Here is a 53,983-nt window from a genome sequence, read left to right as displayed (position 1 = left end):
TGATGACGGACGGGCCCGACTACGACCTGACGGAGCTGCGCCGCTGGCTGGCCTGGCGCGACGAGAGCTCCCGCTAAGCGGGCGGTGCCAGCGGGTCCTGATATTCCACGACGTGTTTGCGGGACGCCCGATTCCAGATGCGCTGATTAGCCCGCGTCGTCGGATCCACGTCGCGATTCTGCCAGGTCCGGTGTGGACGGCGGCCGGCGTCGTTCGGCCCGCCAGGCGGGCAGGTAGAGCGGGGCGGCGACGGCGAGCACGGCGCCGCCGACCAGCATCGCGGTGCTGAGGCTGGTGGCGGCGGCCAGCGCGGTGAGCGCGACCGCGCCGAGCGCGCTGGCGGGCTGGGACACCATGGAGTTCAGCGAGATGACGCTGGTCCGGTAGGGGCCGTCGACCTGGCGGTGCAGCAGGCCGTAGTGCAGCGGGTTGGACGCGCCGTGCACGGTGTAGCAGGCCAGGTAGGCGATCAGCACCCCCACCGGGCCGGCGAACAGTCCCATCCCGGCCACCGTGACGCCCTGGACGATCCGCAGCAGCGCGGCGCCGGGCGCGGCGCCCGGCCAGCGCAGCAGCAGCGGGGTCAGCGCGGCGCCGGCCGCCGAGGCGAGCCAGGCCACCGAGCCGGCCGGGCCGAGCAGCGCCGCGGCCCGGTCGGCGTCGCCGACCACCTCGGCGAGGCGCACCGGCAGCAGGCCCTCGAAGGTGACCATGCCGAAGCCCCAGAACAGCTCCACCGCCACCAGGGCGGCCAGCACCCGGGAGCGGCGCAGCAGCCCGAACGCCTGCCGCACCATCCGGGGTGCCTCGGCGGCCGAGGCCCGCAGCGCGCCGAGGCCCTTCGCCGGGCGTACCTCGCCCATCAGCAGGAGCAGGGTGACCAGGCTGACCAGCTGAAGCGCGATGGCGGCCAGCACCGGCACGGTGAGCGCGCCGACCGGGCCGATCGGGCCGAGCGCGACGAGGCCGCCGCCGAGCAGCGCGCCGGCGGACATCGCCACCCCGAGCACGGTGCCCGCGAGGCCGAGGCCGGGCTCGTACCTCGCCTCGGGGTCGGCGGCGAGGGTGGCGTCGACGTACCAGGACTCCAGCGGCCCGCTGTCCAGCGCGCGGTAGACGCCCTGGAGCGCCCAGCACAGGAAGATCAGCGCGAAGGAGTCGGCGACCGCGAACAGCGCCAGCGAGACGAGGTTCACCGTCCACGCGGTCGCCAGCACCGGCCTGCGGCCGAGCGCGTCGGCGAGCCCGCCGGTCGGCAGCTCCAGCGCGAGGACGACAAGGCCCTGCGCGGTGACCGCCAGCCCGATCTGCGGCAGCGACAGGCCGCGGTCCTGCATCAGCAGGATGATCACCGGGACCATCAGGCCGGTGGAGAGCCAGCGCAGGCCGTGCAGCACCAGGAAGCGGTGGCGCACCTGACGGACGGACAGACCGGTCATGGACATGCACAATACTTGTGCACGTTAGTCATGCACAAGTCCTGTGCATGTCGGGAGAGCGGCTACATCCCCTGCGTCAGGTACTCGCGGACCTGGCCCCGCGCCTGGTGGATGCGGGACTTCACGGTGCCCTCCGGGATGCTCAGCTGCACCGCGATCTCCCGGTACTCCAGCTGGCAGATGTCGCGCAGCACCATCGGCGCGACCAGCTCCGGCTTGCGGGCCTCGATCCGCTCCAGCGCGTCCAGCAGATCGAGCCGCGATCCGGCGATGACGCTCGTGGTGCGGGGATCCGGAACCTCCACCGGCGGATGCTCGTGCGCCTCCTCGGCGGCGCGCCGCTTGAGCGACCGGTACGTCTGCCGCGCGCTGTTGGCGATGACCACGTGCAGCCAGGTGCTGAACGCCGACCGGCCCTCGAACCGGTCGATGTTGCGGGCCACCTGCAACAGCACGTCCTGACAGGCCTCCTCCGCGTCCTGCCAGCACGGCAGGAAGCGGGCGCAGCGGCGCAACACGTTCGGCCGGATCAGCCCGAGCAGCTCGTTGAGGGCCGCCGAATCACCCGCCGCCGCGCGGCGCGCGAGCTCCTCCTGGTCATCGTTGCTCATCCTGGGCCCCCGGTCAGATGTCTTGGCGCGCGGCTCATACTACGTACGTGTCCATGCCCGCCAAGATCGGTCGCTTTCGCGTCGTCCGGCGGCTTGGCTCCGGCGCCTTCGCCACGGTCTGGCTCGCCGAGGACGACTCCCTCGACTCCTCGGTCGCGATCAAGGTGCTGGCCGACAACTGGGCACACGACCCCGATGTCCGCGCCCGCTTCGAGCAGGAGGCGCAGGTGCTGCGGCGCGCGGATTCCGAGCGCCTGGTGCGGATACACGACGTCGACGAGCTGCCCGACGGGCGGCCGTACCAGATCATGACCTACGCCGCCGGCGGCACGCTCGCCGAGCGCCTCGAGGCCGGGCCGATGCCGGTCCGTGTGGCGCTGCGGACGACCGCGGACATCGCCCGGGCCGTCGCCGACCTGCACGACGCCGGCGTGCTGCACCGCGATCTCAAACCGTCCAACGTGCTGTTCGCGACGGTCCGCGGCACCGAGCGGCTGCTGGTGGCCGACCTCGGCCTCGCCAAGTCCCTCGCCCACGCGTCCGGCTTCACCGTGGTGGCCGGCACGCCGGGCTACATGGCGCCGGAGCAGTCCCGCCCCGGTGGCGGCCTCGACGTGCGTGCCGACGTGCACGCGATCGGCGCTATGGCGTACCAGATGCTCACCGGCCGGAAACCGGCCGCCGGAGCCTGCGCACCGTCGAAGCTGCGGTCGGGGGTCTCCCGGCAGGTCGATCAGATCGTGTTGCGGGCCCTGGACGCCGACCGGACCCGCCGCTGGCCGTCGGCCGCGGCCTTCGCCGACGCGATCGAGGACGTGCTCGGCGCCAGCCCGTTCCGCCGGCGTTCCCTTGTCCTGCAAGGCTTCGGGCTCCTGGTCGCGGTGGGTGCGGCCGCCGCGCTCGGCGGTTCGGCGTCCGCGAGCGAGGAGGGCTGGACGCGGGTCGCGGACGCCTCCGGGAGGCTCTCGGTCGCGGTGCCCGACGACTGGGCCGGGCAGGCGAGGACCGGCGGCTGGAACCCGGCCTCGCTGGGCCTCGCGGACGAGCGTGCGCCGGGCCTGCTCGTCGGATCCGACCTCCCCCGATGGTCGGATACGGCGAGCAGGGCCCCCGGCGTCTTCGCCGGCGTGGGCACCGCCATCGGCGGCGCCACGCTGCCGGTCCATGCCGGCTGCACCCGGCAGCCCGACCGCCGGGTCACCGCCGCCGGGCTCGACGGCATCGTGAGACGGTGGACGAACTGCGTGGGTACGCCGGTCACCTACAGCGAGGTCGCACTCTCGTCGGGGCGCGGCGACGGCGTCTACGTCCAGATCAGGCAGGCCGACGCGATCGATCGCACCGACGAGGTCCTCGCCGGGCTCCGCTACTCCTAGGGCATGTGTGTGCGCCTCTCCCTCGGTCCGTCATAAAGTTCGATGCCACCGGCGGCGGGTTTGTTCGGGCTTTCATGTCACGGAAAGATAACGGGGGAGAGCGTGGATCTGGATCCGGATCGGCGATGGCTGCGGGAGGCGATTCGGGCCTCCCGGTCGTGTCTGCCGAGCCCGACCGCCTACTCCGTCGGCGCGGTCATCGTCGACGAGCACGGCCGGGAGCGGTCCCGCGGGTTCTCCCGCGACCGGGATCCCGTCGTGCACGCCGAGCAGTCCGCCCTCCTGCGACTCGGTGGGAGCGGCGCGGACCTGTCCCGGTCCACCATCTACACGTCGATGGAGCCCTGCACCGTCCGCCGGTCCGCGCCGCGCACCTGCGCGGACCTGATCATCGCGGCCCGGCTCCGGCGGGTCGTGCTCGCGCTGCCCGAGCCGCCGCTCTTCGCCCGCTGCCTCGGCATCGAGACGCTGCGCAACGCCGGCATCGAGGTCGTGACGATCCCCGACCTCGGCGCGGAGGTGGAGGCGATCAACGCGGCCCTGCTCGCCGGCTGACTGAGTACGCGGGCTCTGTCGGGTCTTGCCGCCGTGGTGCAGCCTGTTGGTGATCAGCACCGGCTCAGGGAGGCCCCCAGGTGGAACAGAGCACAGACGACCGATCCGCGCCCGTGCCCGCCGACCCGGACACCGACCGGCTGCGCGCCGCGCTCGGCCGCCTGGTCGGGCGGGGTGTGCTGGACGACTCGCAGGCCGCCGCGGTCGTCGCGGAGTTCGCCGGTCTGCCCCAGCCGTCGCGCGCGGGCGGCCTGCGGCGGATCTTCGGCGAGATCGCCGGCTACGTCGGCGCCTCGTTCGTCGTCGGCGCGTGCCTGTTGTTCCTCGGCGACGAGTGGGAATCGCTCGGCCGGCTCGGGCGGTTCGCGATCCTCGCCGGCATGGCCGTCGCGCTGTTCGCCGCCGGCATGGCCGTGTGGTGGAACGCGATGCAGGCCGATCGCGACGGGCGGAGCGCCTCGCCGGGCGACGACCTGCACCGCCGGCTGGCGAGCACGCTGTTCACCGGCGCCGCTGCCGCCGCCGCCTTCGCGGCGTACGCCAGCCTCGAGTCGAGCACAAAGGACTATGAGGCCTACGCGGCCGAGGCGCCGTTCGCCGCCTCGGTCGCGGGCCTCGCGGTGGTCGCCGTCGGTTACCTGCTCGCCCGTACGGCACTGGGCCAGCTCGGCATGGCCGTCGCGGCGTTCGCCGTGTACGCGACCCTGCTGGAACTGCTGGACGTCCCGGACTACTCCGCTCTGCTGGGCCTCGGCACGATCGCGCTGGGCGCGCTCTGGGCCGTGCTGGCCTGGCGGGGACTGGTGGCCGAACGTCGTCTCGGGCTCGCGATCGCGGTGGCCCTCGCGCTGATCGGCGCGCAGTTCGTGGTCGGCGAGTCCGGCCATGCCTGGACCGTCCTCGGCTACGTCCTGACGGCGCTGGTGGCCGGTGCCTGCTTCACCGCGTACGCGAAGATCCGTGACTGGGTCCTCCTGGCCGGCGGCGTCGTCGGGGCCACCCTGGTGGTGCCGGAGGTGCTCTACGACGTGACCGACGGTTCCCTCGGCCCCAGCGGCGTCATGCTGGCCGCGGGCGTCACCCTGCTGATCGGCAGCCTGGCCGGGCTCCGCATCCGCGCCACCCCGTCGACGGGCACCTAGTGTTCGCCGGCCGGTCAGCGGGCGGCCATCGAAGGGCATCAGTCTGATCGTCGGGGACCGCGAGGGGAGCGTTGACGATGACGGGGATCGAGCGGCGCCACTTCCTGATCGGCGCGGCCGCGGCCGGCGCGGCCGCCGTCGTGCTCGGCCCGGTCGAATTCGCGTACGCCGCCGGCGGCGACCAGGTCGGCACCGTGACCGGGCACATCGACTACGGGGCACCGGACTGGGTGTACATCCCGGTACGGGTGCCGCCCGGTGTCAACCGGATCACCGTCTCCTACGGCTACGACCGGCCCGTCCCGCCGCCCGGCTACGACGGGAACGCGCTGGACATCGGCGTCTTCGACGAGGGCGGCATCGGGCTCGGCGACGCCGCCGGCTTCCGCGGCTGGTCCGGCGGCTTCCGCACCGAGTTCACCATCAGCGCCTCCGACGCGACGCCCGGCTATCTGCCCGGCCCGGTCCGGCCCGGCACCTGGCACGTCATCGTCGGGCCCTACAAGGTCGCGCCGGCGGGACTGAACTGGACCGTCACCGTGACGCTGTCCTCCGCCGCGACCGGCGCGCCGTTCCGGCCGCGTCCCGCACCGCATACCGCGACCGGTCGCGGCAGGGCCTGGTACCGGGGCGACATGCATCTGCACACCGTCCACTCCGACGGCCGCCGGACACCCGCCGAGGCGGCGGCCGGCGCCCGCGCCGCGGGGCTGGACTACATCGTCTCCACCGAGCACAACACGTCCAGCGCCGCCGGCGTGTGGGGCGAGTTCGCCGGTCCGGATCTGCTCGTCATCGACGGCGAGGAGATCACCACCCGCAACGGCCACTACACCGCGCTCGGCCTGCCCGCCGGCACCTGGATCGACTGGCGTTACCGGGCCGTCGACGGCGCCCTGGCGCGCTTCGTACGTGAGATCCACGCCGTCGGCGGCCTCGCCGTCGCCGCGCATCCCCTGGCACCCTGCGTCGGCTGCGGCTGGAAGTTCGGCTTCGCCGGTCTCGACGCCGTCGAGGTCTGGAACGGCCCGTGGACCCTCGACGACGAGGCGGTCGTCGCCAACTGGGACAACCTGCTCGTCGCGGGCGCCCGCGCCGGCGGCTGGATCCCGGCCGTCGGCAACAGCGACGCGCACAGCGAGCCGCAGGTCATCGGCCTGCCGCACACCGTCGTGTACGCCGATGGGCTGAACCGCCGCGCGATCCTCTCCGCGGTGCGGGCCGGCCGCGCGTGGATCGCCGAGTCCTCCGCTGTCGATGTCGAGTTCGGCGCCGCCGGCGGCACCCGCCGGGCCGGCATCGGCGAGCGGCTCGCGGTGAGCGACGACACCCCGGTCACCGTCACGCTGGCGGTCACCGGCGCGCCCGGCGGCATCGTGCGGCTGATCACCGACCAGGGCCTGAGGTCGTCCCGCGCGCTGCCGGCCGACGGACCCGGAACGGTCACCTGGACCACCACGCCCCGGAACTCCCGGTACGTCCGGGCCGAGGTGCGCCGTCCACAGCCGACCGCGAGCACGCCCGACACGATGGTCGCGCTCACCAACCCGATCTTCCTGGGGCGGCCCGGTAATCACCCGGAGGACTGACCCGCCTTACCGGCCGATCTGGCAGTACCGGCGGGGCGCGGGGTCGACCGGTGCGGCGGACCGCGTTCCGGCCTGGCGCCGGTGCAGCCGGCGCAGGACCCGCTCCACATGCTGATCGATGTCCGTCGAGGCCAGCGCCGGCAGGCGCAGGCGCAGCGTCCGGGCGATCCTGGCGCGTGTCTGACGGGTGTCGTCATCACCCGCCGGCGCAGGCGGGAGGTCGGTGCTCATGGGTCAACGGAAGCGGGCCGGGCGCGGTCCCGTCAATTACGCGGACAGGGACTTGACGGTCAGGCGGCGCTCGCGCGCGACCGGTATCGGTGATCGGCCGCCTCGCCGGTCAACAGGTGATTCAGCTCCTCCGCACACCGTCGTGCGGAACTGGCCGCCGCGGCGGTGATCCGCAGCCGCTCGCCGGCGTCGATGGGTCGCGCGGCCACCAGGGCGCGCCGCAGGGCCTGTAGTTCGCTCAGGTGGGCGTCCACGACGCCGAGAACCTCGCTGTGCATCCGAATCACCTCGCCGGCAGCGTACGCGCGAATTGATTCAGGAGAATTGCCGGCCGCACCGGGTATCAAAGACATTCACGTTCCGGACATCGAAGCGTGGCGTTCTGCTAGCCGTCCGGGTGCAGCGTGAGGGGGCCCCTTCCCTTCATCGAAGCGACGGTCATGATCGCTCTCCCGGTCGTACTCCTGGCAGCTCTCGTCGGCGTCCTCCTCGCGGCGGCCGACAGTCCTCACGTGCAGGACAAGGCGCGGATCGAGCGGCTCAGCACGCTGCTGCTCGTGGCCGGCGCGGTGACGATGGCGGGAGGCGGTGCGTTCGTCGTGCACGGCTGGCTGGCCGGGTGACGGCCCGGGTCACCGCAGCCGCAGCGACCGCCAGTCGACGAACTTGAAGTTGGTGCTGACCCGGCCCTGGTCCGGGGTGTTCTCGCCGTCGTGCAGCACCAGCAGCCCCTGCGGGTAGCCGGGCAGCGGCGTCGACGTCGCCGCCGCGCCGTCGGAGTGCTGCACGCCGTCGGCGAACCGGCCGTCGGCCACGGTGAAGCCGCTCACCGGCCGGTTGGTGCGCAGGTCGTACACGAAGAACCGGCTGTCGCCCTGGCTGGAGATGAGCAGGTAGCCGTCGCCGCGTCCGGTGCGGTAGATGGTGGCGCCCTCCACGTCGGCGCGGATCCGGCCGCCGTAACCGGGGCCGGAGACCGTGCACTCCTCGGTCTCCGGGTCGTAGGTGGCCGGCGCACCGTATTCGGTGACCTTCTCGACGAGGCGGGCCCCGCCGGCGAAGCGGCCGCCGCGCAGGTCGATCCGCCACAGGCCGACGTCCTCCTGGCTGGCGTAGAGCACGCCCGCCTTGTCGTCGACGACCATGCCCTCGACCTGGGGGAGTTCGCCCGGCTCGGCGCAGGGCGTCCAGGTCCGGCCGTTCGGGAGCCGGAACCGCGAGGGCAGGTCGAGCGTGTCGGTGCCGCGGTAGGTGACCCGGCCGGCCTCGCCGCGCAGCTCGAAGACGCCCAGCCGGGTGGCGTGCCGGCGGCTGACCACCGCGTGACGTCCGTAGGTCGCCAGGCCGTAGCCGGTCGACTGACCCTCCACCTCGGCCTCGTCGCGGGAGAAGAGCAGCGGCACGTCGGCGGCCGTGACGTCCACCAGCGGCGCGTCGCCGCGCGCCACGGCGGCCGGGTCGATCCGGTAGAAGCGCAGGCGGTCGCGTCCGCGGTCGGTGACCACGGCGACGTCGGCCCGGGCGCCGCCCAGCGGCAGACCGGAGACGATGTCCACGTTGTTGAACCGGCCGCCCTCGCCGGCCGCGACGGACTGGACCTGCCGGCCGCTCAGGTCGTAGACGCGCAGCCCGCCGTTCTTCGCCGTGCCGATGACCAGGCTGCGCGACCGCAGCCGCGGGTGGATCCAGATGGCGGGGTCGTCGGCGTCCGCGTCGCCGCCGGCCTCGTCGTCGTAGAGCGCGGGCGTCTCGGTGGTCGCGGTGACCGGGCGCGGCGCCGGTTCGGGTGCGGCCGCGGCCGGGCCGGGCGCGGCGACGGCGGACAGGACGACGGCGGTGGTGAAGGCAACGGTACGCATTCGCGGGACGTTGCTACATCAACGTTGCGTGCCGGTGGGCCGTCGCCCAACGCCAGGCGAACAGCAGTCATGTCGTCGGACGTTCGGCTCGCGGCCATGCCCGGGTGGCCCGGCGGATCGCTCCTGCCGATCATCGTGTGGGCATGCGAATCGCGCTGGTCACGGAGTCGTTCCTGCCGGACGTCAACGGTGTCGCGAACTCGGTGGTGCGCTCGGCCGAGCATCTGCTGCGCCGCGGCCACGAGCCGATGGTGATCGCGCCGAGGGCCGCCGGCGGACAGGACCCGGTCGACGCGCCGTACCCGGTGGTGCGGATGCCGTCGCTGCGGATGCCGGGCTACCCGCAGCTCCGGCTGGGGCTGCCCACGCCGGCGCTGAGCGCGGCGCTGCGCGCACACCGGGCCGAGGTCGTCCATCTGGCCAGCCCGTTCGTGCTGGGCGCCTGGGGCGCGGCGGCCGCGAAGTCGCTGGGGCTGCCCACGGTGGCGGTCTACCAGACCGACGTCGCCGCCTACGCCCGCGCGTACGGGGTCGGCATGACCGAGGGCGCGGCGTGGCGGTGGATCCGGACGGTGCACAACTCGGCGCAGCGGACCCTGGTGCCCTCCACCGGCTCGGCCGAGGCGCTGGTGGCGCACGGCGTCCGGCGCGTGCACATGTGGCGGCGCGGCGTGGACGACGTCCGGTTCCACCCGCGGCACCGCAGCGCGGGCCTGCGCCGCGCCCTCGCACCGGGCGGCGAGGTCCTCGTCGGATTCGTGGGTCGCCTGGCCGTGGAGAAGCAGGTGGAGCTGCTGGACGAGGCGAGCCGGCTGCCGGGCGTGCGGCTGGTCGTCGTGGGTGACGGGCCCGCGGCCGCGTCGCTGCGCCGGGCGCTGCCCCGCGCGGTCTTCGCCGGGGTGCGGCACGGCGCGCAGCTCGCCCGGCTGTATGCCAGCCTGGACGTGTTCGCGCACACCGGACCGTACGAGACGTTCGGGCAGGCGGTGCAGGAGGCGATGGCCAGCGGCGTGCCGGTGGTGGCGCCCGCACTCGGCGGGCCGCTCGACCAGGTCACCCACGAACGGACCGGCCTGCTGGTGCCGCCCTTCGAGGCGGCCGGGTTCACGGCGGCGGTCGCGGCGCTGGCCGCCGATCCGGAGATGCGGGCCGCGTTCGGCGCCGCGGGCCGGGTGGCGATCGAGGGCCGCAGCTGGTCCGCGGTCGGCGACGAGCTGATCGGGCACTACCGGGCCGTGACGGCCGGGGTGCCCGACGGGAGGATGGCGGTGGGCCGGTGAGGATCGTGCGGATCGCGAACTTCGTGACCGAAAGCTCCGGCGGCCTGCGTACCGCGCTGCACGAGCTGGGCGCCGGGTACGAGGCCGCGGGCCACGAGGCCACGCTGATCGTGCCTGGCGCCCGCCGCTCGGACGTGCGTACCGCGCAGGGCCGGGTGATCACGCTGCCGGCGCCCGGTGTGCCCGGCATGGGTGGCTACCGGGTGCTGATGGACCGGCGCCGGACCGCCGCGGTGCTGCGCGGGCTCGCCCCGGACCGGATCGAGGTGTCGGACCGCACCACGCTGCGCTGGGTCGGCCGCTGGGCTCGGCGGGCCGGCGTGCCGTCGGTGATGGTGTCGCACGAGAGCCTGGACGGGCTGTCGCGGCTGTTCGGCCCGGCGGCGTCGCGGCGGGTGGTGGACCGGGCCAACGCGAGGACCGCGGCCGACCACACCACGGTGGTCTGCACGACCGGCTGGGCGGCCGCGGAGTTCACCCGGATCGGCGCCCGCAACGTGGTCCGCGTACCGCTGGGTGTTGATCTGGATCGGTTCTCGCCGTCCCGCTTCGATGCCGGGATGCGTCGTCGCTGGGCGGCCCCGGGGGACCTGCTGTTGCTGCACTGCGGGCGGCTGTCGGCCGAGAAGCGGCCGCGCCGGTCGCTGAACGCCCTCGCGGCCCTGCACGCGGCCGGCGTGCCGGCGGTCCTGGTGGTGGCCGGCGGCGGCCCGCTGCGCCCCGCCCTGCAGGGCGAGGCCGCCGACCGGGGCCTGCCCGTCCGGTTCCTGGGGCACGTCCGCGACCGGGACGAACTCGCCGGCCTGCTGGCCACCGCGGACGTCGTGCTGGCGCCCGGCCCGGTGGAGACGTTCGGCCTCGCCGCCCTGGAGGCGCTGGCCGGCGGCACGCCGGTGGTGGCGAGCGCGGACAGCGCCCTGCCCGAGGTGATCGGCGCGGCCGGGATCGCCGCGCCCGGCGAGGGACCGGCCTACGCGCAGGCCGTCCTGGACCTGATGGGCCGCCCGGAGCGCCGGCGGACGGCCCGCGAGCAGGCTTGCCGGTACCCGTGGGCGGCGTCGGTCGACGGCTTCCTCGCCGCGCACGGCATCGTGGCGGCACGGTGCTAAACGCAGGCCGCCGCGACGCGGCTCTCCACCCGGTGCGCGACGGCCAGCAGGTACGGCCCCCGCAGCCGGTGTGCGGCGGCGTTCGGCGACCGGGGGCCGTGCCGGCGCAGCATGTCGGAGATCCGCTGTTGGACGAGCATGCGACGGCCGCCCGGGCCGACGGTCTGATCGGCGTAGGTCAGGGCGTCGGCGAGCGGTGACTCCTCCCGGTCGAACGCCCGCAGCGCCTCCTGGAGGTTGCGCGCCTCTGCCACGAAGCACGCACCCGAGTGGTGCGCCACCAGCGCGCTGATGCGCGGCGGCCAGCCGTGGTCGTCGAGGTACCGCGCGCCGTCGAGCGGGTGGAAGCCGGTCTCGCGGATCGAGTCGGCGTAGCCGATGTCGTGCAGCCAGGCCGCCGCGACGAGCACGTCCGGGTCCTCGCCGAGCGTCCCGGCGAGTTCCTCGGCGCGTTCGGCGACGCCGGCGGAGTGCTGCCACCGTTCGGGCAGGTCGGCGAGGACGAGCTGGGCCACCCGTCGTGCCTGATCCACCCGGGTCGTGGAGACGGTCCCATACATGGTTTAGAGGTTACGAATCGAGCGGGATCGACACCACGACTGACCGGCAAGACATGCAGTGTTCACCCGCAGGACACCGCGACTTCAGAGTGGCCCGCCGTCGTTGATGACGAGCTCCGGATGGTCGATGAGGAACTCGCCCAGCCGGTCGTCGGACGCGGCCCGGAACAGCGCCCGGGTGGCCTCCGTGACGCCCTCCCCGCCGCCGGACGCGGCGGCGAAGGTGCCGCCGTTGGTCCTGATCGGGATCAGGTCGGCGGCGGCAAGGCCCTTCAACCCGAAGATGAAGTCGTTGACGGGTACGCCGTTGGTGTCCATCCGCAGCGAGGATCCCGCGGCCGACATGACCGCCGACACCTTCGCCGGATTCGACAGGATGCCCGCGCTCGTCGCCTTCTTGGCCATCGCGCGCAGCAGCTGCTGCTGGTGGCGCTGCCGGTCGTAGTCGCCGTTGGTCGAGTGCCGGAGCCGGGAGAACTCCAGCGCCTCCCACGCCGCCATGTTGCGGCACCCCTTGCGGAACCACAGCGCGTTCCGCGGGGGAGAGGTCGGGTCGGCGCCGACGGCGTAGCTCACCTTGCCCTTGGAGTCGACGGTGTAATGGCTGGACCAGCTGTCCTTGTCCACGCACATGCGCACACCGCCCATCGCCTCGAGGATGCCGCGGAACCCCTCGAAGTCGATCACGACCACGCCGTCGAAGTCGATGCCGGTCAGGTTCTGCACGGCCTTGGTGGCGAGCCGGGCACCGCCGGTCCAGCCGCGGCCGTTCATGGACCCGTACGCGTACGCGGAATTGATCTTCTCGGTGCTGCCGTTGAAGCCGATCGACCGGTCCGCGGGGATCTCGGCGATCAGGTCCCGCGGAATCGAGATCATGTAGGCCTGATCGTGCGACGCCGTGATGTGCAGGACGAGGATCGTGTCGGACCGGGAGACCTCGCCCTTGGCCTCCCAGCCCTGCCGGGTGTCCAGGCCCAGCATCAGCAGGCTCATCGCGCCCTCGGGCAGCTCGCCGGCGGGCGCGCCCGCCGCCGCCGGGTCGCCGAGCACGCTGGAGGTGGTCTGGATGTTGCCGGTCAGCTGGTCGAGCAGGTACCGGGACGCGACGATCCCGCCGACGCTGACCAGCATCAGCGCCGCGCCGGCCGCGGTGACCAGCTTCGCCCACAGCGGCGCCCGGTGCGGCCTGCGCCGCACCCGTGTGCCGGTAGGGTCGTCCCGCTTGGTGACCATTACCGGCATGCGTTGACTCCTCAGGGGGACGGATCGTTGTGCGGGAGCCAATCCCACCGCCCTGGCGATCATCTTTACCCGCGGTTAACGGCGAGGGAAGGCGCAGTGTCCGGATCGGACTCGCGGCACGCCACGGAGCTTCGGGCCAGCAGCGGTATCAGCACGGCGCCGGCCGCCAGGTGCATCGCCACCAGCGCGGCGGTCGCGCCGGCGCCGACGGCCGAGCCGATCGGGCCGAGCAGCGAGACCAGCAGGACGGCGCCGGCGGTGCCGGACCAGAGCGCCGCGGCGCGCCGGGTGCGGCGTTCGAGCAGGGCCAGCAGCGCCCAGGCCGCCAGCCCGGCGACCACGGTCGCGAGCACGACGGCGGCCGGCGTCACGGTGGTGCGGCCGGACCCGCGGTCCACGACCAGCTCGACGCCGGCGACCTGGTGCGCGATCGTCCAGACGGTGTACGCCGCCCCGGTCGCGGCCACGACGGCGAGGGCGCGGGTCACGCGCCGCATGCGTACGCATCGGATGTTCATCGGATCCTCCTGGAGTGGTGCCGGCATCGGACTGCCCACCACGATCCGGCGCGCGGGCCTCGTCCCGGATCGCCCCAGGGACGGAGACCGGGTCGTTCCCGCGACGGATGAGCCGCGGCGCCCGGCGGCCTACCGTGAGGGGCATGAGGACCTTCCGGATGAGGCCGGCCGTTTCCGACGCGGCCTGGGCCGGCGTGCTCGCGGTCCTGCTGACCGCGCTGATCCTCGCCGTGCCGGAGGGGCCCGGCACCGTCGCCGCGACCGTTGCCGCCGTGTGCTGCGGGCTCGCCCAGGCGGCCACGCTCCTGCTGATGCGCCGGTGGCCGGAGGCGGCGATGGGCCTCGCGATCGCCGCCGGCATCGGCATCGAGGCGCTCGCGCCGCAGGTCGGCTGGCTGGGGCTGGCCGCCGCGCCGCTGATCTCCTACGCCCGGATCAGGCCGCCGCGGGTCTCGCTGCGGGCGCTGGCCGTGATGCTCGCCCTGACGCCCTGGTCGTACCTGCACGGCGGCTGGGCCGAGCTGGTCACCGCCGTCTTCGGGTCCCTGCTCGGCTGGGCCTGGGGCGAGCTGGCCCGGACCCGGTGCATCCGGCGCGAGCAGGAGCGCCGCCGGATCGTCTCGGACGAGCGCGCGCGGCTGGCCCGCGAACTGCACGACGTGATCGCGCACAACGTGTCGCTGATGGTGGTGCAGGCCGGCGCGGCCGCGGACGTCTTCGACCGGCGGCCGGAGCGGGCCCGGGCCGCGCTCGACACGATCCAGGACGCCGGCCGATCGGCCCTTGGCGAGCTGCGGGTCATGCTCCAGGCGCTGCGCCCGGACGGCACCGAGCCGCGATCGCCCCAGCCCGGCCTCGACCAGCTCGACGCGCTCGCGGCCTCGCTCGGCGCGGCCGGGCTCGCGGTGGCCGTCAACCGGGCCGGGCCCGCCCGGATCGTGCCGGCCGACGTCAGCCTGTCCGCGTACCGGATCGTCCAGGAGTCGCTGACCAACACGCTGCGGCACGCGCGGGCGACCCGGGCCGAGGTCGACCTGCGCTGGACCGACGCCGCGCTGCACCTGGAGATCACCGACGACGGCGCGCCGGCCGCTCGGGTGCCCGCCCCGCACGGCGCCGGCGCGGGCCTGGTCGGCATGCGCGAACGCGCCCGGCTGGTCGGCGGTAGCCTCGACGCCGGACCGCTGCCCGCCGGCGGGTTCCGCGTCTCGGCCCGCCTGCCCCTTGGAGCGCCCGCGTGAGCGTCACCGTCGTGCTCGCCGACGACCAGGAGCTGGTCCGCGCCGGGTTCGCGATGATCCTGGAGGCCCGCGACGACATCGAGGTGGTCGGCGAGGCAGGCGACGGGCTGGCGGCGGTGGCGCTGACCGCCGAGCTCCGGCCCGACGTGGTGCTGATGGACGTCCGGATGCCCAGGATGGACGGCATCGAGGCGACCCGGCGGATCGTCGCGTCCGGCAGCGCCGCCCGGGTCGTCATGCTGACCACGTTCGACCTCGACGAGCCGGTCTTCGCCGCGCTGCGGGCCGGTGCGAGCGGCTTCCTGCTCAAGGACATCCGCCCGGCCGAGCTGGCCGACGCCGTCCGGGTGGTGGCCCGCGGCGAGGCGCTGCTGGCGCCGACGGTGACCCGGCGCCTGCTCGACCGGTTCGCGGCGGGCCTGCCGGCCGGCCCGGGCCCGGACCGGCGGCTCGACCTGCTCACCGCCCGGGAGGCCGAGGTGCTGACGCTGGTCGCCCGCGCGCTGACCAACACCGAGATAGCCGAGCGGCTCTTCCTCACCCAGGCGACGGTCAAGACGCACGTCTCGGCGATCCTGACCAAGCTCGGGCTGCGCGACCGCGTACAGGCTGCGGTCCTGGCCTACGAGACCGGCCTGGTCCGGCCGGGCGCGATATCCGATCCCGCGTAGCCGGCGCCCGAATCGTGGATAGTGTCGGGAGGGGCGTGCCCATTCCTCACCCGGGAGGTCACAGGTGCTGTCGGACAAGGCCCGGCCGATCGTCGAGGCCACGCTGCCGGTCGTCGGCGACAACATCGCCGAGATCGCGACACGGTTCTACGCGCACATGTTCGCCGGGCACCCGGAACTCCTCGACGGGGTGTTCAACCGCGGTAACCAGGCCGACGGCAGCCAGCCGAAGGCCCTGGCCGGCTCGGTTGCGGTGTTCGCGACCGCGCTGGTCAAGCACCCGCGGCAGCTGCCGGAGCGGCTGCTGACCCGGATCGCGCACAAGCACGCGACGCTGGGCATCGGCCCGGACCAGTACCAGATCGTGCGGGACAACCTGATGTGGGCCATCGGCGACGTGCTCGGCGACGCGGTCACCGCCGACGTCGCGGCCGCGTGGGACGAGGTCTACTGGCTGATGGCCTACGCGCTGATCAACCAGGAACGCGGCCTGTACAGCGCGCGCGGGGTGACCGCGGAGCGGGTGTGGCGGCGGTGGCGCGTCGCGGAGAAGGTGCCCGAGGCCGACGACGTCGTGCAGTTCGTCATGCGGCGCGTCGACGACCGGCCGGTGCGTACCTCGCTGCCCGGCCAGTACATCACCGTGCAGGCGCCGATGCCGGACGGGGTGCGCCAGCCGCGCCAGTTCAGCCTGACCCGGGCCGACGACGGCGAGCACCGCTACTTCGCCGTCAAGCGGGTGCACGGCGGCGGCAAGCCCGACGGCGAGGTGTCGACGCTGCTGCACGACCGGATCCAGGTCGGCGACGAGCTCAGCCTGAGCGTGCCGTACGGCGACGTCGTGCTCGACGACGGCGGCCGGCCGGCGGTGTTCGTCAGCGCCGGGATCGGGGTCGCCCCGATGGCCGGGATGATCTCGCACCTGGTCGCGGCGGGTTCGAGCCTTCAGGTCACGCTGCTGCACGCCGACGCGAACGAGCGCGCGTTCCCGCTGCGCCGCCAGTTGGCCGGCGACCTCGCCCGGCTGCCCGGATCCTCGCTGCGGGTCTGGTACGAGGACGGCTCGGGCAGCGAGCTGCCCGTCGCCGGCGTGCACGGCGGCATGATGAGTCTGTCCGGAGTGGACCTGCCGGAGGACGCGCTCTACTACCTGTGCGGGCCGATCGCGTTCATGCAGGCGATCCGGGGCTCGCTGATCGAGCGCGGCGTTCCGGTGCGCGACATCCAGTACGAGGTCTTCGGCCCGGACCTGTGGCAGGCGGACCTGGACTGACTCAGCCCGCCGGCCGGGTACGCCGCCACACGACCTGCTGGAACAGCAGGGTGAGCACGCCGGCGACAACGATCGCCGCCACGTTGATGACCAGCTGGAGCGCGGAGCCGACCGCCTCCTCGTGTGCGCCGTAGGCCAGCGCGACCGCGGCGTTGGCCGCCGCGGGGATGGTGGTCACCGAGATCAGCACGCCGACCAGCGTGCCGGTCTTGGCCGAGGTGAGCGAGAGCATGCCGGCCACGCCGCCGAGGAAGCCGATCACCCAGGACAGCGCGTCCGGGCGCCAGATGAAGTCGGTGAGCGGCCGCTCCTGGAGCAGCATCGACCGGTCCACCAGATCGAGGGCGGTGAGCAGCCACACCGCCAGCACCGTGACGACCATGGCGAACGGGAAGCCGGCCGCGAGGGCCAGCCCCGAGCGGCGGACCAGCCGCCATCGGCGCCGCACGATGCCGACGCAGAGGGCGGAGAGCGGGCCGAACTCCGGGCCGACGACCATCGATCCGACGATCAGGATCGGCTGGTCGAGCAGGACACCGATCGCGGCGATGATCATGGCGATGGTCATGAACGCCAGGAACGAGCCGGACAGCTCGGCCTCCTCGCCGGTCTGCTGCTCGAGCTCCTGCCAGACCACGGCGTCGACGCCCAGCCCGGGTACCCGCCGTGCGGCCCGGTCGGCCGACGCCGACAACGCGGCGTCGACCCGCTCGACGACGATCGCGCCGTCGGTGTCCAGCCCGCGGGCGCGCAGCCGGTCCAGCACGACGCTGGCACCCTCGCGGACCACGTCGAACTCCAGCACGTCGCCGCGCGGCGAGCGGGCGGCGCCGGGCAGCACGATCAGGTGGGTGACCGCCACGTCGCCCGCCAGCTCTTCCAGTACCGCCTCGGTGCGTTCCTCGGGTGTGATCACCCGTACATGCAGCATCCGGGCCCCTAGTAGCCGAGGTCTCGGCGGCGTAGTCCGGCGTAGCCGGCCGCCACGAGCGACGCGGCGACCAGGCCGATGACGAGCAGCGGCGCGACGCCCAGGTTGTCGAGCGGGACCTGCGGGGTGTGCGCGAACGGCGACGCGCGTCGCGACCAGCCGGGCAGGTCGAACGAGTCGGCGAAGAGCGCGATGACCGCGCAGTAGCCGACGGCCACCCACGCCAGGGCCGCGGACGCGCGCGGCAACCAGCCGAGCACCAGCACCACCACGGCGACGATCAGCCACACCGCGGGCAGGTAGGCGAGCGCGACCGCCGCCAGGCGCGGTATCTGGCCGGCGTCCGAGACGGTCAGGCCGTACGCCAAACCCTCGCCGAGGCCGAACGTGAGCAGCACCAGGGCGCTGCCGGCCAGGGAGACGCTGAGGTGGCTCGCCAGCCAGGTGCCGCGGCCGGTCGCCGTCGCCAGCACCGGCTCGGCCCGGCCGGAGGTCTCCTCGCCGCGCAGCCGCAGCGTGGCCGCCACCCCGTAGGCCGCCGCGAGCAGGGCGGAGAGCCCGACGGTCAGTGCCAGGTAGGCGTCGACGAGGTCCGCGGTGCCGCCCGGCAGGAACTTGGCGACCTCCGGGTTGTCCAGGAAGTACTGCTCGATGGTGTCGCCGATCGAGCCGTACGCGGCGCCGAGCAGGAAGAGCCCGGCCGCCCAGCCGATCAGGGAACCGCGTTGCAGGCGCCAGGCCAGCGCGTACGCGTTGCGCAGCGCGGGGGAGGCGGTGGGCCGGCCGGGCCGGGGCGGCACCAGGCCGGCGCCGAAGTCGCGGTGCCCGAGCAGCGCCACCGCGCCCGCCACCAGCAGCGCGGAGGTGCAGAGCGCGAGCAACAGCGGCCACCACCGGTCGCCGGTGTACGGAAACGTGCGCTGGCTCCAGCCGATCGGCGAGGCCCAGGACAGAGCGCCGTTGCCGACGTCGCCGGCGGCCCGCAGCACGTAGGCCGCCCCGAGGACGAGCGCGACGGCGCCGTACACCGCGCGGGCGTTCTCGAAGACCTGCGCCGCGAGGGCGGTGAGCGCGGCGAACGTGATGCCGACGGCGGCGGTCGCGAGGCCGAACAGCAGCGAGCCGCCGACCGGCAGGCCGGTGCCGGCGGTCGCGGCGAACACCAGCACCGCGACGGCCAGGTTCGCCAGCGCGGCAAGCGACAGCGCCGCCGCCAGCGGGGCCCGCTTGCCGACCCGCGCCGAGCGGAGCAGCTCGGCGCGGCCGGTCTCCTCCTCGGCGCGGGTGTGCCGGCCGACCAGGAACATGCTCATCAGCGCGACCACGATGGACACGAAGCCGAGGATCTCGAACACGACCTCGCCGCCGATGGCGTCCAGCAGCCGGGTCGGGCCACTCATCGCGATCACGGCGGTGTTGCCGCCGATCGAGTGGCGCAGCTTCTCCAGGGCCTCGGGCGTGCCGTACAGGGTCTGGCTCTGGGTGGACTGGATCAGCACGAGCAACGTCGCGCCGAGCAACCACCACGGCAGGCCGAAACGCTCACGGCGGAGCATGAAGCGCAGCAGGCCGAGGGTCCCGGTCAAGACGGCACCTCCTGGTCGCCGTAGTGGCGCAGGAACAGCTCCTCCAGCGTCGGCGGCGTGCTGGTCAGGCTGCGCACGCCGAGCGGCGCGAGCCGGCGCACCACGGCGTCCAGCTGGGCGGTGTCGACGTCGAAGCGGGCGTGATGGTCCTCGACCACCGCGTCGTACACGCCGGGCAGCGCCTCGATGCCGGCCGGCGACTCCGCCGTCTCGACCGTGACCGACGTGCGGGTCAGGTGCCGCAGCTCGCTCAGCGTGCCGGACTCGACGGTGCGGCCGAGCCGGATGATGCTCACCCGGTCGCACAGCGCCTCGGCCTCGGCCAGGATGTGGCTGGACAGCAGCACCGTCCGGCCCTGCCGCTTCACCTCCTGGATGCACTGCTGGAACACCGACTCCATCAGCGGGTCCAGGCCCGACGTCGGCTCGTCGAGCAGCAGCAGCTCGACGTCCGCGGCCAGCGCCGCGATCAGGGCGACCTTCTGCCGGTTGCCCTTGGAGTAGGTGCGCGCCTTCTTGCGGGGGTCCAGGTCGAACCGCTCCAGCAGCTCGTCGCGCCGGCGCCGGTCGATGCCGCCGCGCATCCGGCCGAGCAGGTCGATGACCTCGCCGCCGGTGATGCCCGGCCAGAGCGTGACGTCGCCGGGCACGTAGGCCAGCCGGCCGTGCAGGGCGACCGCGTCGCGGCCCGGGTCGCCGCCCAGCAGCCGCACCTCGCCGGCGTCGGGACGCAGCAGGCCGAGCAGCACCCGGATGGTGGTGGTCTTTCCCGCGCCGTTCGGGCCGAGGAAGCCATGCACCTCGCCGGTGGCAACGGTCAGGTCGAGCCCGTCGAGGGCCTTGGCGGCCCCGAACGACTTGCTCAGCCCGGTGATCGAGATCGCGGGCCCGTCGGAGGTGGTCATGTCAGCTCCCTTTGCGCAGGGGCGAGTGGTGCCGGGTCAGGTTATCGGCATGTCGCGGCGGGCCGAGGAACCCCTGCACCTCACCCTGCGCGACGGTCAGGTCGAGACCGTCGAGCGCGGTGACCCGGCCGAACCGCTTGGTCAGGCCGGCTACCGAGATCGCATTTTCCACGTTTCAGAAGCTACACTCGTTTCACACATGTGTGAAAGTTCGTACACGAAAAATTGACGCGAGGGGGTCCGCATGCGGGACGAGACCGCGCTGCGCAGCTTTGTGGAGGACATGTCCCGGCTGCTGGGCGACTGGGGCTTCCCGCGGATGGCCGGCCGGGTGGTGTTCACCCTGATGGCGGCCGACGAGCGGTCGCTGAGCGCGGGGGAGCTGGCCGAGCGCCTTGACGTCAGCCCGGCGGCCATCTCGGGCGCGGTGCGCTACCTGACCCAGCTCAGCATGGTGACCCGGGAGCACGTGCCCGGCTCGCGCCGCGACCGCTACCGCCTCGTGGACGACTCCTGGTACGAGGTGACCGTCGCCAAGATGACCCTCCTGAAGACCCTTGCCGACGCCGCGGCGCAGGGCGCCGCCGCCGCGGGCGGGCGCGACACGATCGCGGGGGAGCGACTGGCGGGCATGAGCGACTTCTACAACTGGGTGCAGGACAACCTGCCGGCCATGCTGGAGCGCTGGGCCGAGCTCAAGGCCGCCGCCGCGCGGGGCGATCAGGGCGCGAACCGGTAGCCCATGCCCGGCTCGGTGAGCAGGTGCCTCGGGTGCGCCGGATCCTCCTCGAGCTTGCGGCGCAGCCGGGCCATGTACTGCCGCAGATAGTTCGTCTCGGTCGAGTACTGCGGCCCCCACACGTCGCGCAGCAGCAGGCGCTGGCTGACCAGCATGCCGGGGTTGCGCAGCAGGTGGTCGAGGATCTGCCACTCGGTCGGCGTCAGCTTCACGTCGTGCGAGACGGTGCGCGCGGCCAGGTCGACGGCGTACCGGCCGACGGTGACCACGGCGGGATGCTCGGCGGCGGGCTGCGCCCGGCGCAGGGCGGCCCGGATGCGGGCCAGCAGCTCGTCCACCCCGAACGGCTTGGTGACGTAGTCGTCGGCGCCGGCGTCGAGGGCGTCGACCTTGTCGCGGCTCTCGGCCCGGCCGGAGAGGACCACGATCGGGACGGCGGTCCAGCCGCGCAGCCCGCCGATGACCTCGACGCCGTCCAGGTCGGGCAGGCCGAGGTCGAGCACCACCAGGTCGGGCGGGTTGTCGGCGGCTGCCTTCAGTGCGGCGCCGCCGTCGCCGGCGGTGACGACCTCGTAGCCGCGGGCGCGCAGGTTGACCCGCAGGGCGCGCAGGATCTGCGGTTCGTCGTCGACGACCAGGATGCGGGTCATTCGGGTACCTCCGTCGCGTGCGCGCCGGCGGGCAGCGCGAGAATCATGGTGAGGCCGCCGCCGGGTGTCTCCTCCGGGGTCAGCGTGCCGCCCATGACCTCGGTGAGCCCGCGGGAGAGTGCGAGGCCGAGCCCGACGCCGGTGTGGTTGTCGCGGTCGCCGAGCCGCTGGAACGGCAGGAACACGTCCTCCCACCGGTCCTCCGGGATGCCCGGGCCGTGGTCGATGACCCGGATCTCGATGGTGCCGGCCAGCGCGCTGGCGGTGACGACCGGCGGCCGGCCGGCCGGGCTGTGCCGCAGTGCGTTGGCGACGAGGTTGACCAGGATGCGTTCGAGCAGGCCGGGGTCGGCGTGCACGGCGGGCAGGTCGGCCGGCAGGTGCAGGGGGATGGTCACGCCGAGGTCGTCGAGGGCGCGGGGCACGACGTCCTCGGCGCCCAGGTCGACGGCGTGCACGCCGAGCGCGCCCGCTTGCAGGCGGCTCATGTCGAGCAGGTTCGCGACGAGCCGGTCGAGCTTGTCGAGTGACTCGTCGGCGGTGGCGAGCAGCTCGGCCCGGTCCTCGTCGTCCAGGTGCACGTCCTGCGCGGCGAGCCCGGCCACCGCCGCCTTCGCGGCCGCGAGCGGGGTACGCAGGTCGTGGCTGACGGCCGCGAGCAGCGCGGTGTGCATCTTGTCCGCCTCGGCGAGCGGCTTCGCGGCGGCGGCCTCGGCCGCGAGGCGCTCCTGCCGCACGGCGAGGGCGGCCTGCGCGGCGAAGGCCTCCACGATCCGCCGGTCGCTGGCCCGCAGCGCCGGGCCGCGCATGACGATGGTGAGCCGGTCGTCCGCGTTCACCTCGGCGTCGGCCTCCGACGGCGCCGGGCAGGGTGCGCCGCCGACCGAGGCGACGACCGTCCACCCGGGACCGTCGCGTTCGAGCAGGGTGACCGTCTCCTGGCGGAACGTCTCCCGGAGCCGTTCGAGCAGGGCGGTCAGCGGCCGGGCGCCGCGCAGCACGCTGCCGGCGACGGTGGCTAGGGTCTGCGCGTCGGCGCCGGCCTGGGCGGCGCGACGGGTGGTGCGGGCGGCGGTGTCCACGACCCAGCTCACCGCGACGGCCACCACGACGAAGATGATCAGGGCGAGCAGGTTGGCGCCCTCGGCGATGGTGAAACGGCCGGTCGGCGGGGTGAAGAACCAGTTGAGCAGCAGCGATCCGCCGACCGCCGCGAGCAGCGCGGGCCACAGTCCGCCGATGAGCGCGACGCCGACGACGGCCGCGAGGAACAGCAGGATGTCGTTGGTCAGCGTCGTGGGGGACGCGGCGTGCAGCAGCCAGGTTAGCGCCGGAAACCCGGCGAGCACGGTCAGGAACCCGGCGATCCGCCGCCTGCGCGACAACGCCGCCGGCAGCCGACGGGCGACGTGACCACGCCGGACGCGTTCGTGGGTCACCAGGTGCACGTCGATGCTGCCCGAGCGGGCGGCGGTGGTGACGCCGACGCCGGCGGAGAAGAGCTGGGCGAGCCGCCCGCGGCTGGACGCGCCGAGCACGATCTGGGTGGCGTTGGCGCCGCGCGCGAACTCCAGCAGCGCCGCCGGGACGTCCCCGCCCATGACCTGGTGGTAGGTGCCGCCGAGGCCCTCGACCAGGACCCGCTGTCGGGCCAGCGCCGCCGGGTCGGCACCGGCCAGGCCGTCGTTGCGCGCTACATGCACGGCCAGCAGGTCGGCACCCTTGGTGCGGTCGGCGATCCGGGTGGCCCGGCGGATCAGGGTGTCGCCCTCCGGGCCGCCGGTGAGCGCGACGACGACGCGTTCCCGGGTCTCCCAGGTGGCGTCGATCCGGTGGGCGGCGCGGTAGGCGTCGAGCTGGTCGTCGACCTTGTCGGCGAGCCAGAGCAGGGCCAGCTCGCGCAGGGCGGTGAGGTTGCCGGTGCGGAAGTAGTTGCCGAGCGCGGCGTCGATCTTCTCCGGCCGGTAGATGTTGCCGTGCGCCATCCGCCGGCGCAGCGCCTCCGGGGTCATGTCGACCAGCTCGACCTGCTCGGCGGCGCGGACCACCGCGTCGGGCACGGTCTCGCGCTGCTCGACGCCGGTGATCTGCGCGACCACGTCGTTGAGCGACTCCAAGTGCTGCACGTTGACCGTCGTCAGAACGGTGGTACCGGCGTTGAGCAGTTCTTGCACGTCCTGCCAGCGCTTGGCGTTGCGGCAGCCCGGCACGTTGGTGTGGGCCAGTTCGTCCACCACGGCCACCGCGGGGGACCGGTCCAGGAGCGCGTCCAGGTCCATCTCGGTGAAATCGGCCCCACGGTAGGACATCCGACGGCGGGCGATCACCTCCAGGTCGCCGATCATCGCGGCGGTGTGCGCGCGGCCGTGCGTCTCGACCAGCCCGACGACGATGTCGGTGCCGCGCTCGGCGCGGCGGTGCGCCTCCTCCAGCATGGTGTACGTCTTGCCGACGCCCGGTGCGGCACCAAGGTAGATGCGTAGCTGCCCGCGGGCCACCCCGGTCTCCTTACCGTCGCTCGTCGAGGGCGACATTGAGTTGCAGGACGTCGACGCCCGGCTCGCCGAGGAAGCCGAGCGCCCGGCCGTCGGTGTGTTCGCGTACCAGTGTGCGCACGGTGTCCTCGCTCAGGCCGCGGATCCGGGCGACCCGCGGCACCTGGAGCTCGGCGTACGCGGGGCTGATGTGCGGGTCGAGGCCGCTGCCGGAGGCCGTGACGGCGTCGGCGGGCACGGCCGGGTGCGCCGCCGCGTCGCCGCGGATCGGGGTGATCACCCCGCCGAGGGCGCGGTAGTTGTCAGCGGTATTGACGCGATGACTACGCCGCCACGCCATTCTTGACCCGCCGTTGACGCCGGCCCGGCTAGCCGACGTGGATGGCGGGGCGGCGGGCGGGGTCCGGCTCGTGCTTGCGGACGATCTCGCGGACCACGGGCGCGGTGTCGCCGCGGCCGAGCAGGAAGTACCGGACCATGTGCACCAGCGGGCTGCCCTCGGCCCAGGCGAAGTAGCAGTGCGGGCGTACCCCGGTGGTGTCGCGCAGGGCGAGCAGGACGGCGGCGATCGCGTTGGGGCCGGCGGGTGCCTGCGCGCGCAGGACCCGGTGCGGGCCGACCCGCACGCCCCGGACGGTGAGCGTCTCGCTGAACTCCGACGGGTCGATGACGTCGATCTCCAGGAACAGCACGTCGGCGGTGCCGGGCACGGGGTTGTCGCCGCGCTGCTCGCGCTCCTTGAGCCGGTACTCGGCGGCGTCGCCGGCCTGGCGGCGGTTGGCGATGATGTTGATCTGGCCGTCGTGGTCGAGGGTGTCGGTGATGAACCCGCGGGCCGTGTCGTCGAACTCGATGCGGTCGGCGCGCAGCTCCGTCGTGCGGGAGACCCGGGAGATCAGGGAGACGGTGATGATGCCGGCGACGAACATGGCGGAGATGGCGATGCCGTCGGGCTTGTCGACGATGTTCGCGGTCAGCGCGTAGGCCAGGATGCAGGTGAGCAGCGCGAGGCCGGCCGTGGCCCAGCGCTGGCGGTGGCGGAAGGCGGAGACAGTGACGGCGAAGGCGCCGGAGACCATCATCGCCAGGATGCCGGTGGCGTAGGCGCCGGCCTGCGCGTCGACGTCGGCCTTGAACGCGATGGTGAGCACGACGCTGATCGCGGTGTACACCAGGACGACCGGGCGCACTGCGCGGCCCCACTCGGGCGCCATGCCGTAGCCGGGCAGGTAGCGGGGCACGATGTTGACGAGTCCGGCCATCGCCGAGGCTCCGGCGAACCACAGGATCAGCACGGTGCTGATGTCGTAGACGGTGCCGAACGTCTCGCCGAACTGCTCGTGCGCCAGCCAGGCCAGGGCCCGCCCGTTGGCGGCGCCGCCCTCGGCGAACTCACCGGCCGGGATCAGGATGGTGGTGACGAGGCTGCTGCTGAGCAGGTAGACGCTCATGATGACCGCGGCGGTGGTGAGCAGCTTGCGGCTGTTGCGGATCCGCGACCGCAGCCGCTGCTCGGCGTCGGCGCCGTCGGAGGCGACGAGCGGCATCATGCTCACCCCGGTCTCGAAGCCGGAGAGGCCGAGCACCAGCAACGGGAACGCGAACAACGCCGGCCCGACCAGGTCGGCGAAGCTGCCGCCCTGGCTGGTGAGCGCGGTCGTCCACGCCGACCACGCGGTCGGCGAGGTGACCACCTCGACCAGGCCCGCGCCGATGATTATCGCGTTGAGGCCGAGGAAGATCGCGACCAGCGGGATGGCGACGCTTACGGCCTCGCTGAAGCCGAGCAGGAACACCCCGCCGAGGACCAGCAGCAGGATGACGGTCAGCGCTACCGCGTGCCCGTGCAGGAAGCCGGGCGCGTGCGGGTTCTCCAGCACGTGCAGGCTGGCGTCCGAGGCCGACAGGGTGATCGTGATGATCCACGAGGTGGCGACGAAGCCGAGCAGGACGAGCACGAAGATCTTGCCGCGCCAGAACGGCAGCAGCTCCTCCAGCATCGCCACCGACCCGGCGCCGTGCGGGCTCTCCTTGGCCACCCGCCGGTACATCGGCAGCATGCCGAACAGCGTCAGCGCCACGATGATCAAGGTCGCCAGCGGGGACACGGCGCCGGCCGCCGCGATGGCGATGGCCGGCACGTAGGCGAGGCTGGAGAAGTAGTCCACGCCGGTCAGGCACATGACCTTCCACCAGGCGTGCTGCTCGGAGTGCGCCTCGGCGGCGGCCGGGCCGACCGGCGGCACCTTGTGCTCGAGCAGCCAGCGGGCCAGCCCGCCGGAGGGTTGTGCGCGTGTCGCGACGACGTCCACCACCGCCGGTATGACCGGCTCCTTGGCGGCCCGCGCCCGTTCTCTCTTAGCCACGAGGCATCACGGTACGACACCCCGGCACGGGCCGCTCCGGTGCGGGCCCTATCCGGTCGTGCGGTCGGCGAGGGTCCAGTCGCGGACCTCGGGCATGTCCTCGAGATGCTCGACGATGTACGCGTCGTGCCGGGCGAGCTGCGCCACACACCAGGCCTTGAGCTCGGTGGCGCCGCGCGGCAGCCGCTTGGCGTTGTTGATGGCGTCCATGACCAGGTGGTAACGGGAGACCTGGTTGCGCACGGTCATGTCGAACGGGGTCGTGGTGGTGCCCTCCTCGATGAACCCGCGCACGTGGAACCGGTCGGCGTCGGGCCGGCCGTGCACGAGCTGATGGATCCCGCCGAGGTAGCCGTGGAACGAGGAGATCACGTCGACGGTGTCGGTGAACAGCTCGGTGAACTGGGTCTCGCTCATGCCGTGCGGGTGGTCCTTGGGCCGGGGCAGCGTCATGAGGTCGACGATGTTGACGACCCGGGTCTTGAAGCCGGGCAGCCGCTCCTTGAGGATCTGCGCGGCGGCGACGGTCTCCATGGTGACGACGTCGCCGGCGCAGGCCAGCACGATGTCCGGGTCGCTGGTGCCGTCGTCGGTGCCGGCCCATTCCCAGACGCCGGCGCCGCGGGTGCAGTGCTCGATCGCCTCGTCCATCGTCAGGTACTGGAGCTGCGGCTGCTTGTCGATGACGATCAGGTTGACGTACGAGCGGGACCGGAAGCAGTGGTCGGCCACCGACAGCAGGCAGTTCGCGTCCGGCGGCAGGTAGACCCGGGCCACGTCGCCGTGCTGGGTCAGCACCACCTGGATCAGGCCGGGTCCCTGGTGCGAGAAGCCGTTGTGGTCGTTGCGCCAGCACGTCGAGGTGAGCAGGACGTTGAGGCTGGGCACCTTGGCGCGCCAGGGCAGGTTCCTGGCCTCCTGCAGCCATTTGCCGTGCTGCACCGTCTGCGAGGCGCTGACCATGGCGAACGCCTCGTAGGTGGCGAACATGCCGTGCCGTCCGGTGAGGTTGTAGCCCTCCAGCCAGCCGTGGCAGCTGTGCTCGGAGAGCACCTCGACCACCCGGCCGTCCCGGCCGAGCTTGACGTCGTCCGGGGTGACCCGCTCCATGAATGTCCGGTCGGAGACCTCGAAGACCGCGCCGAGGCGGTTGCTGTTCGTCTCGTCCGGGCAGAAGAGCCGGAAGTTGTCCGGGTTGCGGCGGTAGATGTCGCGCATCAGCTCGCCCAGCTTGCGGGTCGACTCCGCACGCGTGGTGGCCGGCGCGGCCACGTCCAGGGCGTAGCCGCGGAAGTCGGGCAGGTCCAGGTCGCGGGTGAGCAGGCCGCCGTTGGCGTGCGGGGTGGCGCTCATCCGCAGGTCGCCCTTCGGCGACTGCTCCCGGATCAGGGCGTTGGGCGCGCCGGTGCGGTCGAAGAGCTCCTCCGGACGGTACGACCTGAGCCAGCGCTCGAGCATCGCCAGGTGCTCCGGGTTGTCGCGTACGCCGGAGAGCGGTACCTGGTGCGAGCGCCAGGTACCGGTGACCTTGACGCCGTCGACCTCGTCCGGCCCGGTCCAGCCCTTCGGCGACCGCAGGACGATCATCGGCCAGGTCGGCCGGCTGCCGTCCCAGTCGCCCTCGCGGGCCGCGGTCTGGATCTCGCGGATCCGCCGCCAGGCGGTGCCCAGCGCGGCGGCGAAGCGGAAGTGCATGCCGGGCACGTCGTCGCCCTCGACCTCGACCACGTCGTAGCCGTGGCCGCGGAGCAGGGCGCGTACCTCGTTCGGGTCCTTGCGGGCCAGCACGGTCGGGCCGGCGATCTTGGCGCCGTTGAGGTGCAGGATCGGCAGGACGGCGCCGTCGTGCTTGGGGTTGAGGAAGGAGACGCCCTTCCAGGAGCCCTCCAGGGGTCCGGTCTCGGCCTCGCCGTCGCCGACCACCGCGATCGCGAGCAGGTCCGGGTTGTCCATGACCGCGCCGAACGCGTGGACCAGCACGTAGCCGAGTTCGCCGCCCTCGTGGATCGAGCCAGGCGTGGTGACCGAGACGTGGCTGGGTATTCCGCCGGGGCTGGAGAACTGCCGGAACAGGCGCAGCATGCCGGCCTCGTCCTGGCTGATCTTGGGGTAGATCTCGGTGTAGGCGCCCTCGAGGTAGCCGGCGGCGACCAGGGCGGGGCCGCCGTGTCCGGGTCCGGCGAGGTAGATGGCCTGTTGGCCGGTGTAGCGGATCAGCCGGGACACGTGTGCGTAGATCAGCGAGAGGCCGGGGCTGGTGCCCCAGTGGCCGAGCAGCCGCGGCTTGATGTGCGCGGGGGTCAGCGGCTCGTGCAGCAGCGCGTTGTCCTGCAGATAGATCTGACCGATGGTCAGGTAGTTGTTGGCCCGCCACCAGGCGTCCAGCCGGGCAAGGTCGGTCTCGTCGAGTTCGGGGAGCGTACGAGGTTCGGTCACGACCGCGGTCACAGCGATATCCCCTTCGCAGTTCTCGGCTTGTCTCGAGCGTAGGTCCGGGCGAGACCCGTTCCGAGGCACGGAAGGCATACCCCGAGGGACTTTCGGCCCTCAAGCACGTTAACCCTGAGGTCCGCCCCGCCGCCGTGGAACGGCGATCGAGCCCTCAGTAGTCCCGGGTGTCAGGGCCGTTCGGCCCTAACGGCGCACGCGATCTTCGGCGAGGTTGAGTCGAGACGAGGACGGGGGTACGTCGATGCGCGCAGCCATGGTGACCGGCTTCGACCGGCCGCTGGAGGTCAGGAGGGTGCCGCTGCCCGAGCCCGGTCCCGGGCAGGTCCGGGTGCGGATCGAGGCGAGCGGCCTGTGCCACACCGACATCCACGCGGCCCGCGGCGACTGGCCGGTCCGGCCGCAGCCGCCGTTCATACCCGGCCACGAGGGCGTCGGCATCGTCGAGAAGGCGGGCGCCGGCGTCACCCGGCCCGCCGTCGGTGACCGGGTGGCGATCCCCTGGCTGGAGCGCGCCTGCGGCGCCTGCGAGTACTGCGTCACCGGCTGGGAGACGATCTGCGCCCGGCAGCTCGACACCGGCTACGCGGTCGACGGCGGCCACGCCGAGTTCGCCGTGGCCGGCGCCGGGTACGTCGTCGGCGTGCCGGAGGGCCTCGACCCCGCCGAGGCGGCCCCGCTGACCTGCGCCGGCGTCACCGGCTACCGGGCCGTCAAGGCCGGCGGCGTCGGCCCGGGCGCCCGGGTGGCGGTCTTCGGCATCGACGGCCCCGGCCACCTGGCCCTGCAGTACGCCGGGATCCTCGGCGGCGAGTGCGTCGCGGTCGACGTCACCGAGGAGAGACTGGTCATGGCCAAGCGGCTCGGCGCGGCCCACGTCGTCAACGCCGCCGAGATCGATCCGATCTCGGCGATCGGGGCACTCGGCGGCGCCGACGTCGCCGTCGTCCTCGCCCCCGGCCCGCGGGTCGTCGAGCAGGCGCACGCCTCGCTGCGCCGCGGCGGCCGGCTGGTCCTGGCGTCGCCGCTGCGCGACGACGGGATGCCGGTCTTCCAGGAGGTGCTCAAGGACGTCCGGGTGATCGGCTCGATCGTCGGCACCCGCGCCGACCTGACCGAGGTCTTCCGGCTGCACGCCGCCGGGCGCACCCGGGTGCGCTACGAGACCCGCCGGCTCGACGACATCAACGGATCCATCGAGGACATGCTGGCCGGCCGGGTGCCGGCGAGCCTGGTGCTGCTGCCCTGAACCCGGCCGCCGTGATCAATGTGGATGCTCGCCGAGCAGCCGGGTGGCCAGCACCGCTGCCTGGGTGCGCCGCTCGAGGCCGAGCTTGGCGAGCAGGCTGGAGACGTAGTTCTTGACGGTCTTCTCCGCCAGGAACATCCGGCCGGCGATCTCGCGGTTGGTGAGCCCTTCGGCGACGTACTCGAGGATCTTGCGTTCCTGGTCGGTGAGCGAGGCCAGCTCGCGGGGCTGTTCGACGCCGTTGCGGATGCGTTCCAGCACCCGCTGGGTGACGGCCGGGTCGAGCAGCGACTGCCCGGCGGCGACCCGGCGGACGGCGTCGACCAGGTCGGTGCCGCGGATCTGCTTCAGCACGTACCCCGAGGCGCCGGCCATGATCGCCGCGAAGAGCGCCTCGTCGTCCTCGTACGAGGTCAGGATCAGGCCCTTGATGGTCGAGTCGACGGCCCGGATGTCGCGGCAGACGTCGATGCCGTTGCCGTCGGGCAGCCGGGCGTCGAGCACGGCAACGTCGGGACGCAGCGCGGGGATGCGGCGGGTCGCCTCCTGAGCCGAGCCGGATTCGCCGACCACCTCGATGTCGCCGTCGGCCTGGAGCAGATCGAGCAGGCCGCGGCGGACCACCTCGTGGTCGTCGAGGAGAAAGACCCGGATCATGCGTCCTTTCTACTGCCGGGCGCCGGGGCCGTCCAAGGGCCGAAGGTCCCGGAGTACTCCGCCGGGTCGATGTACCGCGACCGGCGGTATCGCCGAGCCGGGAGCGCGGGCTAGCCTGACCATCATGGTCGAGCGATCCGTTGGAGGGAGCACCGACAACCAGCCGTCCCTCGGACTCACCCCGTTGTCCCGGGTGCGCCTTGACGAGCTGTTGCAGGAGATGCTCGACCGGGTCGGCGAGGTCGTGACCAGCCGGGAACGGCTGCGCGCCCTGCTCGACGCCGTCGTCGGCATCGGCACCGACCTCGACCTGCGCAGCACCCTGCAGCGCATCGTCGCCTCCGCGTGCGCGCTCGCCGGCGCCCGCTACGGCGCGCTCGGCGTGATCGGCGCCAACCGCACCGAGCTGTCCGATTTCATCACCTACGGCATGGACCCGGAGATCCACGCGAAGATCGGCGACCTGCCGCACGGCCGCGGCGTGCTCGGCCTGCTGATTACCGACCCCCATCCGGTACGCCTGCCCGACATCAACAAGCACCCCGACTCGTACGGCTTCCCGCCGCACCACCCGCCGATGCACAGCTTCCTCGGCGTACCCGTCCGCACCCGCGACCAGATCTACGGCAACCTCTACCTCTCCGAGAAGCAGGGCGCCGACGAGTTCAGCGACGACGACGAGGAGATCGTCGTCGCCCTGGCCGCCGCGGCGGGCGTGGCCATCGACAACGCCCGCCTGTTCACCCTCGCCCGGCGCCGGGAACGCTGGCTGGCCGCTGCGGCGGAGATCACCGGGGTGCTGCTGGGCACCGTGCGCCGCACCGAGGCGCTGCGGCTGATCGCCCGCCGTGCCCGCGAGGTCGCCGACGCCGAACTGGTCATGGTGCTGCTCTACGACGAGCAGAACTCGCGCTACACGATCGAGGTCGTCGACGGCAACGACCCGGAGTACGGCTCGCTGGAGGGCAAGCTGATCCCGGTCGACAGCGCCGCCGCGGCCGAGTTCGGCCGGGAACGGTACCGGGCGGTGGAGGACCTCCGCGCCACCGTCGAGTGGCCCGGCCCGGTGCCGGACAGCCCGGCCCTTGCCGCACCGCTGTCCGCCTCCAACACCCTGCACGGCGTCCTGATCGTCACGCCGCGGGCGGGGCAGAACCCCACCGACGAGGACGCCATGCTGCTGTCCGCCTTCGCCGGCCAGGCCGCGCTCGCCCTGGAGCGGGCGCGCGCGCAGGACGAACGCGAACAGCTCGTCGTCCTCGAGGACCGCGAACGGATCGCCCGGGACCTGCACGACGTCGTCATCCAGCGGCTGTTCGCCACCGGCATGCAGCTACAGGGCGCGATCGCGCACGCCGGGCGGCCCGAGGCGGTCAGACGGGTGAACGCCGCCGTCGACGACCTCGACGCGACCATCCGCGACATCCGCCGCTCGATCTTCGAGCTCCGCGCGCCGGTCGGCCCCTCGCTGCGCCTCGAGCTGCGCGAGGCGGCGGCGGCCGCCGCCGGGCCGCTCGGCTTCCGGCCGGTCCTGGACACCTCCGGGCCCGTCGACAGCGCGATTCCCGACGACATCGTCCCGGAACTGCTCGCCGTCCTGCGCGAGGCGCTGGCCAACGTCGCCCGGCACGCCGGCGCCGAGAGCGTCCGGGTGTCGGTGCGCGCCGCGGACGACGAGGTCATCCTCCAGGTCGAGGACGACGGCGCGGGCATGGACCCGGCGCTGGCCCGCGGCGGCGTCGTCAACATGGGCGAACGCGCTCACGACCTGGGTGGCTCCTTCGAGGCCGGCCCCGGCCCCGGCGGCAAGGGCACGACGGTCACCTGGCGGGTGCCGCTCGCCGGCTGACGCCCGCGCACCTCAGGGGAGCAGCACCGCGGCGCCGTCCACCCGGTCGGCCGCGAGGTCGGTGAGCGCCGCGGCGGCCCGTGCCATCGGGTACGGCGTGACCGAGACCCGCAGCCGGTGCTCGGCGGCGAACGCCAGCAGCTCGCGTCCGTCGGTGCGCGTGTTCGAGGTGACGCTGCGCAGCGTGCGCTCCTGGAACAGATCGCGGTCGTAGTCGAGCGGCGGTATCTCGGTGAGGTGGATGCCGGCCACCGCGAGGGTGCCGCCGCGCTCCAGCGCCCGCAGCGCGACCGGCACGAGCCCACCGGCCGGCGCGAACAGCACGGCGGCGTCGAGCGGCTCCGGCGGGGCGTCGCGGGCATCGCCGGCGGACGCCGCGCCGAGATCCAGCGCCAGCTCACGGGCGCGCGGCGAGCGGGTGAAGACGTGGACCGTCGCGCCACGGGCCAGCGCCACCTGGGCGGTCAGGTGCGCGGACGCGCCGAATCCGTAGACGCCGAGCCGGCCGCCGGCCGGCAGCTCCGCCCGCCGCAGGGCCCGGTAGCCGATGATGCCGGCGCAGAGCAGCGGCGCGAGCTCCGCGGGGGAGTAGCCGTCCGGCAGGGTGTACGCGAAGTCGGCCCGCACGGTGGTGCAGTCGGCGTACCCGCCGTCGGCGTCCCAGCCGGTGTACCGGGAACCCGGGCACAGATTCTCCGCACCGGACAGGCAGAAGCGGCAGTGCCCGCAGGTCTCCCTCAGCCAGGCGACACCGACGCGGTCGCCCGGCCGGAAGCGGGTCACGCCGTCGCCCAGCTCGAGCACGTGCCCGACCACCTCGTGCCCCGGCACCACCGACGGCCGGTGCACCGGGAGGTCGCCGGCGGAGACGTGCAGATCGGTGCGGCAGACACCGCAGGCGTCGACCGCGACGAGCAGCTCGCCCGGTGCCGGCCTGGGCACCCGCATGGTGGCGCGGCTCATCGCCCTGCCGATGTCGGCCCCCGGAGATCGAACCTGCCAGCCGCGCACGGCACACCCCCTGTCTCCGCCCTCATCCTTACTCCCCGATTCGTCTGCGGCACGCGTCCGAATCCGGATATGATCGGATATTGGCCGCTTGGACGCGATGGATCGTCGGCGCGACGCCGCCGCCCGCCCGCGATGACGCGGATGCGCCCGGCCCGTCGGGTGCCGCGGCCGCCGGCAGACAGACCTCAGAGGCGCAGACACATCGACCGAGGAGGACGTAATGACAACCACCAGCCGGCATGCGGCCCACCTCGAACAGGTTGAGGCGCCCGGCCACATGCTCACCAGGGCCGCCGCCCGGGCACTCGCCGTCCTGCGGATCTCGGTCGGCTTCGTGTTCCTGTGGGCCTTCCTGGACAAGATGTTCGGCTTCGGCTACGCCACACCGACCGAACGGGCCTGGATCAACGGCGGCTCGCCGACCAAGGGCTTCCTGTCCAGCGTCGACGTCGGACCGTTACAGGGCTTCTACCACAACATCGCCGGACAGACCTGGGCCGACTGGGGCTTCATGCTCGGCATGCTCGCCATGGGACTGGCCCTGGTCCTCGGCATCGGCCTGCGGATCGCGGCCTGCGCCGTCACCGTGATGATGGCCATGATGTGGGCCGCCGAATGGCCGCTCGCCCAGCAGAACGCCGCCGGGGAGCCGAGCGGATCGTCGAACCCGATCGTCGACTACCACGTCGTCTACGCGCTCAGCGCCATCGTCGTCGCGCTCACCTACGCGGGGCACACCTGGGGCCTTGGCCGGCAGTGGGTGAAGCTGCCCTTCGTGCAGAAGCACCGCTGGCTCATCTGAACCACGCCCTCGCCTTCCCTGAACCACGCCCGAGCAGCCGCCCGGCCGATCGCCCGGCCGGGCGGCTCATCGTCGCTCGGCGGAATCTCATCGTCGCTCGACGGAATCGAGGACGCGCCGCCGCAGCGCCGGGTCGACCCCGCGGTCTCGCAGGGACCTGCGCAGCAGGTCGAGGTCGCCGCCGTGCCGCCGCAGGTGCGCGATCAGCGGCCGGTAGCGGTCGGGGCGGTCCCGGACCAGCTCGGAGACCAGCCGCAGCTCGAGGCGGACCGCGGGGACGAGAAGTCCCGCCGCCGCGACGTCGACGTAGTGCCTCCAGGGGCCGCTACCCATGCACTCGATCGTGTCGGTCTCCACCGGCCGCTCGACGGTGCTGAAGCCGACGTCGATGCCCCCGACCGCGAAACGGGCGTAGTACTGGCCCGCCTCGCTGAGCCAGACCGGCTCGGTGAGACAGGGGAACCCGGCCAGCGCGACGGCGAACAGGTCCACATCGGATCGGCGCGCGACCAGGATGTCGATGTCGCCGGCCGGCAGCCGGACGCCCTGCGCCAGCGCGGCGCCGGTGCCGACGAGCCGGTAGCGCGACACCGGCCCGTCCGGGCCGGCGCGCCGCAGGACCAGCGCGAGCGTCCGGAACAGCTCGCCCCGGTCGCGCAGCGGCCTCAGCGTGCTCCCCGGATCCATCGCCCGATCCTGTCACCGGGGTATGACAGGTCCCGGCGAGCCGGTCAGGGCGCGGAGACGCGGTAGACGGCGCCCGCGAGGTCGTCGCTCACGTACAGGTCGCCGTCGGGGCCCTGCACGGCCATGACCGGCCGGCCCCAGCGCGAGCCGTCCTTGTCCTGGAACCCGGTGAGCAGCGTCTGCTGCGCGCCGAGGGTGCCGTCGCGCCAGGCGAAGAACGACACCTCCGGCGCCCGGGGCGGGTTGCGGTTCCACGAGCCGTGCACGCCGGCCAAGGCGCCCTGCCCGTACCCGCCGGCCAGCCCGGGTGCCGTGGCGAAGCTCAGCCCCAGCGGCGCCGAGTGCGCGCCCATGCCCTGCTCGACCGGGGGCAGCGCGGAGCAGTCGAGCTTGCTGCCGTCGGCGTTGGTCTGCACGTCCCGCACGAACGGCCGCCGGGTGTAGCTCAGCGGCGACTCCTTCTCGCCCGGCTTCAGGTCGGGGTCCGGGTTGCAGTACGGCCAGCCGAGGTCGCGCCCCTGCTCCAGCCGGGCCAGCGGCTCGAACGGGTGGTCGTTCACGTAACCCTGCATCACCTTGCCCCGGTCCGAGCCGCCGTCGCCGTCGTAGTCGCCGTCGAGCGGGTACCCGATATTGTCCCGGTTGTTGACCGCGGTCCACACGCCGCCGTTGGGATCGACCGCCAGCCCGGTACCGTTGCGCACGCCGCGCGCGAAGACCGTCGGCTTCCCGCTGCCGCCGGCCGCCGCCCGCAGGATGGCGGCCCGCTCCGGGTCCGCGTCCCGGTCCTGCGCCGAGATGTTGCCGGTCGAGCCGATCGAGACGTAGAGCTCGCCCTCCTCGCCGACCGCCACGCTCTTGAGCGCGTGCGAGTAGGCGCCGCGCAGCTCGGGGCTCCGCGCGTCGGGCAGCCCGTCGACCACGACCCGCTTGCCGGACACCGCGCCGGCCCGGTACGTGAAGGCGTCCACCTGGTCGCTCTCGGCCACGTAGAGCGTGTCGCCGGCGAAGGCCAGCCCGTGCGGCTGGTGCAGCCCGCCGACCAGGGTGCGCTGGGCCGGCGCGGCGCCGTCCGGGCCCGGCACCAGCTCGACGATGTCGCCGAACCTGGGCCGCGACACCAGCAGCCGCCGGTCCGGCGTCCAGGCCAGCAGCCGGGCCTTGGGCACCCGGGCCCAGACGGTGACCGTCCAGCCGGGCGGGGCCTGTAGGCGGCGGGCCCGGTCGAACGGCTCCGCGCCGGTGCCGGCGAGCGGGCGTACCTCCGTGGCGGCCAGCGCCGGCACCCCGGACGCGGCCGGGGACGGCACGGACCCGCCCGGCGGGGTGCCGGTCGGCGGGTGCGCGGCCGGCTGGTCGGAGGAGCACGCGGCCAATGTGAGCGCCAGCCCGCCGGCCACCGCCGCACGCGCGATCATCTTCATCGCTGCATCTGTACGCACTAATCCGCCGCTTGGCAACCCGCGTTCTCTCTTACGGTGTGGTGATGCCGGGCATGCGGGTGACGATGACGAGCGAGCCGGCCCGGCCCGGCCGCGTCAACGAGGACTTCGCCGGCGCCGTGCCGACGGCGGCGGTGCTGATCGACGGCGCCGGCATCCCCGGCGCCGAGTCGGTCTGCCGGCACGGCGTCGCCTGGTACGCCGGCCGGCTCGGCGGCAGCCTGCTCGGCCTCCTGGCCACCGGGCCGGACCGCGGCCTCCCGGCGCTGCTCGCCGACGCCATCGTGCGGGTGACGGACGAACACCGGGACACCTGCGACGTCGCCGACCCGATCAGCCCGTCGGCGGCCGTCGCCGTGCTGCGCCTGCGCGGCGACCGCGTCGATCACCTGGTGCTCGGCGACGCGGTCCTCGTGCTCGACCGCGACCACGCCGCGCCGCTTGTCGTCACCGACCGCCGGGAGGTGGACATCGCCCGGTCGTACCTGCCCGCGCTCGCTGCCGCCGCCGGTGACGACGACGGGTACCGCCGGATACTGGGTGAGTTGCGCGCCAACCGGAACCGGCCGGGCGGCTTCTGGGTGGCCAAGGACGACCCGCGGGCCGCGGACGAGGCGGTCACCGCGAGCACCCCGGTCGCCGGACTGACCGGCGCCGTCCTGCTCAGCAACGGCGCGAGCCGCATCGTGGACCGGTTCGGGACGGCCGACTGGCCGGAGGTCCTCGCCCTGCTGGCCTCCCGCGGACCCGCCGAGATCATCCGCCGGGTCCGGCGGGCGGAGGCGCGCGACGCGGTGGCGCCGGACGACGCGACGGTCGCGCACTGCACCGACCTCGGCGCGGCCTGACCGCAGGGGAGGGCCCGCGTGGCCACCGCCGGCGGGCCGTGTCGAGTGCCCGGTCCGCGACGGACCGGGACTCACACCGGCGTCGCGTCGGCGCCCGCGGTGCGGGGCGGCCGGGCCAGCGTGCGCCGCCGGAGCCAGCCGAAGTAGGCGGCGAGCACGACGTAGAGGGACGCGAACGCCGCGCCCGAGGTCTTCTCGTGCCGCAGGGCGTGCCCGAAGATCATCGCCGCGACGAGCAGGGCCGCGTAGCCGATCAGCACTGCGACGATCGCGGTGTCGGTGCCGGTCCATCGGCCGGCCGCCCCTCGCCGCGCCTGCGTGGTCAGCTCCCACACCAGTACGGCGATGGCCGCCGTGGTGAGGACCAGATACGGAACCGCAGACCAGGTGTCGGACCCGGTCCCGAAGAGATCGGTGAACCAGCCGCCCGCGAACCAGCCGGAGACCACCACGCGCAGGACCCGGCCCCCGACCGGCGGAGCGCCTGGGTCAGGCAACGGTGGTCTGGCGCATCGCCTGCGCGAGCGACTCGGCGTTCTTCTTGTCCACCCGCGGGAACGTGAGGGACACGCCGTCGCCCTGCGCGAACGCGAGGCGCAGCACGCTCACCATGCCCAGCTTCGCCTCGGCCAGCGCCACCTGTGCGCGGGGCAGCGCGCCTACGACCTGCTTACCGGGGCCGCCCATGAACGTCTGCGACAGGAAGATGATCCGCTGGTCGGTGAGCACCACGAACTGCTTCCCGGACGTGGCGATCATCGCGGCCGCCACGGTTCCGCCGCCACCCAGGACGATGCCGTGTGCGGCGACCGTGCCGAGCCGGCTCGCCGAGAAGGCCCCGACGACGGCCCGCGTCGCCACCAGGGGCTGCTCGCCGGGCTCGAGGATGGGTGCCACCCGCTCGAACGCACGGGTCTGAAGCTTGAGCTGCACGATGTCTCCGTTTCCTGATCAGGATCGCGGAGAGAGTAGCGGGTCGCGGGGTTTGCGGGCATGCCCGATACTCCGCTTGTGGATCTCCATTGGGCGTGGGTGTGGCAGTACGGGCTGCCGCTGCTGCTGGTGATCGGGTCCCTGGCCGGGCTGGTATCGGCCATCCGTTCAAAGCCCGCCGAGACGGCCGGCTCTCGCTCGGATTGGCTTGCTCTTCCGATACTGCTCATATTGACCGGCGATGCCGCGCTGGGTGAGGCGCGGCCGCCGTTCGAACGGGCGTGGAAGGGCGCGGTGGCGGTCCTGCTGTGGGTGACCATCGCCGTCACCGTCTGGCGCCGGCGACGCCGCCGGATCGAGTCCCGGGCCGCCGGCGGTGCCGAGCGGCGGTGAGCGTCAGGGGCCGGCGTTTGGCGGTCGCCGGGCCCGGGAAATCCGGGTGCCATGCCGGAGGAGAAGGACAGGATCCCGAACGAGGACGAGAAGCAGCGCTGGGATCGGAACTTCGCCGACCTGCTCCAGGAGCTCCGGGTGGCGCAGACCGGCGTCCAGATCTTCTTCGCGTTCCTGCTGACCATGCCGTTCAGCAGCGGCTTCCCGCAGACCAATGCCGTACAGAAGGATGTCTACATCGTGGCGCTGCTGTCCGCGGCCATCTCCACCGCGATGATCATCTCCCCGGTGGCGTTCCACCGGGCGCTGTTCCGGCAGGGCCGCAAGCCCGAGCTCGTCCGGTACGCGCACCGGATGGCGACCGGCGGGCTCGCGTTCCTGCTGATCTCGATGGTCAGCAGCATCTTCCTGATCGTCGACTTCCTGCTGAGCCGCCCGATGGCGATCGTGCTGAGCGTGTTCTCGGCGCTCGTCTTCCTCGTCTTCTGGGCCGGCATCCCCTGGTACCGGCACAACTGGATCGACGAGGACGCCGAGGACTGATCGCGATCCGGCGCGGGGCGGGAGACGCCGGCCGGCATCTCCCGCCACAGCCGTGGTCCGTTACAGGGCCAGGATGGCCAGGACCTGGTTCAGCAGACTGGCGAGCTGGGCCAGCGGGAACGGCAGGCCGCCGTCGAGCAGGCCGACGATCGCGCAGAGCAGGTTGCCGAGCAGATTGCCGGGACCCGGGTACGCCGTGATGTCGAGCACGACGGTGTTGAGGTGGACCACCAGGCCGAGCAGGTTCAGGTCCAGCGGGCCGAGCACCAGGTGCAGGATGTTGCACGCCAGCTGGGCGCTGACGTCACCGGAGCCGGGCAGCTGCACCGGCAGGGTGACCGGCTCGTCCGCGGTGCCGACGACATCGCCGGCCGAGTCCGTCAGCACGGCGTGCAGGGTGCCGACGGCGACCAGCTTGTCCTCCTGCACGGCGAACTCGGATGGGCTGAACGTCCCGGTGACCTGTCCGATGCCTCCCACAGCATCGGTGAAGGTGCCCTCGACGCCGGACGTCATGGTTCCCTCGGCGGCGGCGTTCGGCGCGGCGGCGGCAGGTGCCGCCGCTAGGGCGCCGGCGGTGGTCAGCGCCAGCGCGGCGGCGAGCAACACCTTCGGGATGGTGGTGAGGCGCATGTTCGTGTTCCCTTCCATCGATGAACGTCGTAGCGCCACCGGTGCCCGAGCGCAGATTCGTAAAACAGGCGATCGGCTTGAGGGAATACATATAGTGCAAAGTTGATCAATATGGGTCGGATGGTGCCGTTCCGACCTGCACTTTTCGTGGGCCACTCGGGCCGTCCCACATGGTGACATTCCTTCAGGGCCCATCGTGGGGTGCCGAAATGTGACGTACCTCGCTGGTCCCGGCAGGGTGTGACTACCGGAAGGCACGGATCATGTCTGCTCGCCGACGCCGAGAACTGCGGCAATCCACAATCAACAAGGCCGCCATCGGAACGCTCGTCCTCATCACCGGCCTGCTGGTCCTCGCCGTCACGCTGGTCACCTCCGCGGTCAGCGCCGAGAAGCAGGCATTCGAGCGGCAGGCGAGGCTCAAGGCGCTGGGCATTCAGCTGCAGGCCGCCTCGGACTACCTCACCGACGAGGCCCGCCTGTACTCGGTGTCGGGCGACCGCACCCACCTCGCCAAATACTGGGACGAGATCACGGTGACCAAGACCCGGGACACCGTGCTCGCGCAGCTCAAGGAGCTCGGCGCCACCGCGGGCGAGTTCGCGCTCATCGACCAGGCCAAGGCCAACTCCGACGCGCTGGTCAAGACCGAGTCGCGCTCACAGCGGCTCATGCTGGAGGCCGCCGGCGCGGCCGAGTCCGACATGCCGCCGGCGATCGCGCAGACCGGGCTCTCCGCCGCCGACGCGGCGCGGGGACCGGCCGCCAAGCGCGAGGTCGCGCGAACGATCATGTTCGACGCCGACTACGCCGCCGACAAGGCGGTCATCACCGGGCCGATCGAGCAGTTCCAGCGCATGCTGAACGAGCGGTCGGCGCGGGCGGTCGCCGACGCCACCGCCAAGACGGGCGCCTCGGTCGCGCTGCTGGTCGTGCTCGCCGTCGTGCTGCCGCTGGCGATGGGCGGGGTGCTGTACCTGCTCCAGTCGAAGGTCGGCCGCGTCATCGTCGCGTACACCGACGCGCTGCGCGTGCGTGACCCCGACGACCTGGCCTTCCGGCTCACGCCGGCCGGTACCCGGGAGCTGTCCGGCCTTGCCGAGATCCTCAACCAGGAGCTGGCGAGCAAGCTCGTGCTCGTGCGCGGCGTCGCCGACAGCGTCAACGCGCTGGCCTCGGCCTCGCACGAGCTGTCCATCACCGGCGAGCTGGTGGCCGCCAACGCCGAGCAGGCAAGCGTGCGGGTCGGCGTCGTGAACACCGCCGCCGACGACGTCGCCGGCCATGTGCAGAGCGTCTCGGCCGCGTCCGAGGAGATGGGCATGTCGATCCGCGAGATCGCCGAGAACGCCAATGAGGTCGCACAGGTCGGTACCAACGCGGTGGCGCTCGCCGAGTCGACGAACCGGACCATCACCAAGCTCGGCGAGTCGTCGCGGGAGATCGGCGACGTGATCAAGGTGATCACCGCGATCGCGGCGCAGACCAACCTGCTGGCCCTCAACGCCACCATCGAGGCCGCCCGCGCCGGCGACGCGGGCAAGGGCTTCGCGGTGGTCGCCAGCGAGGTCAAGGATCTGGCGCAGGAGACCGCCAAGGCGACCGAGGACATCTCGCTGCGGATCACGACGATCCAGGACGACACCCAGGGCGCGGTCGCGGCGATCGCGGAGATCACCCACGTCATCGACAAGATCAACGAGTATCAGACGATCATCGCCAGCGCGGTCGAGGAGCAGACCGCGACCACCAACGAGATCAACCGCAGCGTCTCGGAGGCCGCGTCCGGATCGGGGGAGATCGCCGCCAACCTCGCCGGGGTCTCCCAGGCCGCGCAGGGCGTCGCGGACGGCATCGCCGAGGCCAAGCGCGCGACGGCCGAGCTGGCCCTGATGGGCTCCGGCCTCCAGTCGATGATCGAGCGCTACCGCTACTGAACACCGGGTCCCGGGCACCGCCGCGAACCGCGACGGTGCCCGGCTCGGTGCCGCTGCCGGATGCCGGGTGTCCGGCTCAGTGCCGGATGCCGGCGAGGGCGAAGAACTCGGCCCTGGTCGCGGCGTGTTCGCGGTGCAGGCCGCGCAGCGCCGAGGTGACGGTTCTCGTGCCGGCGGCCCGGATGCCGCGCAGGGACATGCACATGTGCTCGGCCTCCAGCACGACCGCGACGCCCCGGGCGTGCAGGTTGCTCTGGAGGCAGTCGGCGATCTGCTGGGTCAGCCGCTCCTGCACCTGCAACCCGCGCGAGAAGTGCTCCACGACGCGGGCGAGCTTCGACAGCCCGACGATGCGCTCGGCGGGCAGGTAGCCCACGTGCGCCACGCCGTGGAACGGCAGCAGGTGGTGTTCGCACAGCGAGCGGAACGGCACCTCGCGTACCAGGACGAGCTCGTCGTACCGGTCGTCGTTGGGGAAGGTGGTCAGGGTGAACGGCCCGCTGGTGAGCAGTTCGGCGTAGGCGGCGGCGACCCGCCTCGGTGTGTCCGCCAGGTGCTCGGAGCCGATGTCCTGGCCGAGGGCCCGCAACAGGGCCCGCACGGCGTCGGCGGCCGCCTCGACGTCCACCGGCACCGCGTCGTGGACGAGCCGTAGCTGCGGTGCCCGGGTGGCGCCGCCGTCGTGGTGGTCCTCAAGGGACCAGGCGGTGCTTGTCATGGTGTTCTCCTTGCCGGCCGGGTCGGCGCCGCCGTCGATGGGCCGGGGCGGCGCCGGGATGGCCGTGTCGGTGGTCAGCGGCGGTCGGTCGCGAGGCCCGTCGCCAGGCGGGCCAGGGCGAGCGCACCGAGCAGCAGCCCGAAGTCCCGCAGCGCCACGTCGTAGTAGTCGCCCAGGACCAGCAGGTTGACGATGATGCCGCCGAGCCAGGCGGCGACGAGGTAGCCGCCGAACCGCGGCATGACGGCGACCACGATGCCCGCGACGATCTCGATCACGCCGACCGCGAGCATCGCCTGGTGCGCCGAGCCGGGCACGAGCCGGTCGAACGCGGGTGCGAGGTAGCCCTCCCAGTCGGTGAGCAGGCCGGCGAACTTGTCCAGGCCGAACAGGATCGGCGCGACGGCGAACCCGATGCGGAGTATCCAGAACGCCTGGAGCACCGGATCCTGCCGGATCCGCGCGGTGACGCCGGCATCGATGCGGGTCATGGCCAGCTCCCTTCTAACGGAAAGTTTCAATGACGTTAGAACTCGCGGAGCGATTTCGTCAAGGATGGTGTCCGTTAGAATGGGCGTCCTCGAGTGCACTGGGAGGTGCCGTGACCGACGACTTCGTGGCCGACGTGACAAGCGTCGCGGCGCTGAGCGAGCCGGTGCGCCGCCGGCTGTACCGCTACGTGGTCTCCAAGGACGCGCCGGTCAGCCGGGAGGACGCCGCCGCGGGAACCGGCGTCGCGCACCACGTTGCCAAGTTCAACCTCGACCGCCTCGTCGCCGACGGGCTGCTGGAGGTCCAGTACAGCCGCCCGCCCGGGCGCGGCGGCCCCGGCGCGGGCCGGCCCGCCAAGCTGTACCGCCGCGCGGGCCGGGACATCGCGGTGACCCTGCCCGCGCGCAGCTACTACCTCGCCGGCCAGGTGATGGCCGAGGCGATCACCGCCGCCGGCCGCGCCGGTGTCCCACTCGCCGAGGCCCTGACCGGGGCAGCGAGAACGACCGGCCGCCGCATCGGCGAGGCGGCTGGCGGCGCGCGACGGCCGGCGGCGGAGCGGGTCACCGAGATCCTGGAACGCCACGGCTACGAGCCACGCCCGGCGGCGCACGGGATCATCCTCGCCAACTGCCCCTTCCACAGCCTCGCCGCCGAATACCCGCAACTCGTCTGCGGCATCAACCTCGACCTCGTCGGCGGCGTCCTCGACGCGATCGGCGCCGGTGACCTGTGCGCCCGGCTCGACCCGGCGCCCGGCCGCTGCTGCGTCACCATCGCGGACCGGGGTGGACCCGCCTGACCTTCAGGGTCAGCGCGTGCCGGTCTCCTCGCCCTTGTCGGGCGGGCGCACGTTGTTGAGCACGGTCTGGCCCTGTTGATCGACGAAGCGGGTGAACAGGTGCTGCGCGAACCCGAACACCAGGGCCCAGGAGAGGATCTGCGCGGGCGTGTCGAGGGCGCTGAGTCCGGGGATGAACTGGCCCCGGATGAGCAGCACGCCGAGGAACGCCGTGAGCGCGCCCGTCGGCAGCTTCAGCAGGGTGAGCAGAACGGGCAGGTTGAGCGACTCCGAGGAGCCACGGAAGCCGCCGATCGCGGCGGCGCCCGCGATCGCGGCGGCGGTCAGGCCGATCAGCTCGACGGTGAGGTGGTCCCAGGGCTTGGCGGCCTGCGTGATGCGTTCGTTGAGCTCGGGACCGAGCTGCTGATCGGCGGGCAGCCGGTCCGAGTAGGCGGTGGGACAGACCACCACGCTCTCGCCGGATTCGAGAGAGGGCTGGAAGCACAGCGGCACCCGGGTCGGGTAGAGCCACCCCAGGACGGCGATGGCGATGGCCAGCAACATCAGGCCGACGACGGCGGCAACCAGCACGTTGCGGAAGCTGCGCAGCCGCAGTTGCTCACGGAGCGCCTCCGAGCTCGCGCCGCGCACGATGGTGACGATCTTGCGGCGCTCGCTCTCGATGATCTGGTCGGCCTGCTCCAGCTCGATCGGTCGTACCGCCCTGTCGACCAGGGCATGATCGGGGTCCTTCGCGCCGAGCCGCTGCGCGATGCGCTCGAACTCCTGCCGGCGCGGGTCGCTCGGCCGCAGATGCCGCTGCACGTGGTTGAGCAGGCCCGGCATCTGCCCGAGAAGGTATGCCGGTTGGGCGAATCCCAGCAGATTGGCCTCGGCGGCGTCGAGATTGCTCATCGCGCGCTGGATCGACGGCGCGATGTGGAACGGCCTCCCCGACGGCTTGATCCTCAAGGCCGCCTCCCTGGCGGCGCGAAGGTGCACCGGGACGGCGTCCATGAGCGCCTCGTACTGGGAGCCCGAGCAGTGCTTGCACATCCACGCGCTCAGCGTCTCCAGCTCGGCGGCCCGCGTCAGCGTTCCCTCGCGCCACACGCCGGCCGTCGGCCCGCCGATCTCACCGACGGCGGGGATGGCGGGGATGTCGAGAGGGCGGAGCCTCGAAGCCACGTCAGTCATGTCACTGCCTCCTGGACACGGCTCCGGGAGCCGCTACAAGAAATGACGGGCTTGGCGCGGCCTTGATGTGTACCGACCGAGTCGGAATCCGGACAGCTCCGCCGATCAGCGGGTGGCCGCGTCGCCGAGGATGTTCTCGAGCCTCGCCCGGCATTCGGCGACGAAGGCGGGATAGGTGTTCCAGTAGTAGGAGATTCCGCTGACGCCCACCCCGACCGCCCAGGCCCGGGCGCGGGCCCAGGTGTGATCGTCGAGGTCCGCGGCGTCCCAGTACGCCCGCCGCGCCGCCGGCGGCAGGTCCCAGACGGTGGCGTGCTCGGCGTCCGGTGCGCCGACCGACAGCGCCCCGAAGTCGATGACGGCCCGCAGCCGCCCCCGCTCCACCAGGAGGTTTGTCGGCTTGAGGTCGCCGTGCAGCCAGACGTGCGGCCCCGCGGGCTCGGGCAGCGCGACGGCGTCGCGCCAGATCCGCTCCAGGATGTCGACGTCGAGGCCCGCGGAAACGGTGGTCCGGCAGTCACCGAACGCGGCGCTGATCCACTCGTCACAGGCCTTCAGGTCGCCGCCGCGATACCAGCTGAGCTCGCCGGCGCGGCTCGCGCCCATGAGGTCGAGGCCGTGCAGCTCCCGCACGAACGCGGCCAGATCGGTGCCGAGGGCGGCCCAGTCCCGTACGGTGTCCGGCCCGGGCTCGGCGCCGTCGATCCAGCGGAATATCGACCAGGGCACGGGAAACGCGGCGCCGGGCGCGCCGGCGTGCACCGGTTCCGGAATCCGGTACGTCAGCAGCGGCGCCAGCCGGGGCAACCAGGCCTGCTCCTTGCGCAGGGCCGCCGCCTTGGCCGCGGTGCGCGGCACCCGCACGAGCAGCTCGTCCCCGAGCCGGTACATGACGTTCTCGGTGCCCGCGCCCGCCGGCGACAGCGGCAGCGAGGCCAGGTCGGGTCGCTGCTCGCGGAGCAGCGACCGGACCACGTCCTCGTCGATCGGGATCTCGTTCTCGTGCAGCGTCACACCCGGCATCCTGCCGCCCGGCGGCGCCGGGTACGAGCCGATTTCCGCCGCCGTCACGGGATCGACCGGGCCGGATGTGAACCTGCGCCATGTTTTAAGGCTCTCTTATGAATGGCCGGGCTACGGTCCTGCCGTCAGTGGTCCGACGAGCCGATCGAGGTACTCATGCTGCCAGTCATGGTCGCCGCAATGGACGCCGGACGGCGTCCGCGGCGGGAGCGCCCGATCGACCGGCTGGCCGGGCGGAAGCTGGAGTACGTGCGGCTCGGTCACGTCGTCGTCCTGAATTTCTCGGGCGGGTTGCAGGTGTTGATCGAAACCCCCGCCCGGCTGACCGGGCCGGGCGGCCGATTCGACGTCGAGCCGGGCGAGAAGCCCTCGGACGTCCTCGCGATGCTGCTCGGCGACGTCGTCACGGCGGCGCGCGCGACGGACGCCGGCGAGCTGCGGATCGCCTTCGGTAGCGGGTCGGAGCTGTCGGTCGGCGTCGACGTCGACTTCGAGTCCTGGGCGGTCGCCGGTCCGGGCGGCCTCCTGATCGTGTGCCTGGCCGGCGGCGAGCTGGCCGTCTGGGGCGAGGCCGGCCGGGCGCGCGACTGAACCGCCTCGCCCGCTACTCACCCGGGCGCCGTCGCCGCGAGCACGTGGTCGAGCAGTTCCGCTATGGCGTGCTCGTCGACCACGGTCGCCGGGTCCCGCTCGTACTGCTCGATCGCCTGCCGGACGGCCGTCAGCCGGTGGCGGCGGCCGAGTGCCCACCGCGCGGCCTGAGCCTTGGAGCAGTGCGCGTTCTCGACCGCGAAGTGCCAGATGCGGCAGGCGGTGAGAACCATGAAGGCGGCGTGCGCGTCGTCGTCGGTGCGCGATCGCCAGGTCCGTAACCAGTGGCGGCCGCGGTCGACGACCCAGTCGGCCCGCCTCGGACGTCACGACGTGCAGATCGATGCCCGCCGCGTCGCTGGCATCCGCCTGACGCAGCAGGCGCTCGACGGCCGCCGCCCGCGCATCGGTGAGGCCGCCGTCGACGACGGCGAGCAGGTCGATGTCGCTGCGGCCGGGGCGGAATCCGCCGGCGGACAGGGAACCGTGCAGGATCACCGACCGGGCCGTGGCGCCGGCGATGTCGGCGATGGAGCGGGCGAGCGACCCGGCGGCGGCCATGGCGGCCGATTCGTCGGCTCGGGGCACCCGCGACAGGTTACCGGGCCCGGCTTGGAAAAGTGATATCACTTTGCTAGTCTCGGGACATCAATCATCGCGAAGGAGCCCCACGTTGACTGAACACCTCGATCTGCCGGCACCGCAGGTACGCGAGCGCATCGCCCGGGGAGCCTCGGGCTGGCCGGTCCTCGCCGTGAGTGTCCTGGCGATCGTCCTCGGCGGCGTCGCCTGCGTCGTTGGCGCGCAGCAGGAGAACGCCGCGGCCGTCTGGGGCCTCATCGGCCTCGGCGCCGTGCTCGGACTGGCCGCTCTGATCGCCCTCGCCGGCCTCACCCCGGTCTCGCCCGGCGAGGCCCGCGTGATTCAGCTCCTCGGCCGCTACACCGGGACCGTCCGCACGGACGGACTCCGCTGGGTCAACCCGCTCACCGCCCGGCGCCGGGTCTCCACCCGCATCCGCAACCACGAGACCGACGTGCTCAAGGTCAACGACGCCGACGGCAACCCCATCGAGATCGCCGCCGTCGTCGTCTGGCAGGTCGAGGATACCGCCCGCGCCGTCTTCGAGGTCGACGACTTCATCGAGTTCGTCGCCATACAGACCGAGACCGCGGTCCGGCACATCGCCAACAGCTACTCCTACGACTCGCACGACACCGCCGCGATGTCCCTGCGCGACAACGCCGACGAGATAACCGCCCGGCTGTCGGAGGAGATCGGCGTGCGGGTCGCCGCCGCGGGAGTGAAGATCATCGAATCCCGGCTGACCCGCCTGGCCTACTCGCCCGAGATCGCACACGCCATGCTCCGCCGGCAGCAGGCGAACGCCATCGTCGCCGCCCGTACCCGCATCGTCGAGGGTGCGGTGGGCATGGTGGAGATGGCGCTGACCCGCCTCGCCGAGAACGACGTCGTCGACCTCGACGAGGAGCGCAAGGCCGCGATGGTCAGCAACCTGCTGGTCGTCCTCTGTGGCGACCGGGACGCCCAGCCCGTGGTCAACACGGGAACCCTCTACTCCTAGGCACATGGCCACCGAGCGGAAGAAGCTTCTCCTGCGGCTCGATCCCGCCGTGCACGACGCGCTCGCGCGCTGGGCCGGTGACGAGCTTCGCAGCACGAACGCGCAGATCGAGTACCTGCTGCGCAAGGCACTCGCCGACGCCGCCCGCCTGCCCGGCGGGGTCGGCCGGATGCGCGGACCCGGCAGACCACCCACCACGCCCGAGCCGGAAGAGGAATGACATGGCGGTACCCGACAGCCTTCCGCAGCGGATCTACCTGCTGGCCTTCAACCCGGACAAGGGCCGGGTGGGCATGGGCACCAACCTCGGCGCCATGCTCCGCGCCGCGGCGCTCGCCGACCTCCACCTCGACGGCCGCCTCATCGACGAGGGTGGCCGCGCCGCCGCCGTCGTCCGGCGGGCCGGCCACGATCCCGTGCTGGAGGCGCTCCTCGCGGAGATCGCCGCCTCCCGGCCGCGCAAGTGGCAGCACTGGGTCGGCCGCCGTCACCGCGCCGCCATCAGCGCGGTACGCCGCCAGCTCGCCGACAACGGCTGGGTCCGGCTCCAGCCACACCGGATCCTCGGGCTGTTCCCCACGACCAGGGTGACCATCCGCGACCCCCGCGTACGCAAGGAGCTCCTCGGCCGGGTCCGCGGCGCCCTGAAGGACCCCATCGGCCGGGTCGACGCCGCCGACGCCGCGCTGGTCGCCATCGTCACCGCGGGCGAGCTCAACCTGGTCCTCGACCGCCGGGCCAGGCGCGCCGGCAAGCGGCGCATCCAGGAACTCACGGACCTCAGCGCGCCGATCGGCACCGCGCTGCGCAGATCGATCCAGGCCGCCGCCGCGAGCAGCGCGGGCTGATCCGGTGGCATCCTGAAGTCATGTCAAGCGTGTACGAGGCCGCCGGCGGCGCCGAGGGCCTGCTCCACCTGGCCGGCGCCTGGCACCGGCGGGTGATGGACGACGAGGTCGTCGGCCACGCGTTCAGCCACGGCTTCCACCCGCGGCACACCGAGCGCCTCGCCGCGTACTGGGGAGAGGCCCTCGGCGGGCCGGCCACCTATTCGGAACGCTACGGCGACGAGACCTCGGTCGTGCGGATGCACAGCGGCAACGGCGCGCACGAGGAGATGGACCGCCGCGCGATCGCCTGTTTCGACCAGGCCCTGGCCGACGCCGGCCTCTCGGCGGAGCCGCTGCGCGGCGTGCTGCACGACTACTTCGCCTGGGCCACCACCACGACGATGGCGCGCTATCCCGAGTCCGCCGACGACGTCCCCGCGGGCCTGAGCATCCCGCGCTGGAACTGGGACGGCCCGCAGGCCTGAATCAGATCGCGACCGGGTGCCGCGGCTCGTAGAGGCCGAGCTCGCTGCCGCCGGGCAGCCGCAGCGCCGTGCGCACACCCCAGCGCTCCTCGGTGACCGCGGTGCACTCGACGCCCTTGGCGGACAGCTCCGCCATTGTCGCCTCGAGGTCGTCGCACATGAGGTAGAGCTCGTGTGCCGGCTCGCCGTCGGCCGGATGCATCGCCACCTCGGCCGGCGGGAGCCGGAAGATGAGCCAGCCGTGGCCGGCGTCGACGTGCGGGTAGCCGAGCGTGTCCCGGAAGAAGTCGCGGTCGGCCTCCGCGTCACGGCTGTAGATGATCACGTGAGCGCCATTGATCATTCACCGACCATAACGCGGGGCAAGGGCGCCTGAACTCCCCTTTGCGGCATCCATTTATGATCATGTCTCGATCAAGTCATCGACCCGTACCACCAACGTCGGCTGGTGGTACGGGCGACACCTCATGTGAAGGGACACCATGAAGAGAGCTCCATTGAGCCGACGGGCCGGCATCGCGCTGTGCTGCTGTTGCGCGGCCGTCGCCGCGCTGGCGACAGGGCTACCGGCGCACGCCGACGGCGTGCCGGCCACCACGACCGCGATCAGCGTGACCTCCGACGGCCGGAACCCGGCGGACGACTACAGCCGGGAGCCCGCGCTCTCGGCCGACGGCCGGTACGTCGCCTTCTCGTCGGAGTCCAGGACGCTCGTGCCCGGCGACACCAACCGCACCTCCGACATCTTCGTCCGCGACCGGCAGACCGGCAGCACGGAGCGGGTCAGCCTCGCCTCCGCCGGTACGCAGGGCAACAAGGCGAGCGACAGCCCGTCGATCTCCGCCGACGGGAGGTTCGTCGCGTTCATCTCCCGCGCCACGAACCTGGTGGCCGGCGACACCAACGGCCTGCGGGACGTCTTCCTCCACGACCGGCAGACCGGCACCACGCAGCGGATCGGCCCGGAGGGTGGCGCGGATCCGGACTCGGAGAGCTTCAACCCCGCGATGTCGGCCGACGGCCGCTTCGTGGCCTTCGAGTCGGTGGCCGGCAACCTGGTGACCGGCGACACAAACGACATGCACGACGCGTTCGTCTTCGACCGCGAGACCGGCCGCATCGAGCGGGTCAGCGTCGACGACTACGGGCGGCAGGCGAACGACCTCAGCATCAACACGTCGATCTCCGCCGACGGCCGCTACGTGGCGTTCGTCTCCTGGGCGTCCAACCTGGACGTCCGCCCGGACACCAACCGCGCCATGGACGTGTTCGTTCACGACCGCCGCACCGGCAGCACCCAGCGGGTCAGCGTCGCCGCGAACGGCACGCAGTCCCCGGGGCCCAGCCACGTCGCGCAGATCTCCGCCGACGGCCGGCACATCGCGTTCGAGTCCGACGGCAACCTGGTCGCCGGTGACACCAACAACGAGGCCGACATGTACGCCCTCGACCTGGCCGCCGGCGAGCTGACCTGGGTCAGCCGGGAGGACTTCCGGCACCAGGGCGAGGCGCCGGGCCGCACACCGACACTGACGCCGGCGATCTCGGCCGACGGCCGATACGTCACGTTCATCTCCGGCCAGCACGGCCTCGTTCCGAACGACTGGAACGCCCGATGGGACGTCTTCGTGCGGGACGTGCAGACCGGCGGCATCGAACGCGCCACCATGGCACACGACGGCACGGAGTCCGCCGGATCAAGCCACGACGTGGCCATCTCCGCGGACGGCCGCTACGTCGCGTTCGACTCGACCGCGAAGAACCTCGTGCCCGGCCCGGACGACAGCTGGGAGACCAGCCCCCGCGTCTTCCTGCGCGACCGCGGCAACTGACACCACGATGACGCCCGCCGCCCGTCCGGCGGCGGGCGTCACCACCGCTGTCCGATCCTCGTTCGGCGCGGGGGCTCGATAGGCTCGCCTTCGGACTTCAGTACGCGTGCGCATCTCCGACCGCGAGGAAGGAACACAGGTGCCAGAGGACGCCGAGGCGATCGCAGCATTCGGGTACGAGCTCGGGCTGTTGAAGCGGATCCGCCGCACCGGATGGTGGCACGCCGGAGTCCGCGACCCGGAATCGGTCGCCGAGCACACGATGCGCACCGCGCAACTGGCCGCCCTCATCGCTGCTGAGGAAGGCGCCGATCCCGCTCGCGCAGCGTTCCTCGCCCTGTGGCACGACACCCAGGAGACCCGCACCGGCGACCTGCCGCACACCGCTGCCGCCTATCTGGCCAAGCCGGAGCCGCGCCGGATCACGGCAGACCAGACCGAACGCCTTCCCGACCGCTCCCGGAACATGGTCCGCGCTGCCGTCGACGAGTACGAGTCACGCCAGACGCTCGAAGCGCTGTGCGCCAAGGACGCCGACAAGCTGGAGATGCTCCTCCAGGCCATCGAATACCGCGACATCGGCGTGAGCCGAGTCGACGGCTGGATCGACTCGGCCCGCAAAGATCTCAGAACCGAGACGAGCCGGCGGATCGCCGAGGCCGCGGTGACCTTGTCTCCTCTCGTGTGGCGCGATCGATGACGCCTGACCTCGATGCGTGGGAGGCGTGGAGTCCGCGGGTGATCGCCGACCGCCTGGCCGGGATCGAGCCGGCCTGGTGTGTGGCGGCCGGTTGGGCGCTCGACCTGTTCCGGGGTGTGCAGACCCGTCCGCACCACGACCTTGAGATCGCGGTCCCGGCCGCCGGGTTCGCGCAGGTCGCGCCCCGCTTCGGCGACTGTGACTTCTACACGACGCACGACGGCACGGTCCGGCCCGCCACCGCGGACACGCTGCGGGTCAGCCACCAGACGTGGGCGCTCGAACGCGCGACCGGCAAATGGCGCCTCGACGTGTTCCGGGAGCCGCACGACGGCGACGTCTGGATCTTCCGGCGTGACGATCGCATCCGCCGGCCCTATGCGGACGTCATCCGGCGGACGCCGGACGGCATTCCGTATCTGGCGCCCGAGATCGTGTTGCTGTTCAAGGCGAAATCCCCACGGGACAAGGACGAGGCCGACTTCCGGGGCGTGCTCGCCTCGCTGGACCCGGGCGCGCGGCGGTGGCTCGACGAAGCCCTGGCGGTGATCAGCCCGGCCCACCCGTGGCGGGCGGCGATCGACGTGTCCGGGTGATTTCCGCGCCGGGACGTGATCCGATGGCGGGGCGGTCCGCGCCCGGTACCGCCCGACACGAAGGGATCACCGCGATGGCAAAGGTCATCTCCTCGCTGTTCGTCTCCGCGGACGGCGTGGCCGAGGTCGACCCCGACTGGCATTTCCCGTACTTCGACGAGAACATGGGCCGCGCCGTCACGGAGGACTACGACGTCGCCGACGTGCTGCTCATCGGCCGCGAGACCTACGACAGTTTCGCCGGGGCGTGGCCCGGCCGGGAGGCGGCGGGCGGGGACGACGCGCCGTTCGCCAAGCGGATCGGCGACCTGCGCAAGGTGGTCGTGTCCCGCCAGGCGCTGGAGTTCTCCTGGCGCAACTCCGAACTGATCAAGGGTGAGCTCGTCGAGGCCGTCACCGCGCTCAAGGCCGACGCCGGCATCAAGGGCATCCTTGTCTGCGGCTCGATCTCCGTGGTGCGGCAGCTGTTCGCCGCCGGGCTGATCGACGAGCTGCGCCTGCTGGTCCACCCCGTGATCGCGCGCAAGGGCCGCCGGCTCTTCGACGACGGCGACGTGCCGTATCACCTGAGGGTGACCGCGACCGAGGTCTTCCCGACGGGCGTGATCCGCGTGATCTACGCGCTGGCCGAGACGCCCGCCAAGGTCGGCTACGAGGAAATCACGGAGCTGGTGCCCGACGCCTAGTAGTAGGCTGGCCGACTTTGAACTTTTAGGAGGTTCGAGTTGGCCGAGTACCCGCGCGAGATCACACAGCGCTTCCACGGCACCCCGGAGCAGATGGCCATCGCCCTGGTGGGTGACCCGCCGACGAGGTGGCAGGCCGTCGTCATCGAGGACTACGACCCCGGCTGGGCGGATCGGTTCGCGGCCGCCCGCCGGTCGATTCGGGAGGTCCTCGGCGAGCTGGTCGTCGGCGTCGAGCACGTCGGCTCCACCTCGGTGCCGGGCCTCGCCGCCAAGCCCATCGTCGACATCGACCTGCTCGTCACCGACGTCGCGGACGAGTCCGGCTATCTGCCCGCGCTGGCGACGCTCGGGTACCGGCTCCTGCTCCGCGAGCCGTGGTGGCACGGGCACCGGATGCTGGTCAGCGCGGCGGAGGACGTACACCTGCATGTCTGGCCGCCGGAGGCGCCCGAGCCGGTGCGGCACCGGCTCTTCCGCGACTGGCTGCGCGCACACCCCGACGATCTCGACCTGTACGCCGCGACGAAGCGGCGCCTGGCGCGGGAGACCGCGGAACGGCCCGGCGACTACAGCCTCGCGAAGAACGCCGTCATCGATGACATCTACGCGCGCGTCTTCGCGGCGGGGAAGCCGGCCTGAGCCGGCGGCGGCAGGGGCA

60 protein-coding genes and 1 pseudogene (1 of these 61 running past the window's edge) are annotated in these 53,983 nt (G+C 72.7%); 31 read left to right on the top strand and 30 right to left on the bottom strand.

Going from position 1 to position 53,983, the window contains the following annotated elements; translation table 11 throughout:
- Positions 1–77 carry the 3' end of an LLM class F420-dependent oxidoreductase gene (locus tag BJ971_RS23725; RefSeq protein WP_184995426.1) on the top strand. 706 nt of this gene lie to the left of the window's left edge, so 77 of the gene's 783 nt are visible here — the last part of the coding sequence; its start codon lies beyond the left edge, outside the window; the stop codon is at positions 75–77.
- 69 nt (positions 78–146) lie between these two features.
- On the opposite strand, the gene BJ971_RS23720 is transcribed toward BJ971_RS23725, so the two are convergent.
- Both BJ971_RS23720 and BJ971_RS23715 read right to left on the bottom strand, forming a co-directional pair.
- Positions 147–1,439, bottom strand: a complete 1,293-nt coding sequence (locus BJ971_RS23720; RefSeq protein ID WP_184995425.1) for an MFS transporter — start codon at positions 1,437–1,439, stop codon at positions 147–149.
- 62 nt (positions 1,440–1,501) lie between these two features.
- Complete coding sequence (locus tag BJ971_RS23715; RefSeq protein WP_184995424.1) at positions 1,502–2,050, bottom strand: RNA polymerase sigma factor; 549 nt, start codon at positions 2,048–2,050, stop codon at positions 1,502–1,504.
- Between the two features lie 53 nt (positions 2,051–2,103).
- Between BJ971_RS23715 and BJ971_RS23710 the strand changes: the two genes are divergently transcribed.
- The 4 genes from BJ971_RS23710 to BJ971_RS41530 all read left to right on the top strand — a co-directional run bounded on the left by BJ971_RS23710 (position 2,104) and on the right by BJ971_RS41530 (position 6,712).
- Complete coding sequence (locus tag BJ971_RS23710; protein ID WP_184999063.1) at positions 2,104–3,426, top strand: serine/threonine-protein kinase; 1,323 nt, start codon at positions 2,104–2,106, stop codon at positions 3,424–3,426.
- Between the two features lie 102 nt (positions 3,427–3,528).
- Positions 3,529–3,981, top strand: a complete 453-nt coding sequence (locus tag BJ971_RS23705; RefSeq protein WP_239087823.1) for a cytidine/deoxycytidylate deaminase family protein — start codon at positions 3,529–3,531, stop codon at positions 3,979–3,981.
- 80 nt (positions 3,982–4,061) lie between these two features.
- Complete coding sequence (locus BJ971_RS23700) at positions 4,062–5,123, top strand: DUF2157 domain-containing protein (protein WP_184995422.1); 1,062 nt, start codon at positions 4,062–4,064, stop codon at positions 5,121–5,123.
- 77 nt (positions 5,124–5,200) lie between these two features.
- Positions 5,201–6,712: a CehA/McbA family metallohydrolase gene (locus BJ971_RS41530; protein WP_184995421.1), complete on the top strand. Its 1,512-nt coding sequence runs from the start codon at positions 5,201–5,203 to the stop codon at positions 6,710–6,712.
- Positions 6,713–6,718: 6 nt separating this feature from the next.
- Here BJ971_RS41530 and BJ971_RS23690 read toward each other — a convergent pair whose 3' ends face one another.
- The gene (locus BJ971_RS23690) at positions 6,719–6,943 is read right to left on the bottom strand and encodes a hypothetical protein (RefSeq protein WP_184995420.1); all 225 of its coding nucleotides are present in this window, start codon (positions 6,941–6,943) and stop codon (positions 6,719–6,721) included.
- 59 nt (positions 6,944–7,002) lie between these two features.
- Positions 7,003–7,221, bottom strand: a complete 219-nt coding sequence (locus BJ971_RS23685; RefSeq protein WP_184995419.1) for a hypothetical protein — start codon at positions 7,219–7,221, stop codon at positions 7,003–7,005.
- Between the two features lie 162 nt (positions 7,222–7,383).
- Between BJ971_RS23685 and BJ971_RS23680 the strand changes: the two genes are divergently transcribed.
- Positions 7,384–7,566, top strand: coding sequence for a hypothetical protein (locus tag BJ971_RS23680; protein ID WP_184995418.1), 183 nt, complete (start codon positions 7,384–7,386; stop codon positions 7,564–7,566).
- 9 nt (positions 7,567–7,575) lie between these two features.
- Here the strand turns inward: BJ971_RS23680 and BJ971_RS23675 are convergent, their stop codons facing one another.
- Positions 7,576–8,802 carry a phytase gene (locus BJ971_RS23675; RefSeq protein ID WP_184995417.1) on the bottom strand — a complete coding sequence of 409 codons (1,227 nt, stop codon included), beginning with the start codon at positions 8,800–8,802 and terminating at the stop codon, positions 7,576–7,578.
- Positions 8,803–8,945: 143 nt separating this feature from the next.
- Here BJ971_RS23675 and BJ971_RS23670 point away from each other — a divergent pair, with 143 nt between their 5' ends.
- On the top strand, positions 8,946–10,082 hold the full coding sequence (locus BJ971_RS23670) for a glycosyltransferase family 4 protein (RefSeq protein ID WP_184995416.1): 1,137 nt from the start codon (positions 8,946–8,948) through the stop codon (positions 10,080–10,082).
- Positions 10,079–11,191 (top strand): glycosyltransferase, encoded by a 1,113-nt coding sequence (locus BJ971_RS23665; protein ID WP_203709675.1) that lies wholly within the window; start codon positions 10,079–10,081, stop codon positions 11,189–11,191. The genes BJ971_RS23670 and BJ971_RS23665 overlap by 4 nt, the downstream gene beginning before the upstream one ends.
- On the opposite strand, the gene BJ971_RS23660 is transcribed toward BJ971_RS23665, so the two are convergent.
- The 3 genes from BJ971_RS23660 to BJ971_RS23650 form a co-directional block, all read right to left on the bottom strand.
- Entirely contained in the window at positions 11,188–11,751 is a 564-nt protein-coding gene (locus BJ971_RS23660; RefSeq protein WP_184995415.1) for an HD domain-containing protein, read from the bottom strand. The two genes, BJ971_RS23665 and BJ971_RS23660, sit on opposite strands and share 4 nt — an antisense overlap.
- Before the next feature lie 84 nt (positions 11,752–11,835).
- Positions 11,836–12,996 (bottom strand): LCP family protein, encoded by a 1,161-nt coding sequence (locus tag BJ971_RS23655; RefSeq protein WP_184995414.1) that lies wholly within the window; start codon positions 12,994–12,996, stop codon positions 11,836–11,838.
- 65 nt (positions 12,997–13,061) lie between these two features.
- Positions 13,062–13,514 (bottom strand): DUF6069 family protein, encoded by a 453-nt coding sequence (locus BJ971_RS23650; RefSeq protein ID WP_184995413.1) that lies wholly within the window; start codon positions 13,512–13,514, stop codon positions 13,062–13,064.
- 143 nt (positions 13,515–13,657) lie between these two features.
- Here BJ971_RS23650 and BJ971_RS23645 point away from each other — a divergent pair, with 143 nt between their 5' ends.
- From BJ971_RS23645 to BJ971_RS23635, 3 genes are all read left to right on the top strand, one after another.
- Positions 13,658–14,755 carry a sensor histidine kinase gene (locus BJ971_RS23645; RefSeq protein WP_184995412.1) on the top strand — a complete coding sequence of 366 codons (1,098 nt, stop codon included), beginning with the start codon at positions 13,658–13,660 and terminating at the stop codon, positions 14,753–14,755.
- A complete protein-coding gene (locus tag BJ971_RS23640) occupies positions 14,752–15,426 on the top strand; it encodes a response regulator (RefSeq protein WP_184995411.1) in 675 nt (224 codons plus the stop codon). Before BJ971_RS23645 ends, BJ971_RS23640 begins: the two co-directional genes overlap by 4 nt.
- A gap of 64 nt (positions 15,427–15,490) precedes the next feature.
- Positions 15,491–16,699 (top strand): globin domain-containing protein, encoded by a 1,209-nt coding sequence (locus BJ971_RS23635; protein ID WP_184995410.1) that lies wholly within the window; start codon positions 15,491–15,493, stop codon positions 16,697–16,699.
- 1 nt (position 16,700) lies between these two features.
- Here the strand turns inward: BJ971_RS23635 and BJ971_RS23630 are convergent, their stop codons facing one another.
- Genes BJ971_RS23630 through BJ971_RS23615 form a run of 4 tightly spaced genes read right to left on the bottom strand, consistent with a single transcriptional unit; the run spans position 16,701 to position 20,293 of the window.
- On the bottom strand, positions 16,701–17,630 hold the full coding sequence (locus BJ971_RS23630) for a DUF389 domain-containing protein (protein WP_184995409.1): 930 nt from the start codon (positions 17,628–17,630) through the stop codon (positions 16,701–16,703).
- A gap of 8 nt (positions 17,631–17,638) precedes the next feature.
- Entirely contained in the window at positions 17,639–19,216 is a 1,578-nt protein-coding gene (locus tag BJ971_RS23625; RefSeq protein ID WP_184995408.1) for an ABC transporter permease, read from the bottom strand.
- The gene (locus tag BJ971_RS23620) at positions 19,213–20,121 is read right to left on the bottom strand and encodes an ABC transporter ATP-binding protein (protein ID WP_184995407.1); all 909 of its coding nucleotides are present in this window, start codon (positions 20,119–20,121) and stop codon (positions 19,213–19,215) included. The genes BJ971_RS23625 and BJ971_RS23620 overlap by 4 nt, the downstream gene beginning before the upstream one ends.
- A gap of 1 nt (position 20,122) precedes the next feature.
- A complete protein-coding gene (locus BJ971_RS23615) occupies positions 20,123–20,293 on the bottom strand; it encodes a hypothetical protein (RefSeq protein ID WP_377885627.1) in 171 nt (56 codons plus the stop codon).
- 72 nt (positions 20,294–20,365) lie between these two features.
- On the opposite strand from BJ971_RS23615, the gene BJ971_RS23610 reads away from it, so the two are divergent.
- Positions 20,366–20,860 carry a GbsR/MarR family transcriptional regulator gene (locus BJ971_RS23610; protein WP_184995406.1) on the top strand — a complete coding sequence of 165 codons (495 nt, stop codon included), beginning with the start codon at positions 20,366–20,368 and terminating at the stop codon, positions 20,858–20,860.
- On the opposite strand, the gene BJ971_RS23605 is transcribed toward BJ971_RS23610, so the two are convergent.
- From BJ971_RS23605 to BJ971_RS23585, 5 genes and pseudogenes are all read right to left on the bottom strand, one after another.
- On the bottom strand, positions 20,842–21,510 hold the full coding sequence (locus BJ971_RS23605; protein WP_184995405.1) for a response regulator: 669 nt from the start codon (positions 21,508–21,510) through the stop codon (positions 20,842–20,844). The genes BJ971_RS23610 and BJ971_RS23605 overlap by 19 nt on opposite strands.
- Positions 21,507–24,008 (bottom strand): DUF4118 domain-containing protein, encoded by a 2,502-nt coding sequence (locus BJ971_RS23600; RefSeq protein WP_184995404.1) that lies wholly within the window; start codon positions 24,006–24,008, stop codon positions 21,507–21,509. Before BJ971_RS23600 ends, BJ971_RS23605 begins: the two co-directional genes overlap by 4 nt.
- A 10-nt stretch (positions 24,009–24,018) precedes the next feature.
- Positions 24,019–24,309 (bottom strand): annotated as a pseudogene (locus BJ971_RS23595) (potassium-transporting ATPase subunit C); the annotation flags it as partial.
- Positions 24,310–24,373: 64 nt separating this feature from the next.
- Positions 24,374–26,371 carry an APC family permease gene (locus tag BJ971_RS23590; protein WP_377885628.1) on the bottom strand — a complete coding sequence of 666 codons (1,998 nt, stop codon included), beginning with the start codon at positions 26,369–26,371 and terminating at the stop codon, positions 24,374–24,376.
- A 48-nt stretch (positions 26,372–26,419) separates the two neighbouring features.
- Positions 26,420–28,819 carry a phosphoketolase family protein gene (locus tag BJ971_RS23585; RefSeq protein ID WP_239087824.1) on the bottom strand — a complete coding sequence of 800 codons (2,400 nt, stop codon included), beginning with the start codon at positions 28,817–28,819 and terminating at the stop codon, positions 26,420–26,422.
- Between the two features lie 244 nt (positions 28,820–29,063).
- On the opposite strand from BJ971_RS23585, the gene BJ971_RS23580 reads away from it, so the two are divergent.
- Positions 29,064–30,068, top strand: a complete 1,005-nt coding sequence (locus BJ971_RS23580; protein WP_184995401.1) for an alcohol dehydrogenase catalytic domain-containing protein — start codon at positions 29,064–29,066, stop codon at positions 30,066–30,068.
- A gap of 15 nt (positions 30,069–30,083) precedes the next feature.
- Here BJ971_RS23580 and BJ971_RS23575 read toward each other — a convergent pair whose 3' ends face one another.
- Positions 30,084–30,725 carry a response regulator gene (locus BJ971_RS23575; RefSeq protein ID WP_184995400.1) on the bottom strand — a complete coding sequence of 214 codons (642 nt, stop codon included), beginning with the start codon at positions 30,723–30,725 and terminating at the stop codon, positions 30,084–30,086.
- Between the two features lie 124 nt (positions 30,726–30,849).
- Between BJ971_RS23575 and BJ971_RS23570 the strand changes: the two genes are divergently transcribed.
- Positions 30,850–32,574, top strand: a complete 1,725-nt coding sequence (locus tag BJ971_RS23570; RefSeq protein WP_239087787.1) for a GAF domain-containing sensor histidine kinase — start codon at positions 30,850–30,852, stop codon at positions 32,572–32,574.
- Positions 32,575–32,586: 12 nt separating this feature from the next.
- Here BJ971_RS23570 and BJ971_RS23565 read toward each other — a convergent pair whose 3' ends face one another.
- On the bottom strand, positions 32,587–33,864 hold the full coding sequence (locus BJ971_RS23565; RefSeq protein WP_184999059.1) for a zinc-binding alcohol dehydrogenase family protein: 1,278 nt from the start codon (positions 33,862–33,864) through the stop codon (positions 32,587–32,589).
- Here BJ971_RS23565 and BJ971_RS23560 point away from each other — a divergent pair.
- The gene (locus tag BJ971_RS23560; protein ID WP_184995399.1) at positions 33,806–34,387 is read left to right on the top strand and encodes a DoxX family membrane protein; all 582 of its coding nucleotides are present in this window, start codon (positions 33,806–33,808) and stop codon (positions 34,385–34,387) included. The two genes, BJ971_RS23565 and BJ971_RS23560, sit on opposite strands and share 59 nt — an antisense overlap.
- A gap of 87 nt (positions 34,388–34,474) precedes the next feature.
- Here BJ971_RS23560 and BJ971_RS23555 read toward each other — a convergent pair whose 3' ends face one another.
- Entirely contained in the window at positions 34,475–35,074 is a 600-nt protein-coding gene (locus BJ971_RS23555; protein WP_184995398.1) for a hypothetical protein, read from the bottom strand.
- Between the two features lie 44 nt (positions 35,075–35,118).
- The gene (locus tag BJ971_RS23550; protein WP_184995397.1) at positions 35,119–36,498 is read right to left on the bottom strand and encodes a PQQ-dependent sugar dehydrogenase; all 1,380 of its coding nucleotides are present in this window, start codon (positions 36,496–36,498) and stop codon (positions 35,119–35,121) included.
- Between the two features lie 62 nt (positions 36,499–36,560).
- Here BJ971_RS23550 and BJ971_RS23545 point away from each other — a divergent pair, with 62 nt between their 5' ends.
- Entirely contained in the window at positions 36,561–37,364 is an 804-nt protein-coding gene (locus tag BJ971_RS23545) for a hypothetical protein (RefSeq protein WP_239087786.1), read from the top strand.
- 71 nt (positions 37,365–37,435) lie between these two features.
- Here BJ971_RS23545 and BJ971_RS23540 read toward each other — a convergent pair whose 3' ends face one another.
- Complete coding sequence (locus tag BJ971_RS23540; RefSeq protein ID WP_184995396.1) at positions 37,436–37,816, bottom strand: hypothetical protein; 381 nt, start codon at positions 37,814–37,816, stop codon at positions 37,436–37,438.
- Positions 37,817–37,853: 37 nt separating this feature from the next.
- Positions 37,854–38,297 carry a hypothetical protein gene (locus BJ971_RS23535; protein ID WP_184995395.1) on the bottom strand — a complete coding sequence of 148 codons (444 nt, stop codon included), beginning with the start codon at positions 38,295–38,297 and terminating at the stop codon, positions 37,854–37,856.
- A gap of 78 nt (positions 38,298–38,375) precedes the next feature.
- Here BJ971_RS23535 and BJ971_RS23530 point away from each other — a divergent pair, with 78 nt between their 5' ends.
- Positions 38,376–38,690: a hypothetical protein gene (locus BJ971_RS23530; RefSeq protein ID WP_184995394.1), complete on the top strand. Its 315-nt coding sequence runs from the start codon at positions 38,376–38,378 to the stop codon at positions 38,688–38,690.
- 51 nt (positions 38,691–38,741) lie between these two features.
- On the top strand, positions 38,742–39,233 hold the full coding sequence (locus BJ971_RS23525) for a DUF6328 family protein (protein ID WP_184995393.1): 492 nt from the start codon (positions 38,742–38,744) through the stop codon (positions 39,231–39,233).
- Positions 39,234–39,293: 60 nt separating this feature from the next.
- On the opposite strand, the gene BJ971_RS23520 is transcribed toward BJ971_RS23525, so the two are convergent.
- On the bottom strand, positions 39,294–39,866 hold the full coding sequence (locus BJ971_RS23520; protein WP_184995392.1) for a hypothetical protein: 573 nt from the start codon (positions 39,864–39,866) through the stop codon (positions 39,294–39,296).
- A 263-nt stretch (positions 39,867–40,129) separates the two neighbouring features.
- On the opposite strand from BJ971_RS23520, the gene BJ971_RS23515 reads away from it, so the two are divergent.
- Positions 40,130–41,803, top strand: coding sequence for a methyl-accepting chemotaxis protein (locus tag BJ971_RS23515; protein ID WP_239087785.1), 1,674 nt, complete (start codon positions 40,130–40,132; stop codon positions 41,801–41,803).
- 76 nt (positions 41,804–41,879) lie between these two features.
- Here the strand turns inward: BJ971_RS23515 and folE are convergent, their stop codons facing one another.
- Positions 41,880–42,521 (bottom strand): GTP cyclohydrolase I FolE, encoded by a 642-nt coding sequence (gene folE, locus BJ971_RS23510; RefSeq protein ID WP_184995391.1) that lies wholly within the window; start codon positions 42,519–42,521, stop codon positions 41,880–41,882.
- Positions 42,522–42,595: 74 nt separating this feature from the next.
- A complete protein-coding gene (locus tag BJ971_RS23505; protein ID WP_184995390.1) occupies positions 42,596–43,012 on the bottom strand; it encodes a hypothetical protein in 417 nt (138 codons plus the stop codon).
- 110 nt (positions 43,013–43,122) lie between these two features.
- Here BJ971_RS23505 and BJ971_RS23500 point away from each other — a divergent pair, with 110 nt between their 5' ends.
- On the top strand, positions 43,123–43,815 hold the full coding sequence (locus tag BJ971_RS23500; protein WP_184995389.1) for a helix-turn-helix transcriptional regulator: 693 nt from the start codon (positions 43,123–43,125) through the stop codon (positions 43,813–43,815).
- Between the two features lie 9 nt (positions 43,816–43,824).
- Here the strand turns inward: BJ971_RS23500 and BJ971_RS23495 are convergent, their stop codons facing one another.
- Positions 43,825–44,994 carry a hypothetical protein gene (locus BJ971_RS23495; protein WP_184995388.1) on the bottom strand — a complete coding sequence of 390 codons (1,170 nt, stop codon included), beginning with the start codon at positions 44,992–44,994 and terminating at the stop codon, positions 43,825–43,827.
- Positions 44,995–45,099: 105 nt separating this feature from the next.
- The gene (locus BJ971_RS23490; RefSeq protein WP_184999056.1) at positions 45,100–46,017 is read right to left on the bottom strand and encodes an aminoglycoside phosphotransferase family protein; all 918 of its coding nucleotides are present in this window, start codon (positions 46,015–46,017) and stop codon (positions 45,100–45,102) included.
- Between the two features lie 168 nt (positions 46,018–46,185).
- On the opposite strand from BJ971_RS23490, the gene BJ971_RS23485 reads away from it, so the two are divergent.
- The gene (locus tag BJ971_RS23485; RefSeq protein ID WP_184995387.1) at positions 46,186–46,608 is read left to right on the top strand and encodes a DUF6188 family protein; all 423 of its coding nucleotides are present in this window, start codon (positions 46,186–46,188) and stop codon (positions 46,606–46,608) included.
- Positions 46,609–46,625: 17 nt separating this feature from the next.
- On the opposite strand, the gene BJ971_RS23480 is transcribed toward BJ971_RS23485, so the two are convergent.
- Positions 46,626–46,841, bottom strand: coding sequence for an aminoglycoside adenylyltransferase domain-containing protein (locus tag BJ971_RS23480; protein WP_184995386.1), 216 nt, complete (start codon positions 46,839–46,841; stop codon positions 46,626–46,628).
- Here BJ971_RS23480 and BJ971_RS23475 point away from each other — a divergent pair.
- Genes BJ971_RS23475 through BJ971_RS23455 form a run of 5 tightly spaced genes read left to right on the top strand, consistent with a single transcriptional unit; the run spans position 46,840 to position 49,508 of the window.
- Positions 46,840–47,232, top strand: a complete 393-nt coding sequence (locus tag BJ971_RS23475; RefSeq protein WP_184995385.1) for a hypothetical protein — start codon at positions 46,840–46,842, stop codon at positions 47,230–47,232. The two genes, BJ971_RS23480 and BJ971_RS23475, sit on opposite strands and share 2 nt — an antisense overlap.
- A 49-nt stretch (positions 47,233–47,281) precedes the next feature.
- Entirely contained in the window at positions 47,282–48,193 is a 912-nt protein-coding gene (locus BJ971_RS23470; protein WP_239087784.1) for an SPFH domain-containing protein, read from the top strand.
- 4 nt (positions 48,194–48,197) lie between these two features.
- Positions 48,198–48,413, top strand: a complete 216-nt coding sequence (locus BJ971_RS23465; protein ID WP_184995384.1) for a type II toxin-antitoxin system antitoxin — start codon at positions 48,198–48,200, stop codon at positions 48,411–48,413.
- A gap of 1 nt (position 48,414) precedes the next feature.
- Positions 48,415–49,041 (top strand): GOLPH3/VPS74 family protein, encoded by a 627-nt coding sequence (locus BJ971_RS23460; RefSeq protein ID WP_184995383.1) that lies wholly within the window; start codon positions 48,415–48,417, stop codon positions 49,039–49,041.
- Between the two features lie 20 nt (positions 49,042–49,061).
- Complete coding sequence (locus tag BJ971_RS23455; RefSeq protein WP_184995382.1) at positions 49,062–49,508, top strand: group II truncated hemoglobin; 447 nt, start codon at positions 49,062–49,064, stop codon at positions 49,506–49,508.
- A 1-nt stretch (position 49,509) separates the two neighbouring features.
- Here BJ971_RS23455 and BJ971_RS23450 read toward each other — a convergent pair whose 3' ends face one another.
- Positions 49,510–49,851: a VOC family protein gene (locus tag BJ971_RS23450; protein ID WP_184995381.1), complete on the bottom strand. Its 342-nt coding sequence runs from the start codon at positions 49,849–49,851 to the stop codon at positions 49,510–49,512.
- 154 nt (positions 49,852–50,005) lie between these two features.
- Here BJ971_RS23450 and BJ971_RS23445 point away from each other — a divergent pair, with 154 nt between their 5' ends.
- From BJ971_RS23445 to BJ971_RS23425, 5 genes are all read left to right on the top strand, one after another.
- On the top strand, positions 50,006–51,340 hold the full coding sequence (locus BJ971_RS23445; RefSeq protein WP_203709623.1) for a TolB family protein: 1,335 nt from the start codon (positions 50,006–50,008) through the stop codon (positions 51,338–51,340).
- Between the two features lie 139 nt (positions 51,341–51,479).
- The gene (locus BJ971_RS23440) at positions 51,480–52,040 is read left to right on the top strand and encodes an HD domain-containing protein (RefSeq protein ID WP_184995379.1); all 561 of its coding nucleotides are present in this window, start codon (positions 51,480–51,482) and stop codon (positions 52,038–52,040) included.
- Positions 52,037–52,636, top strand: a complete 600-nt coding sequence (locus tag BJ971_RS23435) for a nucleotidyltransferase domain-containing protein (protein WP_184995378.1) — start codon at positions 52,037–52,039, stop codon at positions 52,634–52,636. Before BJ971_RS23440 ends, BJ971_RS23435 begins: the two co-directional genes overlap by 4 nt.
- Positions 52,637–52,710: 74 nt before the next feature.
- Positions 52,711–53,322 (top strand): dihydrofolate reductase family protein, encoded by a 612-nt coding sequence (locus tag BJ971_RS23430; RefSeq protein WP_184995377.1) that lies wholly within the window; start codon positions 52,711–52,713, stop codon positions 53,320–53,322.
- A 39-nt stretch (positions 53,323–53,361) separates the two neighbouring features.
- Entirely contained in the window at positions 53,362–53,964 is a 603-nt protein-coding gene (locus BJ971_RS23425; protein WP_184995376.1) for a GrpB family protein, read from the top strand.
- Positions 53,965–53,983: the final 19 nt, after the last annotated feature.

It is taken from the genome of Amorphoplanes digitatis (assembly GCF_014205335.1).
In the GTDB taxonomy this organism is placed as follows: Bacteria; Actinomycetota; Actinomycetes; order Mycobacteriales; family Micromonosporaceae; genus Actinoplanes; species Actinoplanes digitatus.
The sequence above is the reverse complement of the archived record's forward strand: the minus strand, read 5'-3'. Positions and strand labels throughout refer to the sequence as shown.

Coding starts and splice junctions, on each gene's coding strand:
- BJ971_RS23685 (WP_184995419.1), bottom strand. CDS start 7,221: ATGCACAGCGAGGTTCTCGGCGTCGTGGACGCCCACCTGAGCGAACTA.
- BJ971_RS23545 (WP_239087786.1), top strand. CDS start 36,561: ATGCCGGGCATGCGGGTGACGATGACGAGCGAGCCGGCCCGGCCCGGC.
- BJ971_RS23490 (WP_184999056.1), bottom strand. CDS start 46,017: ATGCCGGGTGTGACGCTGCACGAGAACGAGATCCCGATCGACGAGGAC.
- folE (WP_184995391.1), bottom strand. CDS start 42,521: ATGACAAGCACCGCCTGGTCCCTTGAGGACCACCACGACGGCGGCGCC.
- BJ971_RS23690 (WP_184995420.1), bottom strand. CDS start 6,943: ATGAGCACCGACCTCCCGCCTGCGCCGGCGGGTGATGACGACACCCGT.
- BJ971_RS23580 (WP_184995401.1), top strand. CDS start 29,064: ATGCGCGCAGCCATGGTGACCGGCTTCGACCGGCCGCTGGAGGTCAGG.
- BJ971_RS23710 (WP_184999063.1), top strand. CDS start 2,104: ATGCCCGCCAAGATCGGTCGCTTTCGCGTCGTCCGGCGGCTTGGCTCC.
- BJ971_RS23605 (WP_184995405.1), bottom strand. CDS start 21,510: ATGACCCGCATCCTGGTCGTCGACGACGAACCGCAGATCCTGCGCGCC.
- BJ971_RS23455 (WP_184995382.1), top strand. CDS start 49,062: ATGTCAAGCGTGTACGAGGCCGCCGGCGGCGCCGAGGGCCTGCTCCAC.
- BJ971_RS23560 (WP_184995399.1), top strand. CDS start 33,806: ATGACAACCACCAGCCGGCATGCGGCCCACCTCGAACAGGTTGAGGCG.
- BJ971_RS23680 (WP_184995418.1), top strand. CDS start 7,384: ATGATCGCTCTCCCGGTCGTACTCCTGGCAGCTCTCGTCGGCGTCCTC.
- BJ971_RS23660 (WP_184995415.1), bottom strand. CDS start 11,751: ATGTATGGGACCGTCTCCACGACCCGGGTGGATCAGGCACGACGGGTG.
- BJ971_RS23550 (WP_184995397.1), bottom strand. CDS start 36,498: ATGAAGATGATCGCGCGTGCGGCGGTGGCCGGCGGGCTGGCGCTCACA.
- BJ971_RS23655 (WP_184995414.1), bottom strand. CDS start 12,996: ATGCCGGTAATGGTCACCAAGCGGGACGACCCTACCGGCACACGGGTG.
- BJ971_RS23570 (WP_239087787.1), top strand. CDS start 30,850: ATGGTCGAGCGATCCGTTGGAGGGAGCACCGACAACCAGCCGTCCCTC.
- BJ971_RS23565 (WP_184999059.1), bottom strand. CDS start 33,864: ATGTGGCCGGGCGCCTCAACCTGTTCGAGGTGGGCCGCATGCCGGCTG.
- BJ971_RS23515 (WP_239087785.1), top strand. CDS start 40,130: ATGTCTGCTCGCCGACGCCGAGAACTGCGGCAATCCACAATCAACAAG.
- BJ971_RS23460 (WP_184995383.1), top strand. CDS start 48,415: ATGGCGGTACCCGACAGCCTTCCGCAGCGGATCTACCTGCTGGCCTTC.
- BJ971_RS23465 (WP_184995384.1), top strand. CDS start 48,198: ATGGCCACCGAGCGGAAGAAGCTTCTCCTGCGGCTCGATCCCGCCGTG.
- BJ971_RS23715 (WP_184995424.1), bottom strand. CDS start 2,050: ATGAGCAACGATGACCAGGAGGAGCTCGCGCGCCGCGCGGCGGCGGGT.
- BJ971_RS23525 (WP_184995393.1), top strand. CDS start 38,742: ATGCCGGAGGAGAAGGACAGGATCCCGAACGAGGACGAGAAGCAGCGC.
- BJ971_RS23505 (WP_184995390.1), bottom strand. CDS start 43,012: ATGACCCGCATCGATGCCGGCGTCACCGCGCGGATCCGGCAGGATCCG.
- BJ971_RS23720 (WP_184995425.1), bottom strand. CDS start 1,439: ATGACCGGTCTGTCCGTCCGTCAGGTGCGCCACCGCTTCCTGGTGCTG.
- BJ971_RS23485 (WP_184995387.1), top strand. CDS start 46,186: ATGGTCGCCGCAATGGACGCCGGACGGCGTCCGCGGCGGGAGCGCCCG.
- BJ971_RS23675 (WP_184995417.1), bottom strand. CDS start 8,802: ATGCGTACCGTTGCCTTCACCACCGCCGTCGTCCTGTCCGCCGTCGCC.
- BJ971_RS41530 (WP_184995421.1), top strand. CDS start 5,201: ATGACGGGGATCGAGCGGCGCCACTTCCTGATCGGCGCGGCCGCGGCC.
- BJ971_RS23555 (WP_184995398.1), bottom strand. CDS start 35,074: ATGGATCCGGGGAGCACGCTGAGGCCGCTGCGCGACCGGGGCGAGCTG.
- BJ971_RS23575 (WP_184995400.1), bottom strand. CDS start 30,725: ATGATCCGGGTCTTTCTCCTCGACGACCACGAGGTGGTCCGCCGCGGC.
- BJ971_RS23480 (WP_184995386.1), bottom strand. CDS start 46,841: ATGGTTCTCACCGCCTGCCGCATCTGGCACTTCGCGGTCGAGAACGCG.
- BJ971_RS23630 (WP_184995409.1), bottom strand. CDS start 17,630: ATGCTGCATGTACGGGTGATCACACCCGAGGAACGCACCGAGGCGGTA.
- BJ971_RS23650 (WP_184995413.1), bottom strand. CDS start 13,514: ATGAACATCCGATGCGTACGCATGCGGCGCGTGACCCGCGCCCTCGCC.
- BJ971_RS23475 (WP_184995385.1), top strand. CDS start 46,840: ATGAAGGCGGCGTGCGCGTCGTCGTCGGTGCGCGATCGCCAGGTCCGT.
- BJ971_RS23645 (WP_184995412.1), top strand. CDS start 13,658: ATGAGGACCTTCCGGATGAGGCCGGCCGTTTCCGACGCGGCCTGGGCC.
- BJ971_RS23520 (WP_184995392.1), bottom strand. CDS start 39,866: ATGCGCCTCACCACCATCCCGAAGGTGTTGCTCGCCGCCGCGCTGGCG.
- BJ971_RS23430 (WP_184995377.1), top strand. CDS start 52,711: ATGGCAAAGGTCATCTCCTCGCTGTTCGTCTCCGCGGACGGCGTGGCC.
- BJ971_RS23495 (WP_184995388.1), bottom strand. CDS start 44,994: ATGACTGACGTGGCTTCGAGGCTCCGCCCTCTCGACATCCCCGCCATC.
- BJ971_RS23670 (WP_184995416.1), top strand. CDS start 8,946: ATGCGAATCGCGCTGGTCACGGAGTCGTTCCTGCCGGACGTCAACGGT.
- BJ971_RS23450 (WP_184995381.1), bottom strand. CDS start 49,851: ATGATCAATGGCGCTCACGTGATCATCTACAGCCGTGACGCGGAGGCC.
- BJ971_RS23610 (WP_184995406.1), top strand. CDS start 20,366: ATGCGGGACGAGACCGCGCTGCGCAGCTTTGTGGAGGACATGTCCCGG.
- BJ971_RS23435 (WP_184995378.1), top strand. CDS start 52,037: ATGACGCCTGACCTCGATGCGTGGGAGGCGTGGAGTCCGCGGGTGATC.
- BJ971_RS23620 (WP_184995407.1), bottom strand. CDS start 20,121: ATGACCACCTCCGACGGGCCCGCGATCTCGATCACCGGGCTGAGCAAG.